The sequence below is a fragment of the Mesorhizobium sp. W067 genome, from assembly GCF_054719525.1.
Map to the genome: position 1 here is coordinate 2,703,586 of NZ_JBTTII010000001.1, position 57,671 is coordinate 2,761,256.

Sequence of the window (57,671 nt, forward strand, 5' to 3'; positions counted from 1 at the left end):
AAGCCTTCGCCAAGCGCAAGCCAACGTCCACGCCAGCCTGGGCGGATGAGACAGCGAAAGCACACGCTGCCTACCTCGACTGGTCGACGCCTCCTGAGACCGGCCCCGGCACGGTCCAGATGGGGCCGATCATGAACTATCTGGAAAAGATTTTGCCCGATGACGCCATTTTCACCAACGGCGCCGGCAATTACGCCACCTGGGTGCACCGCTTCCACCGCTTCCGCCGCTTCGCCACCCAAGGCGCGCCGACCTCCGGTTCGATGGGTTACGGCACCCCGGCCGCGGTCGCCGCCAAGGCGCTCCATCCCGACCGCACCGTGATTGCCTTTGCCGGCGACGGCTGCTTCCTGATGAACGGACAGGAATTCGCTACCGCCGTGCAATACGACCTGCCGATCGTCGTAATCGTCGTCAACAACGGCATCTACGGCACCATCCGCATGCACCAGGAGCGCGACTATCCGGGCCGCGTCGTCGCCACCGATCTTAAGAACCCTGACTTTGCCGCTCTTGCCCGCGCCTATGGCGGCCACGGCGAGACGGTCGAGAACACGGCAGATTTTGCCCCTGCCTTCGAGCGTGCCCGCGCCAGCGGCAAGCCGGCGATCGTCGAAATCAGGCTCGACCCCGAGGCGATCACGCCGACGCGGACGATGACGCAGATCCGCGACAAGAGCTGAGTACCGACAAGGGATAGGCCGAGTTCCGTCACACCCCCCTCTGTCCTGCCGGACATCTCCCCCTCAAGGGGGGAGATTGGATGTCACGTCGCCCTTCGCCAATCTCCAGCGTTGCAGACAGGGCGCTATGGTCAGAGCTGCTGATCTCCCCCCTTGAGGGGGAGATGTCCGGCAGGACAGAGGGGGGTGCTGTCCCGCCGACCTTCGTCAGCAGTCAGACCGCTGCCAGCGCCTGCGTCAGGTCGGCGATAAGATCGTCCGGATGCTCGACGCCGATCGACAGCCTGACCGTGGTCTCCAGCACGCCGATGCGCTGGCGCACGTCGAAGGGAATGCCGGAGTGCGTCATCGCCGCCGGGTGGCTGGCGAGTGACTCCGTGCCGCCAAGGCTCACCGCCAGCTTGAATATTTGCAGCCCGTTGAGAAAGGCGAAGGCCGCCTTCTCTCCGCCCTTGATATCGAAAGAAAATGTCGAGCCGGCGCCGCTGCATTGCGCTTTGTAGGCCCGTCCCGCTGCCGTGTCCTCGCCCAGGAACGGCAGGTAATGCACCTTTTCCACCTTGGCGTGATCGCGCAGGAATTCAGCCACGAGCCGCGCATTGTCGTTGGCGCGCTCCATGCGGATCGACAGCGTTTCCAGCGAGCGGCCGAGCATCCAGCAGGAATGCGGATCGAGCTGCGTGCCGATTGCGCCGCGCAACGCCTTGATTGGCTTGGTCACCGCCTTGCTGCCCATCGCCGCACCGGCGATCAGGTCGGAATGGCCGCCGACATATTTGGTCAGCGAATAGACGGAGACATCGGCGCCATGTTCGATCGGCCGCTGGAACACCGGGCCGAGCAGCGTGTTGTCGCAGACGATGATCGGCGTTGATCCTTGGCTTGCGCCGATCTCGTCGGCAAACTTCCGGATCAGTGCGATGTCGACCAGGCTGTTGGTCGGATTTGACGGCGTTTCGATGAGAATGACCGAGACACGCCCCTTCGCCACCGCTGCATCAGCAGCGGCCCGCACCGCCTTCTCGTCGACGCCGTCGGCGAAGCCGACAGCGCCGATGCCGAAGCCGGACAGCGTGCGCGTCAAAAGCGTCTCAGTGCCGCCGTAAAGCGGCTGCGAATGCAAGATGACATCGCCCGGACGGGCATAGGCGAGCAGCGTGGTGGCGATCGCCGACATGCCGGACGAGAACAGGATGCAGGCGTCCGTTCCCTCATAGACCGCCAGCCGGTCCTCGACGATCTCGGAGTTGGGATGATTGAAGCGCGAATAGACCAGGCCGGACGCCGTGCCGCTCGGCGGCTCCTTGCGGCCGGATGTGTAGTCGAAGAAGTCGCGCCCCTCCTCCGCCGATTTGAACACGAAGGTCGAGGTCAGGAACACCGGCGGCTTGACGGCGCCTTCCGACAGTTGCGGATCGAAGCCATAGCTCAACATCAACGTTTCCGGATGGAGCTTGTGGTTGCCGATGTGGGTTTTCGACGGGCGCGGCGCGGTCATGGCTTTTCCTGCGTTCTGGAGGAGTCTCGTCCAGCAATTTATGCGATCCCGGTCCACCAGTCCTTGCTATTTTCGGCCTCGCATGGCTGCATTCCGGCAACAAATTGCCGAGCGAGAGCAAAAGTGCAACAGAAGATAGCCGACGATTTCGACCGCAAGATCCTGCGCGAGCTGCAGGCCGACGCCCGCATCACCAACAATGAGCTGGCGGAGCGCATCGGCCTGTCGCCGTCGCCATGTTTGAGGAGGGTACGCCGGCTGGAGGAGGCCGGCATCATCAGGGGCTATACCACGCTGGTCGACCCGGCCGCCTTCGGCTGGAACATGGTCGCCATCGCCACCGTCCGGCTCAGCCGCCAGAACGAGGACGAGATCGTCATGTTCGAAGACGCCATCCGCGGTTGGGAAGAGGTACTGGAATGCCACCTCGTCACCGGGTCACGCGATTATGTGTTGAAAGTGGTGACCGGCAGCCTCGAACAGTACGAGCGCTTCATCAAGGAAAAGATCGCGCGGCTGAAATGCGTCGCGTCGATCGAGACCAGCTTCGTCATGAACACCATAAAGGAACGGCGCCTCTGACATTTGGTCAAAGGCGCCGCTCTCGAGGTCGAAATTGCCTGGCCAGGCTTATTTGATCGCCTTGTCGGTGATGGCTGTGGTGTAGGCGCCGGTCGGCGCCTTGGTGATGATCTTCTGGTCGAGCAGCGCCTTGGCGGTGCGCTCGTAGGTCGCCGGGTCGAGCTTGCCGTCGGCATTGTCGATCAGCTTGGCGACTTCGCTCATCATCCGCTTCTGGTGGTTTTCGTCCTGGCCACCGCCGTCCATGACAATGCCCGCGGCCTCGTCATTGTTGTCGATGGCATATTTCCAGCCCTTCATCGAGGCGCGCACGAAACGCACCATCTTGTCTTCGAAAGCCGGATCCTTGAGCTTGTCTTCCGAGGCATAGAGCCCGTCCTCAAGCAGGTCGTTGCCCATCGCCGAGTAGTTGAACACGGTCAGTTGATCCGGCTTGTAGCCGGCATCGATCAGCTGCCAGTACTCGTTGTAGGTCATGACCGAAATGCAATCCGCCTGCTTCTGGATCAGCGGCTGCACGTCGAAGCTCTGCTTCAAAACCGTGACGCCGTCCGGGCCGCCTTCGGTCTTCAGGCCGAGCTTGTTCATCCAGGCGTAGAATGGATATTCGTTACCGAAGAACCAGACGCCCAGCGTGTGACCCTTGAAATCGGCTTCGGTCTTGATCGGGCCGTCCTTCGGGCAGACCAGCTCCATACCGGCCTTCTTGAACGGCTGGGCGATGTTGACCAGCGGCACGCCCTTTTCGCGCGCGGCGAGCGCCCCGCCCATCCAGTCGACGATGACGTCGGCGCCACCGCCGGCGATCACCTGCTCGGGTGCGATATCGGGACCGCCCGGCTTGATGTCGACGTCGAGGCCTTCTGCTTCATAAAAACCCTTGGCCTTGGCGACATAGTAGCCGGCAAACTGCGCCTGCGTGACCCATTTCAGCTGCAAGGTCACCTTGTCGGCGGCCATTGCCTGGAACGCGGCCAGCGACATCGCGCCGGCCAGCATCGGAATGATCAGTCTTTTCATGTTTTTACCCTCTGAAGTTAACACCCGAACCCACCGCCCTATCCACCACGGACAGAGGGATGCCAAAACGTGACGGCTCTCTCGACGAGAGCGACCACGCCATAAAAGACCGAACCCGCCAGTGCTGCAACTGCGATTTCGGCCCAGACCATATCGATGTTCATCCGCCCGACCTCGGTCGAGATGCGAAAGCCCATGCCGACCACAGGCGTGCCGAAGAACTCGGCGACGATGGCGCCGATCAGCGCCAGCGTCGAGTTGATCTTCAGCGCGTTGAAGATGAAGGGCGCTGCCGCCGGCAGCCGGAGCTTCAAGAGTGTTGGCCAGTAGCCCGACGCATAGGTGCGCATCAGGTCGCGCTCCATATGGCCGGAGGCGGCAAGACCGGCAACCGTGTTCACCAGCATTGGGAAGAAGGTCATGATGATGACGACCGCGGCCTTGGACGGCCAGTCGAAGCCGAACCACATCACCATGATTGGCGCCACACCGATGATCGGCAGCGCCGAGACCATATTGCCGATCGGCAGCAGACCGCGGCGCAGGAACGGCACGCGGTCGGCCGCAATCGCCACCAGGAAGCCGGCGCCGCTGCCGATGACATAACCGAAGATCACCGCCTTGAAGATGGTCTGCCTGATATCGGCGCCGAGCACCGGCAGGGAACTGGCGATGCGCACACCGATGGCGCTCGGCGGCGGCAAAAGGATGAAGGGAATGCCGGCGCCACGCGTCACCGCTTCCCATATGATCAGGATCCAGGCGCCGAAGATCGCCGGGATGATGAGGCGCAGCGCCATCCGCGCCCCTTTTGCCATCGGGCGAAGCCCCGACAGCACCGCCACACAGCGCCAGGCCAGCAGCCAGGCAGCGGCGAGCAGCAGGAAATACGGCGCCAATGCCGTGCCTTCGAAACCTGTAATGCCCGAGATCAGCATCCAGGCGACGAGATGAGCGCCGATGAACAGCACCGCAGCCTCGGCCAGCGGCGAAATTCTGATCATCGAGATCAGCCCTGCCAGCACGGCCAGGCCGATCATCGGGGTCTTTATCCCGAAATAGGGGTAGTCGAAGCTTGCCGTCGGGTCTGCAAGGGCGGCCGCTTCCGGCTTCGACATCGCACTGAGCGCGACGGCGACGAGGCACAGCGCAACGGCCAGCACGGTTTGCCAGGAGGGCTTCAGCCAGTTCATGCCGGCCTCCCGCCCATGGCGCGGTCAACGAGGCGCCCGGCCATGCCGACCACCATGACCAGAAGGGCCGCCACCACCGAGCCCGCCACAAGGGCGGACCAGATGTCGATGGACTGGCTGTAATAGGCACCTGCCAAAAGCTTGGCGCCGATGCCGGCGACAGCACCGGTCGGCAGTTCGCCGACAATGGCGCCGACCAGGCTCGCCGCCACCGCCACCTTCATCGAGGTGAACAGGAACGGCACCGAGGCCGGCACCCGCAGCTTCCAGAAGGTCTGCGAGACACTGGCATTGTAGGTGTGCATCAGGTCGAGATGCATGAGTTCGGGCGAGCGCAGGCCCTTCACCATGCCCACCGTCACCGGGAAGAACGACAGGTAGGTCGAGATCATCGCCTTTGGGATCAGACCGCTGATGCCGATCGCCCCCAGCACGACGATGATCATCGGCGCCACGGCCAGAATGGGAATCGTCTGGGAGGCGATGATCCACGGCATCAGGCTGCGGTCGAGCGTCGCCACATGCACGATGCCGACCGCGATGACGATGCCGAGCGCCGTGCCGAAGGCAAAGCCGAGCAACGTCGACGACAGGGTCACCCAGGCATTGTAGACAAGGCTGCGGCTCGACGTGATGGGCCGCAGGAAGGTGTTCTCGAAGAAGTTCACCGCCACCTGATGCGGCGCCGGCAGCGTCGGCTTGGGCTGCGACAGCGTCTTGCCGATGAATTCGACTGTGCCGTGGGTTTCCCCGGCGCGCCGGTCGAGGTCGCGCTGGAAGGGCGCGTTTAGGATGACGGCGAAGACATACCAGAGCACCACCACGCCCAGGAGGATGGAGGTCACGGGGATGAGTTTTTCGCGGAAGGTGTCCATCTATCGCGCCTCGCCAGCGGGGCGCCCTCCTCTCCCCAACGGGGAGAGGGTGGCCGGAGCGAAGCGGAGGCCGACCACCTCCGCGTTCGTCATCCTAGGGCGGAGCGACGCGAAGCGTCGTGCAGACCCTAGGATCCATTCCGTGACGTTGGCCGAGGGGTATAAGCGGTTGAGAATGTTCGCCTTCGCGGGCGCAGCGGCGTGTGCACCGTTTTGCACCGTTGCGGACCGTATAGGTAACGGTATGGATCCTAGGGTCTGCGCCGCGTCGCTTCGCTCCTTGCTTCGCCCTAGGATGACGAAGGCGTGGCGGCGACGTCCGCACTCATTCGCTACCCCCTCAATCATCATAGCTGTGCCCTGCCCTCAAGCCATCGCGTACCCTGGCCGCGATCGCCAAAAATTCCGGCGTCTCGCGGATGTCCAGTGGCCGCTCCTTTGGCAGCGTCGATTCGATGATGTCGGTAACCCGACCTGGGCGCGGCGACATGACGACGATGCGCGTTGACAGATACACCGCCTCGGGGATGGAATGGGTGACGAAGCAGATCGTCTTGTTGGTGCGCGCCCACAATTCCAGAAGCTGTTCATTGAGATGATCGCGCACGATCTCGTCCAGCGCGCCGAAGGGCTCGTCCATCAGCAACAGGTCGGCGTCGAAGGCGAGCGCGCGGGCGATCGAAGCGCGCTGCTGCATGCCGCCGGAAAGCTGCCAGGGGTATTTCTTCTCGAAGCCGGAGAGGTTGACGAGCTCCATCGTGCGCTTGATGCGCTCGGCCTGCTCCGCTCTCGAAAGGCCGATGACCTCCAGCGGCAGCGCCACGTTACGCTCGATCGTGCGCCACGGGAAAAGGGCTGCCGCCTGGAAGACGTAGCCATAAGCGCGTTTCTCGCGCGCCTGTTCCGGCGTCATGCCGTTGACCGAGATCGTGCCCGATGTCGGTTTCTCCAGATCGGCGATGACGCGCAGCAAGGTGGTCTTGCCGCAGCCCGATGGGCCGATGAAGGAGACGAACTCGCCCTTGCCGATGGTCAGGTCGACATTGGAGAGCGCCTCTACCGGACCGTCATTGGTCTGAAAGGTAAGGCCAAGTTTGCTTGCCGAGACGACGGCTGGCGATCGTCCCGTCATCGCTTGCTGCCTGCTTCTCGCAGCCGCCCAGGATGAAATGCCGTTGCATTCGCGTTGATGTTGCTTTCCACTCGTCCAATCCCACCCAATCGACGCCCGGAGCCTTGCCGATGTCGCCCAAACCCACTTGTCACCTTATCCGTCCTGAAAGCACTTATGAAGGCAAGCAGGGATTGACCTATTTTGCCGGCATTGCAGCCGAGACGGTCGGCTCGTCCGGCATCTGCATGCATCTGCTCACCCTGCCGCCTGGCGCCCGCGCCAAGGCGCATCTGCATGAAAGCCATGAGACGGCGATCTATGTGCTCTCGGGCGAGGTCCACACATGGTATGGCGACAGGCTCGAGAACCACATCGTCGTCAAGGCCGGCGACCTCTTCTACATCCCGGCCGGCGTACCGCATCTGCCGGCCAATCTGAGCAACGCCCCGTCCTCGGCCGTCATCGCCCGCACCGATCCCAATGAACAGGAAAGCGTCGTCCTGTTGCCGGAGCTGGATGCGCTGGTGGCCTGACGCTGACGGGACTGCCGTCATTTGCACCGCGCCACTTCGCCCATGACATTGCCGTCCTCGTCGGCGACCGTCAGCTTCTTGGCGTTCTTGGCGCTGCGCTTGATGGTGAATTTGGTCGGCTCCTGTCCTTCTTCGCCTTCCGCCTCGCATGTTGCCGTCACCACCAGCGACCCATCAGCCTGCGCCTGCTTGTCCGTGAAGGTGCAGGCGCTGGCGGCGGTGACCAATGCCTCGTCGGTCAAAAGCAGCATCCGATCGGCGGCGACTTCCTGGCCGTTGCGGTTGATGCAGCCATATTTGTCCCCATAGGGTTTCGTCAGGTCGATGCCTGCCGCAAGGGCCTGACCCGCAGCCAGAACGACTACCATCGCAACAGACGGCCCCAAACCGCGCGCGCTCATTCCCCCAGCTCCAACGTCACGAACACGGTTGCAACGGCCCCATTTCTTCAAGACCGGGAATGGTCACGAAGAACCCACCCTCGCCCTTGTTGGTGACCACAACGGTTTCAGCCGTCGTCCCCGCCTCGCCTTCGGCGGAACAGGTCGCATCAAGTGATTGCGTGCCCGGCGCCCACGTCAATTGCTGCGCGAACCGGCAGCCGCTGCCATAGGTCTCGATGCCCTCGGCGGTCAGCACGATATAATCGTCGCGGCCCTGAAAGCCGGCCTTTGCAAAGACACAACCGGCATCGTTGCCCCAGAAGCCCACCAGCCTCTCGGCCCCTGTTGCCGGACCAGCGACCACCATCGCCACGACCAGTGAAATGAGCGCCCCCGGGCTCCGCAACGTCAAACGCCTGTCGCCGGAATGCCGGTGCGTTCGACCTTGCGCGGCGCGGTGATGTCCTTCCAGGTCGATAGAGCCCGGTTGACCGCCGCGTTCGGCTCGCGGGCGACGAATTCGCCATGGCCGGGCTTGGCCTTGACCTCCGCTTCCTCGACCGACAATTCGCCGCGCGAAAAGACGAAGCGCGGCAGGCCGGTCACCTCAAAACCTTCGAAGACGTTGTAGTCGATCACCGATTGCTGCTTCTTCGAGGTGATGGTCTTCTTGGCGCTGGGGTCCCACACCACGATGTCGGCGTCCGCGCCTTCGACGATGGCGCCCTTCCTAGGATACATGTTGAGGATCTTGGCGATGTTGGTCGAAGTCACCGCGACGAACTCGTTCATCGTCAGCCGCCCGGTGTTGACGCCCGTCGTCCACAGCACGGGCAAGCGGTCTTCAAGCCCGCCAGTGCCGTTCGGGATCTTGGTGAAATCGCCGACGCCGTTGCGCTTCTGCTTGGTGGTGAAGGCGCAGTGGTCGGTCGCCACCACCTGCAGCGATCCCGCCTGCAGGCCGGCCCACAGCGAATCCTGGTGCAGCTTGTTGCGGAAGGGCGGACTCATGACGCGGCGCGCCGCATGGTCCCAATCCTTGTCGAAATACTCGCTTTCATCCAGCGTCAGATGCTGGATCAGCGGCTCGCCGAAAACCCGAATGCCCTTCTGGCGGGCGCGGCGGATGGCTTCGTGGCTCTGCTCGCAGGACACATGCACGACATAGAGCGGCACGCCGGTCATGTCGGCGATCATGATGGCGCGGTTGGTCGCCTCGCCCTCCACTTCCGGCGGCCGCGAATAGGCGTGTCCCTCGGGGCCATTATTGCCGGCGGCGAGCAGCTTTTGCGACAGCGCCGCAACCACGTCGCCATTCTCGGCATGAACAAGCGGCAGCGCGCCGAGATCGGCGCAGCGCTGGAACGACGCGTACATCTCGTCGTCGTCCACCATCAGCGCGCCCTTGTAGGCCATGAAATGCTTGAACGAGGTAATGCCTCTGTCGACGACGGTGGCCATCTCGTCGAACACCTGCTTGCCCCACCAGGTGATCGCCATGTGGAAGGAGTAGTCGCAGGCAGCCTTCGAGGTCTTGTTGTCCCACATCTGCAACGCTTCCAGCAGCGACTGCTGCGGCGCCGGCAGGCAGAAATCGACCACCATCGTGGTGCCACCGGAAAGGGCCGCACGCGTCCCGGACTCGAAATCGTCGGCCGAATAGGTGCCCATGAACGGCATTTCGAGATGGGTGTGCGGATCGATGCCGCCCGGCATGACGTAACAGCCGCTGGCGTCGAACTCATGGTCGCCATGCAGGTTCGAGCCGATGGCGACGATCTTGCCGTGCTGCATCAGCACATCGGCCTTCCAGGTGCGGTCGGCGGTGACGATGGTGCCGTTTCGGATGACTTTGGTCATTGTCGTGTTCCCTTGTTCTCTTCGCGCTTCTTGTGAGCGTCGTTTTGAATACAGATCTTAGTTCACGCCACGATCCCCGCTGTCTCTACCACCGCATGGAACAGCACGTCGGCGCCGGCGCCGGCCCATTCCTTGGTGATTTCCTCAGCCTCGTTGTGTGACAACCCGTCAACGCAGGGGCACATCACCATGGCGGTCGGCGCAACGCGGTTGATCCAGCAGGCGTCGTGGCCGGCGCCGGAGACGATGTTGCGGTGGGAATAGCCGAGCCGATCGGCGGCGTCGCGGATCGCCTTGACGCAGCCGGCATCGAAGGTGACCGGATCGAAAGCGCCGACCTGCTCGACCTTGTACTTGATGTCGAGCGCCTCACAGATTGTGTCGATGCCTTCGCGTATGCGCCCATCCATCGCGTCCAGCACTTCCTTCTCGGGCGAGCGGATGTCGATGGTGAAGACGGTGCGCCCGGCGATGATGTTGCGCGAGTTCGGAAACACCTCCATGTGGCCGACCGCGCCGACGGCGTCGGGCTGGTAGTCCATGGCGATCTCGTGCACCAGTTCGATGACCCGAGCCATGCCGAGCCCGGCATTACGGCGCTTGGGCATCGGGGTCGAGCCGGTATGCGCCTCCTTGCCGGTCAGCGTTACCTGCAGCCATTTCAGGCCCTGGCCGTGGGTGACGACGCCAATGTCGATGCCTTCGTCCTCGAGGATCGGCCCCTGCTCAATATGCAGTTCGAAGAAGGCGTGGATCTTGCGATCACCGACTTTCTCGGTGCCTTTCCAGCCGATGCGCTCCAGCTCCTCGCCAAATTTCCTGCCCTGTTTATCAGTGTGCTGATACACGTCCGCCTGATCGAGCACACCGGCGAACACGCCGGACGCCATCATCGCCGGGGCAAAGCGCGAGCCTTCCTCATTGGTCCAGTTGGTAACGACGATCGGATGCCTGGTCTGGATGCCGAGATCGTTAAGCGAGCGAATAATCTCCAGCCCGCCGAGCACGCCGAGCACGCCGTCATATTTGCCGCCGGTCGGCTGCGTGTCGAGATGGCTGCCGACATAAACCGGCGGCAGGCTGGGATCAGCGCCTTCCCGGCGGGCAAACATGGTGCCCATTTCGTCGAGCCCCATTTCGAGCCCGGCCGCCTCGCACCAGCGCTTGAACAGATGCCGTCCCTCGCCGTCCTCGTCGGTCACGGTCTGGCGATTGTTGCCGCCGGCAATACCGGGGCCGATCTTCGCCATCTCCATGATGGAATCCCACAAACGGTCTGAATTGATTCGCAGATTCTCGCCCGGGGCGGCCATTCAAAGTCCTCTCATTTCATATAACCAACCGGGCGGCGGTTCCCGCCGCCGCCCGACTGGCTGGATAGATTAGTCGATCGCCTTCAGCACTTCTCTGACATGGTCGATCAATTCGTTGATCTGGCCCTTGGTGATGATCAGTGGCGGCGACAGCGCGATGATGTCGCCGGTGGTGCGGATCAGCGCGCCGCGCTCGAACGCCTTGACGAAGGCCGAGAAGGCCCGCTTGGTCGGGCTGCCGGCGATCGGCGCCAGTTCGATCGCGCCGATCAGGCCGATATTCCTGATGTCTATGACATGCGGCTCGTCCTTCAGCGAATGCAGCGCATCTTCCCAGTAGGGCGCCAGTTCCTCGCCACGGGTGAGCAGGCCCTCTTCCTTGTAGGTGTCGAGCGTGCCGAGTGCCGCGGCGCACGCAATCGGATTGCCCGAATAGGTGTAGCCGTGGAAGAACTCGATCATGTGCTCGGGGCCGGTCATGAAGGCGTCGTGGATTTCCTTCTTCACGAACACCGCGCCCATCGGGATGACGCCGTTGGAGACGCCCTTGGCGGTGGTCATGATGTCGGGCGTGACGCCGAAATAATCCGCTGCGAACGGCGCGCCGAGACGGCCGAAACCGGTGATGACCTCGTCGAAGATCAGCAAAATGCCGTGCTTGGTGCAGATCTCGCGCAGTTTCTGCAGATAGCCCTTCGGCGGCAGGATGACGCCGGTGGAGCCGGCGACCGGTTCGACGATGACGGCGGCGATGGTCGAGGCGTCATGCAGGGCAACGATGCGCTCCAGCTCGTTGGCGAGTTCGGCGCCATATTCCGGCACGCCCTTGGAGAAGGCGTTCCTTTCCGGCAGATGCGTGTGCGGCATGTGGTCGACGCCGCCGAGCAGCGTGCCGAACATCTTGCGGTTGGTGACGATGCCGCCGACCGAAATGCCGCCGAAATTGACGCCGTGATAGCCGCGTTCGCGGCCGATCAGGCGGGTGCGCGCGCCCTCGCCCTTCACACGGTGATAGGCGATCGCCATCTTCAGCGCGGTTTCCACCGATTCCGAACCGGAATTGGTGAAGAAGACATGGTCCATGCCCTTGGGCGCGAGGTCGACCAGGCGGTTGGCCAGTTCGAACACGATCGGGTGACCCATCTGGAAGGCCGGCGCATAGTCGAGTTCGGCGGCCTGATGCTGGATCGCCTCGGTGATCTTGGGACGGCAATGGCCGGCATTGACGCACCAGAGGCCGGCGGTGCCGTCGAGCACCTTGCGACCGTCGCTGGTGGTGTAGTGCATGTCCTTGGCGGACACGAACATGCGCGGCGCCTGTTTGAACTGCCGGTTTGCCGTGAACGGCATCCAGAATGCGCTGAGATCGTTCGGCGTGACTTTCAGCCGGTTGGACATGACCAAGACTTCCCCTTGTAACCTGTTTCGGTGCGGCTAACGCTTGGTCTTTCCAAAGCTTGGTCTTTGCTGCGTTTTCATGCTACGCAAATTTTTGACCGATTGGACAAACGTTAGCACCGCCCTGTCGGCGGTCAAGGGATTACTAGCGGAAATGCGGCCTGCGAAGTGCGCTCCACGGGTAAGAGATAAACTGGTCCAGAGAATTGGTCCAGATGACCCGCTCGGCCAAGGCTTGCAGGGGTGAGCGGCGCCATGGAAGGCTCAGCCCCTCGCCGCACCCGCATCCAGCAGGAAAAGCGCGAACTGATCCTGGAAGCAGCGCTCGAAGTCTTCTCCACCAACGGCTTTCGCGGCTCGACCATCGACCAGATCGCCGAGGCCGCGGGGATGTCGAAGCCGAACCTGCTCTATTATTTCCGCCGCAAGGAAGACATCCACGAAACGCTGATGGAGCGGCTGCTGGCGACGTGGCTGGCGCCGCTACGTGAACTCGACGACATCGGCGACCCCCTGACCGAGCTCAGGAGCTACATCCGGCGCAAGCTCGAAATGGCGCGTGATTTTCCCAGGGAGAGCCGGCTGTTCGCCAACGAGATCCTGCAAGGCGCGCCGCGCATCATGCCGCTGCTGGCGGGTGAGCTGAAAACGCTGGTCGACGAGAAGGCCAACGTCATCAAGGGCTGGATGCGCGCGGGAAAAATCGCCCGCACCGATCCCTGGCACCTGATCTTTTCGATCTGGGCGACGACGCAGCACTATGCCGATTTCGATGTCCAGGTCCGCGCGGTGCTTGGGCCCGATCGCGGCGGCGACGGCCGCTTCGAGGATGCGGCGCGGTTTCTGGAGCAGTTGTTCATTGATGGGCTGAAGCCGAAGGGCTGACCTTGGGCGTCAGGCGCTGCGGCGCTCCGCCGGCATCGCCTCAAGCAAATTCTGCAGCTTCTCGATCGAATTCTGTTCGGCCAGCGGCGTGTAGACGATCAGCTTCATGTCCGAGCCGTCGTCGATCGACAGGCTCATATGCTCGAACGTCATGGCGCCGGCGCTCGGATGTCGGACATGTTTCACCCCCGACAATCGGCGTGCCACGTCGCGTTGCGGCCACCAGTCGCGAAACTCCGGACTTGAGCGCGTCATAAGCACGATCAGCCGCTCGAAATCCGCATCGCCCACATAGCGGGCGCTTTCCGCCCGGAACGAGGCCAGCACGGTGCGCGCCAATTGCTCCCAGTCAACCAGCAGGCGCCGGTGATGCGGATTGGTGAACACCATGTGGACGATGTTGCGGGCGTCGCCCTCTAGCAGGCCATAATCACCGAACACCGCTACCGCCGCCGGATTCCAGGCCAGCACGTCCCAGCGCCGCCCGACGACATAGGCCGGCTGCAGCACCAGGCTCTCCAGCATATGCATCAGCGGGCCATCGACCTTTTCCGGCGCAGCCACGCGGTTCTCCGGTTGCTGGCGGCCTGCCAGGATGAACAGATGCCGCCTTTCAACGGCGTCGAGGCGCAGCGCTTCGCTGAGCGCCGCTAGCACCTCCACCGAGGGTCTGACCTCGCGCCCCTGCTCTAGCCATGTGTACCAGGTGGTGCCGACGCCGGCGATCATCGCCACTTCCTCGCGACGCAAGCCGGGCGTGCGTCTCCGCAGACCGGTCGCGATGCCGGTGGCGGACGGCGTCAATCTTTCGCGGCGCGAGCGCAGGAAGGCGCCAAGCTCGCGCCGGCGGCTGTCTTCAGCGGAGTGCGTGGGGGCATCCATGAGAGCTATTATAGCAGTATTGATACCAGGATAAAGTTTGAACTGTTTGGGCTGGGTCAGGCGCCCCATCTTCCATCCAGAGAGATGGAGGCTCTGAATATGGATCTGAAAGACAAGACAATCCTCATCACCGGTTCGACCGACGGCGTCGGCCGTGTCGTCGCGCAAAGGCTGGGCGCCGGCGGCGCGCGCGTGCTGGTGCATGGCCGTGACGCGGCTCGCGGCAAGGCAACCGTCGCAGAAATCGAATCCGCCGGCGGCAAAGCCGAGTACCTCGCCGCCGACCTCGCCTCGCTAGCCGAGGTCCGCCGCCTTGCCGAGGCCGTACGCGCAAAAACCGACCGGCTCGACATCCTCATCAACAATGCCGGCATCGGCACGGCCGGCGCCAAGCGACAGCTCAGCGCCGACGGCTTCGAACTGCGCCTTGCCGTCAACTATCTCGCCGGTTTCCTGCTGACCTCGGAACTGCTGCCGCTGCTCAAGGCGAGTTCGCCGGCGCGCATCGTCAACGTCGCTTCGGCCGGCCAGCAGGCGATCGATTTCGGCGATGTCATGCTGACCCGTTCCTATGACGGCGTGCGCGCCTATTGCCAGAGCAAGCTGGCGCAGATCCTGTTCACCATCGACCTCGCCGGAGAGTTGAAAGGCAGCGGCGTCACCGTCAACGCGCTGCATCCGGCGAGCTACATGAACACCACCATGGTCAAGCAGACTGGCGTGACGCCATGGAGTTCGGTCGAGACCGGCGCCGACGCCATTCTCAACCTCGCGACATCGCCCGCGCTGGAGGGCCGCAGTGGCCTCTATTTCGATGGCCAAAAGGAATCCCGCGCCGACGCACAAGCCTATGACGCCAAGGCCAGACAGCAATTGCGAGCCCTGAGCCTCGACCTCGTCGGCCAAGTCTCCGCAAAATCGAAGGAACAGCATTCATGACCGGCAAGATCGAACACACGGTCGTCATCGGCGGCTCATCCGGCATCGGCCTGGCAACGGCGCGAAAACTGCTGGGCCCAGGCATGAAGGTGACCATCACCGGACGAAACCAGGACAAGCTCACCAGCGCCTGGAAGAGCCTCGGCGGCGCCGCCGAAAAAGCTGCCTTCGATGCTTCGAAGCCGGACGAAGTTCGCCAGTTCTTTGGGGAACTCGGACCGTTCAATCACCTCGTGCTGGCCGCCAGCGGCGGCAAGGGACTTGGGCCGTTCGAAACCCTCGACCTCTCAGACATCGCCGGCGGCGTCGACGAGAAAGTCCGGCCGCAGCTGTCCTGCCTGCAGTCTGCCTTGCCGACGCTCGACAGATCGGGATCGGTCACCTTCATCTCGGCGGTGTCCGCCCAATTGTCGGCGCCCGGCGTGGCTGGCATTGCCGCCGTCAACGGCATGCTGCTGACGGTGGTGCCGATCCTGGCGGTCGAACTGAAGCCTCTGCGCGTCAACGTCGTGGCGCCCGGCGTCATCGACACGCCATGGTGGGATTTTCTGGCCGAAGACCAGCGGCAGGCGGTGTTCAGCGAATATGCCGGCAAAACCCCGGTGGCAGGATCGGCCGCGCCGAGGACGTCGCCGGCGCAATCGCCTTTCTCGTCTCCAACGGCTTCATGACCGGCCAAGTGCTGACCTGCGATGGCGGTTTGCGCTTCGCGGCGTGACCTTACAGCGACTGTGCGATCAGCGTGAGAAAGCCTCCGGCCAGGGCGACGTTGCCGACGAAGCCGTTGATGCGCGAGGCCCGGTCCGGGCCCTGATGGTCCCAGAAATTGTGGAACATCGGCGTCGCGACAATGAGAAACAGCACCAGCACAGCACTGGCGATCGCGGTCCACAGGCCGGCCATCACCAGCGCGCCGGAAACGGTCTGCAGGACGATGCCGGCCCACAACGCCAGTCTCGCCTGCGGCACGCCGCGCGCGGCCATCAGCCCGGTCAGGAACGCCTCGTTTTGAACATTGCGCAGTCCCGCGACAACGAAGGCGCCGCCAAGCAACAGGCGGCCGAGAAACAACAGGGTCGAAGGCAAATCGACAGGCATGAAATCTTCCCCGTACTTAAGCATGAAACAGGTGGAGCGCCGCCCTTTCCACGGCGCTCCATGACTAACCGCACGGTCAGGCTGCTTTGGCCGCCGGCATCGGGTGAATGGCGTGGAACGGGATGCAGAGCCGGTTCCAGGTGTTGATCATGCCGATCGCGACCGACAGCTTGACCAGTTCCTCTTCCGAGAAGTGCTCTAGCGTGCGGGCATAGAGTTCGTCCGAAACGCCATTGTTGGCGATCAGGGTCGTTGCCTCGGTCCAAGCAAGCGCCGCGCGTTCGCGCTCGGAAAACAGCGGCGACTCCTTCCAGGCCGAAACCAGATAGAGCCGTGTCTCGGTTTCGCCATCGCGCCTCGCCTCGCGGCTGTGCATCTCGACGCAGTAGGAGCAGCCATTGATCTGCGAGGCGCGGAGCTTGATCAAATGCAGCAGGCTCACTTCAAGCCCGCATTCGTCGACCGCCTTGTTGAGCGCCGACACGGCTTTCATGATCTCAGGCGCCTTGGCGAAGAATTGCAGTCTCTGTTTCATCGTCTTTCCTTTCACATCTGTTTGGCGGGGATTAAATCTGTTTGGTCGAAGCGGGTTTCTGCGGCCGCTGATGGCGCGCGACAAAGGCACAGCTGGCGGCAAATGATCGCGGATCGCCTTCGGCCTTGTAATCAGCCACGATGTCGGACAACCGGGTTTCCGCGAGGGCCGCGCGATAGGCGCGCTCGGCCTTCAGCATCGCGGCATTGATACCGCACGGCTTCACATAGGCCGAAGCATCGATCTTGACCGGGCCGCGCTGGCGGATCTCGCCGCAGCGGAAGGCCGGCTCGCGACCCTCGACCGCAAGCACGATATCGAGCAGCGTGATGCGCTCGGCCGGACGCGCCAGCCGGTAGCCGCCCGCCGGTCCCGGCACCGATTCCAGGATGCGCGCAGCAGTCAGCTGGTTCAGATGTTTCAGCAGATAGCTCGGCGACAGGCCGAAGGACTCTGCCAAAGCAGCACCCGGCATCGTGCTGTTGCCCTCCACGCTGGCCAGTGTGGCCGCGCAATGGATGGCCGCTTCTACACCCTCGCCCAGCTTCACGATGTTGCGCTCCTATTCATGGATATCTTATATCGTGGATAAATTTTATCTGCAATAGGGGAATGCGGAAATTCACATATAGCAATGGCTTCACAGAACTTGGGCATCCCGGTCTGCGGCCTGCACACATTTCCGGGCGGCTGGTCTGTGGCGATAGCGTGTATGGCGGCTTGGCGCATGCATTGTCTTATATTGCGCTGATCGACCCCCACTCCGTCTCGGCTTCGCCGAGCCACCTCTCCCCCGATCGACGGGGGAGAGGAACGGCGCCAAGTTTTTTGCCGTCCAACGTTCGTCCAGTAAAGCTCCCTTCCTTTCCCTCCGGAGGGAGGAAAGGCGGCGCTGCGAAGCAGCGACGGATTGGGGGAACCACGTGGCAACCAAGCCCTCACGCCGACCAATCACAGAAGATGAGTGCACAACGTAGACGTCGATCGGGGCGAGGAACCCAAGTCTACTCCGCGGCCACCTTGGCCATCGGGTTGTTCGGGTGCGTCGTCCAGTTGGCATAGATCGGCGACACCGGCTTGCCGGTGCGCTGGTCCATGACGCCGGCGGCCAGCGGCTCCATGGTGATGCAGTTCTCGACCGGGCAGACATTGACGCACAGATTGCAGCCGACGCATTCGGCCTCGATCACCTCGAAATGCCTGACGCCGTCGACCATGTTGGTGATTGCCTGGTGCGAAGTGTCCTCGCAGGCGATGTGGCAGCGGCCGCATTTGATGCAGGCGTCCTGGTCGATACGCGCCTTGGCGATGTAATTGAGGTTGAGATACTGCCAGTCGGTGACGTTGGGCGTGGCGCGGCCGACAATGTCGTTGAGCGAGGCGTGGCCTTTCTCGTCCATCCAGTTTTCGAGACCGGCGATCATCTCCTGCACGATCTTGAAGCCGTATGTCATCGCCGCCGTGCACACCTGCACATTGCCGGCGCCGAGCGCCATGAATTCAGCCGCATCGCGCCAGGTGGTGATGCCGCCAATGCCGGAGATCGGCAGGCCGCGCGTTTCCGGATCGCGGGCGATCTCGGCCACCATGTTCATGGCAATCGGCTTCACCGCCGGGCCGCAATAGCCGCCATGCGAGCCTTTGCCGTCGATGGTCGGCTGCGGCGCAAAACTGTCTAGGTCGACGCCGGTGATCGAGTTGATGGTGTTGATCAGCGACACCGCGTCGGTTCCGCCGGAGAGTGCGGCGCGCGCCGGCTTGCGCACATCGGTGATATTCGGCGTCAGCTTGGTGATGACAGGCATACGGGTGTTGGCCTTGCACCAGCGCACCACCATTTCGATGTATTCCGGCACCTGGCCGACGGCCGCGCCCATGCCGCGTTCCGACATGCCGTGCGGGCAGCCGAAATTGAGCTCGATGCCGTCGGCTTCGGTCTCCTCGACCACCGGCAGGATCGCCTTCCAGCTTTCCTCGACGCATGGCACCATCAGCGAGACGACGATGGCGCGGTCGGGCCAGTCCTTCTTGACCTGCTTGATCTCGCGCAGATTGACCTGCAAATCGCGGTCGGTGATCAGCTCGATATTGTTGAGGCCGAGCAGGCGCCGGTCCGCCCCCCAGATCGCGCCATAACGCGGGCCGTTGACGTTGACCACCGGCGGACCTTCTTCGCCCAGCGTCTTCCACACGACGCCGCCCCAGCCCGCCTTGAAGGCGCGGATGACGTTGTAGGCCTTGTCGGTCGGCGGCGCCGAAGCCAGCCAGAACGGATTGGGCGATTTGATGCCGACGAAATTGTTGCGGATGTCTGCCATGACAGGTCCCTTTCAACCGAGACGAAGGAGCATTTCCACGGGTGCGAGAATGCCGCCTTTAAGCGCGGGGGTGAGATTGGCGATCTTGGTGCCGGCGTTCTCGCCCATGATAAGATTAACGCCAGGCGGCGGCTTTTTTCCTTCCGCCTGCGCCGCAGCCATGCGCGCCCGTATCGTGTCGAAAAATTCGATGGCGAAGGCGCCACGAGGGCGCTCGGCGGTTACAGAGAACCCCGCGGCGGCGGCAGCCGAACGATAGTCGTCGGGCGTGGCAACGAAGGACATGCTCTCGTCGGATGCCCATGGCAGCGGATAGGTCAGCGCACCTGCCTTGAGCCGCATCACATCGTAGACGGCAAAGACGCCGCCCGGCTTGAGCACACGCGCCGCCTCGCTCATCAGCTTTTTCTTGTCGGGAAGATTCATGCCGACATGCAGGATCATGGCCGTATCAAAGCTTTTGTTGCTGAACGGCATGTCCAGCGCGCTGCCCTGCACGAACCGGACTTTGTCGGCCATTCCCACCCGCTTCGACAGGCTGGTCGCGATGTCGACATAGCTTTGCGTCAGATCAATGCCGGTGACATCGGCGCCGGCATTGTTGGCGGCGAAGCGGGCTGGACCACCCACGCCGGAACCAATGTCGAGCAGCCTGGCCCCCGGCTTCAAACCCATCTGGCCGATGAGTTCCCTGGTGGCGGCGATACCGCCAATGTGGAACTCGTCGACCGCTTCGAGATCGCCAGCGCGTAGATGGGCAATTTCCACGCCGGTATCGGCGAGCACGGCAAGAATGTGCTGCTCAAGATCCGAGACGTCGTAGTGACGCGCGATGCCTGATTCCACTGAGGCCATGATCTCTATCCCTGTGCCAGACTCCGGTTGATGCTCTCCGCCGCGTCGCGGCCTTGCGCGACGGCCGATACCGTCAAATCATCGCCGCCACAAATACAGTCGCCGCCGGCCCAGACATTGGCGAGCGAGGTGCGCCCTTCCGCGTCGACCTTGATGCGGCCGGCTTCGAGTTCGATCGCAGCACCGCTGCCGTTAAGTGCCGCCGGCACAAAGCTCTGGCCGATCGCCTTGAACACCTGGTCGGCGGCCAGCGTCAGCCGCTCGCCGGTGCCGACAAGCGTGTCGCCGTTCATCGCGGTGTATTCGAGCTCGATGCCCGACACTTTGCCACCTTCGGCGATGACCCGCTTCGGCTGCAGCCAGTGGCGGATGGTGACGCCGTTGGCGGCAGCCAGATCCTGCTCGAACTCGGAAGCGTTCATGTGTTCCTGGCCGCGCCGGTAGCAGATCGTCACCTCCTCGGCGCCGAGCAGCTTCGATTGCACGGCGGCATCTATCGCCGTCATGCCGCCGCCGATGACGACGACGCGCCGGCCGACCGGCAGGCTCGCGAGATCGCCGGCCTGCCGCAGTTCGGCGATGAACTCCACTGCATTGACGACGCCACCGGCGTCCTCGCCATCCGTGCGCAACGCATTCACGCCGCCAAGCCCCATGCCGAGGAAGACGGCATCGTAATTCAGGATCAGGTCCGACAGCTGGTAGTCGCGGCCGAGCGCCTTGCCGTTATGGATATCGATGCCGCCGATCCCCGTGACATAGTCGACCTCGGCCTGGGCGAAATTGTCGATGCTCTTGTAGGCGGCGATGCCATATTCATTGAGGCCGCCGGCCTTCGGGCGGGCTTCCAGAATGGTAACGTCATGGCCGTGGCGAGCGAGCCGGTGCGCGGCGGCGAGGCCGGCCGGCCCGGCGCCGACCACGGCGACCGACTTGCCGGTTGTTTCAGCGCGCGGATAAAACTGCTTGTGCTCGGCCATGGCGACATCGGTGGCGTAGCGCTGCAGGCGGCCGATCTGCACCGGCTTGCCTTCCGCCACCTCGCGCACGCAGACCTCTTCGCACAGCGTCTCGGTCGGGCAGACGCGGGCGCACATGCCACCCAATATGTTCTGGTCGAAAATCGTCTTGGCCGAACCGATCGGGTTGCCGGTCGAGATCTGGCGGATGAACAGCGGAATGTCGATCGAGGTCGGGCACGCATTCATGCACGGCGCATCGTAGCAGAAATAGCAGCGGTCGGATTCGACCAGCGCCTCGTGGTGATCGAGCGGCGGATGCAGGTCGGAAAAATTCTCGGCGTACTGGTCGGCGGCAAGCCGGCCGCCGGCAATGCCGTCCTTGAACTGGCCTTCTGGCATCGTCAGTTCCCCATGTTTTCGTTTTGGGGAAGGCTAGCACGTTTTATTTTTTTATCAATTGGTCAATTTTCGCCTCAAGTTACTGAAAAGCCTAGCTGATAATATGATTTAGTTGCTCATGTTATGAGTGACGGTTGCGTCCTCAAAGAGGGGAGTGCGACAAGCTCCAAGTCGCGGCAAGCTGTTCCAGGCCAGCGCGAAATGATAGGGCGCTTGAGCACGATGCGCGGCTTTCATTCAACGGAGAAGGCGATGACCGATGATAGGGAGACGGCTCACCGGTGGGAGCCCGTGGGAGATTTACCTCTGGCTGCCTGCCAGGTGTGGCGTCTGCGAACCGACAATTACTTTAAAGGCCTTGGAGAGCGGCCCCGGAGAAGCGAGAATACTCAACCGGAGGAAGCGATGTCCAAGTTCCAAATGCAGATCGAGACCACGCACCCGATCCTGTTTCTCTCCGACGCATCGCCGAACGTGAGATTTCCCGACAACACAGGCCAGTCCTTTGCGACAGCGACGGCTAATTGCTTGTGTTTCTATGTGCTCTCCTATGTCGACGGAGCCTCGCTCGTCACCGTCAGTGACGAGAAATGTGATGCCGGGGGAAAAGAAATGTTCACCGGTGTTATCGAGGCTGCGACTGGCGTGCTAACCGTGAGCGACAGCGCTTCGTTCCACTATCTAAATATACCCGTTCCACCCGGTCCTGTGTCGGTCGAAATCTGGGCCGACGACGACAGGAACCCCGAATGGGTTTGGATCAAGCTCGGAGCGATCCAAAATCACTGAGCATCCGCCCACCGTCGTTTATGGGTTCACGACCTAGTAATGGACCTCAGGGAGTACCCCTGTGGATCGACCTGATCTCATCGGCGACCAGTTGCTGCAGCCGCCACAGATTGCGGTCGCGGATGCCGAATTCCTCGAGGTGGCTGACGGTGTTGTAGAGATATTCCGCGCCTGAGCCGACATGGCCGCAGGCTCTGGCAAGCACCCCCGCCACGGTGTCCAGCGGCTGCCCGAGCGAGGTTCCCCTGCCCGTCACCCCGACCCAGAAGCCGAGCGCCCGTATCCGGCCCTGCTCCGTGCGCACCGGAACCCACCGGACCGAGCTGACACTCTCATGGTCGTCGATCTCGCGCCGCAACAGTCTTTCGATCTGCTCCGGCTTGTCGCCGTCGGGCAGGCGGTAGATGACGCCGTCGCATCGGCCGCCGCGTTCGAGTGCCATCATCAGCCCCGGCTGCGCGACGCTGCCGCGCCAGCGCACCATGTCGAGGCAGAAGGAGCGGTGCCAGCCGAAAGCGGTGGCGCGCTGGCGTTCGACGGATTCGAAAGCCGGCTTCCAGATCAGCGAGCCATAGGCGAACACCCACAAAGGCCCCTCGTCTGCTTCTTCAGACAGCCGCAAGGCTAATGTCCGGTAATCCTCATCGTTCAGCTGCGTCCAACTGCAGTCGGGTCCGGGATCGACCTCTTCGCGATGACACAGTGACACAAGCTCAGGCGTGAGCGACATAAGGCGCATGAAACGACTACCCCTCGTTTGCCCCAAGGAAAGTCGAAAACCGCCCCAAGTGCAAGCCGCCGGTGGGGCGAAGTGCGGAACGATGTGTCAACGCAGCCGTTGAATTTGCTCCGGTTCGCTGTCGGATTCGCGTCGCTGAAAACGTCCTTTGATAGATCGGACGACGATCGATGCATAGGTGAGGAGACCGAGAATGCCGAGATCCCCAATGCCCTTCTTCTGGTACGAGTTGATGACCAGCGACCTCGATGCGGCGCAAGCGTTCTACACCACCGTGGTCGGCTGGCGGGCCGAGCCCTTCGACAAGGCGCCCGGCATGCCGCGGTATATCGTGGTGAACTCCGCCGAGCGTGGCGTCGGCGGGCTGATGACCCTGCCCGAGGAAGCAGCCAGGACGGGTCTGAAGCCGGCCTGGTTCGGCTATGTCCACACCAGCGATACCGATGCCTCGACCGAGGCACTGAAAGCCGCCGGCGGGACTGTTCACCGCAAACCCGACGACATTCCCGGCGTCGGCCGCTTCTCCGTCGTCGCCGACCCGCAAGGCGCCGCCTTCATGTTCCTGCAGCCCAATGGTGCCGACCAGCCCGTCCTTCCGGCAACGACGCCGGGCCATGTCGGCTGGCACGAGCTTTATGCGTCCGACCGCCAGAAGGCCTTCGATTTCTACTCCAGCCAGTTCGGCTGGACCGATGCCGGTAGCATGGACATCGGCGAGATGGGCATCTATCAGACCTTCTCGGCCGGCCCCGAAAATGGCGGCGGCATCATGAACAAGCCACAACAGCTGCCGGTGCCGGTGTGGCTGTTCTACTTCAATGTCGACGCCATCGACGCAGCCGCCAAACGCGTCACCGACAATGGCGGCAAGATTGTCATGGGTCCGATGCCGGTGCCGACCGGCCAATGGATTGCCCAGTTCACCGATCCGCAAGGCGCCTATTTCGCGCTGATCGCGCCGGGCCGCTGATCCCCTCCGGTACTCGCCTGCACGGAAACTGCTCTCATCGCACTGCCGGTGCGATGAGAGGCGCGTCCGGGCGCGGTCACTCCGGCGCCAGCACCGCGACCTTGAGGTTCTCTTTCCTGGCGCCGCTGAGCTGGATCGTGGCTGCGCCAGGCGTCAGCTTGAAGCGCACGCTCTTGCGGATGCCGGGGCAGGTCTTCACGCCGCTGAAACCCGCTGATTTCACGGCTTGGCCCTCCTGAATGACGTCGACCCAGGCCTCATCGGACAGGCTGATCTGGAGCTCTCCTTCCGTTGGCACGGCCACGTTTGCCGTCGCGCCGAACGTGCCGGCTGCCGGCGCGCGTTGCGGTGAGACCGTGAAGCTGACCGCATCGACCGGCTCCAGCGCCATATCCGCGGCTTCGCCGAAAGCAAGAGAGGCACCGGACTGCGCGGCGGGCGCTGCCGGAAACAGTTCCTGCTCGCGTGTCACCGGCCATTTGAAGGCATCGCAGCCAGCATCAGCGGCCATGGCGAAACTGGTGCTTGCGAGGATTGCGAACAGGCTGATGGCGACTTTTTTCATGGCGAAGGAACCCGTCTGGTTTGAAGTGTCTACACGCAGATATACAACCTTAACGAGATGTATGCAACCATAAAGAGAGCAAATTTCGAAGTCAGACTGGAAATAATTGCAATCACCGATTGTTGATGACAGGCCATGGGAAGTGAATGGTCCAGCGCCGGGTGATGATTTATGGCCGGGCCACATGGTTGGAAAAATGGAGTTTAGATGAAGCTTTTTGACGGTCTCGCCAGATTTCAGCCGCAGGCGCTCGGCGTCCTGCGCATCATCACAGCCCTGCAGTTCCTCGAGCATGGCTCGCAGAAACTGTTCAATTTTCCGGTCAGCGCCGAGCCTCACGCTCTTACCGGCCTGACGATGACTGCAGGCATCCTGGAGTTCGCCGGTGGCATCCTGCTGGCGCTCGGTCTGTTCACCCGCCCGGTCGCGTTCCTTCTGGCCGGCGAGATGGCCATCGCCTATTTCATGGCGCACTACCCGCGCGACTTCTTCCCGGTCAACAACAGCGGCGACGCGGCAATCTCCTTCTGCTTCATCTTCCTCTATCTGGTGTTTGCCGGCGCCGGCGCTTTCGCGCTCGACAACCGCCGCAACGCCTGACGCGCAATGCATGTCGCCCAAAGGTGCGCAGCGGTTTTGGGATAACGACATGCACAAAGGAATCTGAAGCGCCTCGGCGAAAGCCGAAGCGCTTCAGGCGCGCATTCGCTCGAAGTTCGCGTCAAAGAGCGGCGCTGCCTGAACGCGCGCCGCGTGGCGCTTGCCCAAAAGTTCGATTTCGAAGCCGTCGCTCTCATCGGCGATCTCCTTCGGCACATAGCCGATGGCGACGGATTTCTTCGAGTGATGCGCATAGCCGCCTGACGTCACCCAGCCGCGCACCGCGCCATCGTACCAGATCGGCTCGTCGCCGATGACATCGGCATCGTCAGCATCGAGGATAAATGTGCGCAGCCTGAGCTTGCCGCCCTGCTTGCGCTCGGCAAGAGCGCCGGTTTTACCGATGAAATCGGCATCCTTGCCATAGGCGACGAAACGGTCGAGCCCGGCCTCCAGCGGCCCGTAGATCGGCCGGTATTCGCGCGCCCATGAGCCGTAGTTTTTCTCCAGCCGCAGCGCATTGAGCGCGCGCGAGCCGAACAGGCCGAGGCCGAATTCCGCGCCTGCCGCCATCAACGCCTGGAAGGCAGCGCGCTGATATTCCGGCGCCACCCAGATCTCGTAGCCGAGATCGCCGGTGTAGCTGACGCGGCCGACCAGGCACGGCGCCGGGCCGATGTCCATTTTCGCGACCGCCATGAAGGGGAATGCGGTGTTGGCGACATCCGCGCGGCTGACCTTCGCCAGCACCTCCCTCGCCTTGGGTCCGGCGATCGCCAGACCGGTCAGTTTCTGCCCCAGCGCCTCTATGCGCACTGAGCTATCCGCAGGTAAATGTGCCTCGAACCAGCGCATATGATACTGCTCGGCGATACCGGAGCCGGCGATGAACCACTCGGTCCCGTTGGAATTGGGGGCACCGATATTGGCCAGCGTGAAATCGCCGATGAGCTTGCCGTCGTCCTTCAACATCGGCGCCAGCGTCATGCGGCCGGGCTTCGGCAACTTGCAGGCAAAGATCCGGTCGAGCCAAGCGGCCGCCCCTTCTCCCGTCACCTTGTATTTGGCGAAGTTCGAAATCTCCGCCAGGCCGACGCTCTCACGAACCGTCGCGACCTCATTGGCGACATGGGAAAAATCGCTAGACCGCCGCCACGAGAACTCGTCCTTGACACCCTCGGGCGCAAACCAGAGCGGCACTTCCAGCCCATAGGACACGCCCCATTGCGCGCCCTTGGCCGACAGCAGATCGTAGATCGGCGTCGTCTTCAGCTGCCGCCCGGCGGGCAGCTCCTCATTGGGGAAGCGGATCGAGAAGCGGCGCGAATAATTCTCGCGCACCTTTGCATTGGTGTAGGCCATCGTCGCCCAGTCGCCGTAGCGCGCCACATCCATGGCCCAGATGTCGGCGCCGGGATCGCCCTCGATCATCCAGTTGGACAGCGCCAACCCAACGCCCCCACCCTGACTGAAGCCCGCCATGACGCCGCAGGCGACCCAGAAACCCGGTAGCCCGCGCACCGGCCCAACCAGCGGATTGCCGTCCGGTGCAAAGGTGAAGGGCCCGTTGATGATCTGCTTGATGCCGGTCCTCTCGAAGGCCGGGAAATGCCGGAAGCCGACCTCGAGCGACGGCGCGATGCGGTCGATGTCCGGCTCCAGCAGTTCATGGCCGAAATCCCAAGACGTCTGGAACTCGGACCACACCTTGTTGGCCTTCTCATAGGTGCCCATCAGCATGCCGCCGCGCTCCTGGCGCAGATAGAGCTCACCGTCGAAATCGACGGCGTGGATGATCTCGGTGCCGGTCTTGGCGTTCCACGCCGCGACTTCCGGCATATCCTCGGTGATCAGGTACATGTGCTCCATGGCCAGCACCGGCAGTTCCAGCCCGACCATGCGGCCGACCTCGCGCGCCCATAACCCGCCGGCATTGACGACATGCTCGGCCACGACCTCGCCCTTGTTGGTGATGACCCGCCACATCCCGTCGGGCCGGCGCACAATGTCTTCCACCTTGGTGAAGCGCTCGACCTCGGCGCCAAGCTTGCGCGCGGCCTTGGCATAGGCATGCGTCACACCGGAGGGATCGAGATGGCCGTCTTCCTTGTTGCGAACGGCGCCGACGAACTGCTTGGGATCAATCAGCGGCATCAGTTCAGCCGCTTCGTTGGCCGATATTTCCTCGAGATCGATGCCGAGGTAACGCCCTTTGGCAACGACGCCGCGCAGCCAGTCGAGCCGCGCCTCGGTTGCCGCCAGAAGCACGCCGCCGGTCAGATGTACGCCGGTCGCCTGTCCCGACAGCTCCTCGATCTCCTTGTAGAGCGAGATCGTGTATTTCTGCAGCTTGGCGACGTTGGGGTCGCCATTGATCGTGTGCATGCCGCCGGCCGCATGCCAGGTCGAGCCGGAGGTCAGCTCGTCGCGCTCCAAAAGCACGACATCGGTCCAGCCATGACGCGCCAGATGGAACAGCACGGAGCACCCGACGACGCCACCGCCAATGACCACGACCTTTGCATGCGATTTCATGAGTTTTGCTCTGTTATCAATGAGTTGAGGAGATAAGGTGAATCAGAAAGGCAGCGCCGCGCGCCGATGTTGAAAAAGTCACGGCTCGCCCTGCCCGATCGCTTCCTTGCGCCTGGCCACATACGCCTCCAGCGCCTCGCGCACGGCGATATCCATCACCGGCTCGACATAGTCTTCCAGCGCCTTCTTCCACAGCCGGGTCGCGCGCGCCGTGGTGTCGAGGCCGCCGGCTTCCTGCCAGGCCTCGTAATTCTGCCAATTGGACAGCATCGGCTGGTAGAAGGCGGTGGCATAGCGTTCCAGCGTGTGCGGTTCGCCGAAGAAATGGCCGCCGGTCGGCACCGCGCCCAGCGCCTCGACAGCAAGCTCCGCCTCGTCGACGACGATCGGGCGCAGGAATTCCATCATGTGCTGGATCATCTCGACATCGATGATGAGCTTTTCGAACGATGCCGTCAGCCCGCCTTCCTGCCAGCCGGCGGCATGATAGACGAGGTTGCCGTGGCCAAGCACAGCGCCCCACAGCGCCATCAGCGTCTCGTAGGCGCCTTGCGCGTCCGCCGCATTCGATGCCGACCCCGGTGTCGTGCGGTAGGGCAGATTGTAGCGCCGCGCCAATTGCCCCGAGGCGATGTTGGCCTTGGTGTTCTCCGGCGTTCCGAAGGCCGGCGCGCCCGACTTCATGTCGACGTTGGAGGTGAAGGCGCCGTACATCACCGGCGCGCCGGGGCGCACCAGTTGCGTCAGCACCACGCCGAACAGTGCTTCGGCATTCTGTTGCGCCAGGGCGCCGGCGAGCGTCACCGGGCTCATCGCGCCCATCAGCGTGAACGGCGTCACCGCCACCGACTGGCCGAACTCAGCCATGGTCATCAGCCCTTCGGCCATCATCTCGTCGAAACGCCGCGGCGAGTTGACCGAGATGATGGTGGCAATGCAGGGATCATCGCGCATCTCGTCCAGCGTCAGCCCGCGCGCGATTGCCATCATCTCGATGCCGTCCAGCGCCCGGCCTCGTCCGATCGCCGAGACATGGAACGATTTGTCGGTCAGCGTCAGATTGGTGAAATAGGTATCCATGTGCCTGGTGTTGGCCGGCAGTTCCACCGGCGCGCAGACCTGGTTACCGAGCATGTGGATGCAGTTGAAATGCTGCGCCAGCCGGGTCAGATCGGCATAGTCGTGCAAGTTTCCAGCGCGCCGGCCGCGCTCCATGTCGTGCACATTGGGCGGCCCGGCGACGAGGGTGAAATTGATCGTGTTGCCGCCGAGATGAATGGTGTTGGCGCGATTGCGCGGCGTCAGCCGATAGCTGGACTGCGTGGTCTTCAGCGCCTCGGCGACAAGGCCCCGGTCGATGCGGACATTCGCGGTCGCATGGTCGACTTTTGCGCCCGCCTTCTCGAACAGCGCCAGCGCCCGCTGAGACATCACCTCGATGCCGAAATTTTCCAGAATGTGCATCGACGCCTGGTGGATCGCTTCGACCTGGTCGACTGAGAGCATCGCCATCGGCGGATAGGGATTGGTCACCCGCCGCAGTGGAAGTTGCGGGATGGCGGCGGGCCCCCGGTTGCTGGTTCGCTCCGCGCCGCGCTTTCGTCTTGGTTCATTCATGCCTGGCATCAGAGCGCCGGCATCCGGATATCGCTGTCAGAAATCCGCCCTTCGCGGACGTGATTTTAGCCAAGGCGGCATTTTTGAATTCTGACGGAGATAAAGGCGACGCGAAAGGTCGGAATAATGATACAGGCCCACTGAGCGCAGCCAGGCCGGCAAGCCGTTAAGAAACGCCGAAAGATTCCCTTTATGATTTCGGCCTATTCGTTTTCCAATGCGTAGTTCGAGTTTGAGTAAAATTGTAGCGGTTGGCGTGCTGCTGGCTTTGCCGGCCTGCGCGACGCCGCCCAACCATATCAACAATGTCTGCGCCGTCTTCGACCAGAACGACGGCTGGTTCGACAACTGGCAGTCGGCCGCCGAGCGCGCCTCGCAGAAATACGGCGTCCCCGTCCCCGTGCTGATGGCGACGGTGCGCAAGGAATCCGGTTTCAAGAGCAATGCCAGGCCGCCGCGTACCAAACTGCTCGGCTTCATTCCGTGGAAGCATGTCTCGTCGGCCGCCGGTTTCTCGCAGGCGCTCGACGGCACCTGGTCGCAATATCAGAGCGAGACCGGCAGCTGGGCGGCGCGGCGGACCAAGTTTGCCGATGCCGTCGATTTCGTCGGCTGGTATCATTCAAAGACATCAGACACGTTCGGCGTCGCCCGCAACGACACCTACAATCTCTACCTCGCCTACTATCTCGGCTGGACCGCCTACGGCCGTGGCAACCGTGGTGACGCCGGCGTGCAAGGCTACGCCAGGGCGACCGAAAAGATGGCTCGCGACTATGCCGAACAGCTGCAGCAATGCGGCAGCTGACGTTGCCAAGCGGTCTTGCAGCCACGCAGTTTGCGATCGAAGCGGAACTCAGCAATTTCATTCGCTTGGGATCAGGTGGAGGATCGACCTTCCTCCCTTTACCGCTGCCGTCGACAGCTTTCGGTCAAACGTCGCCAATTGGCCGTCACGCGCCTTGGCGAGTCCCAACAGATAGCTATCCGTTACCTGTGCCGGGGTGAGGATCTTGGCTGCATCGATGTCGTTGGAACCGACAAGGCTGATCTCGTCAGGCCAGAACTGATGTCCTGAAAGGGCATGCAGCTTGCCGACAATCTGCGCCACCACGGCGGGCGAACCCGGAGAATTGGGGTATTTCGGGTTGCTTACAATCCTGATGACGCCATTCTCGGTAATAGGACATGTTGCCCATGATAAATGCCCGGTGGATTGGAACCACCGATGGGCATCTTCATGCGCGACGTGAGCCGGATCGATCAACGCAATCAAGACATCGACGTCGAGCAGGAAGGTCACGGCAATTCGTCGCGAAGCGCATTGACCATTTCGAGATCGACCATCGGGCCGTCGGGCCGCGATGCAAGCAAGGGGATGCCGTTGCGTTCACCGCCGGTCGGTGGCCTGCGCAGTGAGCGGCGAACCAGATCGGAAATGACATCGCCAACGCTGCGATCCTGCTGTCGCGCCATGGCCTTGGCCACAAGTAGGACATCGTCATCGATTGCAAGTGTGGTTCTCACAATATGCTCCCTACGGCGCATCAAACATCACGCATCACATAAAGCAATGGACAGCAATATTCAAGCGAACGTAGCTGTCGTTCCTTGAGCTATGGCGACGCTGCGGCAATGCGCCAACGAGCGGCATTGCCTCTATGGCTGGTCAGCTCGGCTTCTTGCCATGCGGGCGCTTCGGCGGTTCGCCGGCGAAACCGGGGCCGATCCCATCCGGTGCGTCTTCCGGCACGCCCTCATGCGCTGCGTGTTCCCTGTCGAACTTGATCACCGGCTCCATCGTCGCCAGCACATCGTCCGACAGCCAGCACAGGCTCATATGGCCATCGCCGAGATGCTTCACCGGCGGCACCTTGGTCTCGCACAGATTGTCCGGCACCAGCCTCTTGTAGCCGCAGCGCGTCTGGAACGGGCAGCCGCTCGGCGGGTTCATCGCCGACGGGATATCGCCTTCGAGCACGATGTGCCGTTTGACCACGCTGGTGTCGGCGATCGGGATAGCCGACAGCAGCGCCTCTGTGTAGGGGTGATAGGGTGGCGCGAAGATCTGGTCGGTCGTGCCCTGCTCGACGATGTAGCCGAGATACATGACAACGACCCGGTCGGCGATGTAGCGCACGACGGACAGATCGTGGCTGATGAACAGCATCGTCGTCTTGTTCTTGCGCTGGATGTCCATCAGCAGCTCGGTCACCGCCGCCTGCACCGAGACGTCGAGTGCCGACACCGGCTCGTCGGCCACCACCACCTTGGCATCGCCGGCAAAGGCACGCGCCACGCCGATGCGCTGCTTCTGGCCGCCTGAGAGCTGACGCGGCTTGCGCGTCTCGAAGGCCCGCGGCAGCTTCACCAGGTCGAGCAGCTCCAGCATGCGCTTGCGCCGCTCGGCGACATTGTTGCCGACTTTGAATTTTTCCAGCGTGCGGATGATCTGCGAACCGACGGAGTGGCTGGGATTGAGTGTATCGAACGGGTTCTGGAACACCATCTGGATCGACGACACCGTTTCGACGCTGCGCTTCTCGATGCCGGTCGACTGGATCTCCTTGTTGCCCAGCGTCACTGTGCCGGCACTTGCTGTCTCCAGCCCCAGCAGGACCTTGGCCAGTGTCGACTTTCCGCAGCCGGACTCGCCGACGATGGCGACGGTCTCGGATTCGCGCGCCATGAACGAGATCGTCTCATTGGCCTTGACCACGCGGGCTTCGCTGGAGCCGAACACTTCGCTGCCGCCGACCTTGTAGTATTTTCTCAAATCCTCGATCTTGAGCACCGGGGCGCCGGGCACGACCTTCTCATTGACCTTCTTGGCGCCGGGCGGCAGCGCTTCCCAGTCGATCTCGTTGAAGCGCACGCAGCGCGAGAAATGCCCTTCGTGACCGGCGACCTCGATCATCGGGATTTCGGCGGCATTGCAGACGCCCTCGACGAAATGGTGGCAGCGCGGCCCGAAATTGCAGCCCTTGGGCCGCTCATGCGGCAGCGGCAACTGGCCGGGGATAGAGATCAGCGGCCGCGAATTCTTGTCGGCCCCCGGCAGCGGGATCGAACGGAACAGCCCTTGCGTATAGGGATGGCGCATCCGGTCGAAGACGTCCTTGATCTTGCCGGTCTCGACCGCTTCGCCCGAATACATCACCGTGATGCGGTCGCAGGTCTCGAGGATGAGGCCGAGATTGTGCGACACGAAGATCATCGACGTGCCGAACTTCTCGCCCAGCCCCTTGACCAGTTCGACGATGCCGGCCTCCACCGTCACGTCGAGCGCCGTCGTCGGCTCATCGAGCAGAAGCAGCGCCGGTTTCGACAGCAGCGCCATGGCAATGACGATGCGCTGCTGCTGGCCACCGGACAGCTGGTGCGGATAGGAACGCATCATCCGTTCGGGATCGGGCAATCTCACCGAGCGCACCATTTCGAGCGCCCTTTTGTAAGCCTCTTCCTTCGACACCTTGTCGTGGATCAGCGGCACTTCCATCAATTGCTGGCCGACCTTCATCGCCGGATTGAGGCTCGCCATCGGCTCCTGGTAGATCATGGCGATCTTGTTGCCGCGGATGGAGCGCAACTCCTCGTTGGACAGCTCGCCCATGTCCTTGCCCTGGAACTTGATCTTGCCGCCGACAATCTTTCCGATGTTGGAGAGGTCGCGCATGATGCCGAGCGACACGGTCGACTTGCCGCAGCCGGACTCGCCGACGATGCCCATGGCTTCGCCCGGCATCACCGTGCAGGAAAAGTCCATGACGGCGGGGATCTCGCCCTTGCGGGTGAAGAAGGAGATCGACAGGTTCTCGATTTCGATGATCGGCGCAGCGCTTGGCCCAAGGGTCGGGTTGCCGGGATTTCGAACTGCCTCATTCATGGGTCGCTCCAATCCTATTTTCATGCTCGCGGGGCCGAAACCCGCAGATCAGTCTTTCATCGATTGTTCGCGCAGCGAGTCGGCAAGCAGGTTCAAGCCCAACACGAACGACATCAGCGCGATTGTCGGCGGCAGCGCCGGGTGGATGAACGAGCGCAGCAGGCGGCTGGCGTCCTTGATCGCGGTGCCCCAGTCCGGGCTCTCCGGCGCCAGGCCCAGCCCGAAATAGCCGAGCGTGCCGAGCAGGATCGTGGTGTAGCCGATGCGCAGGCAGGCATCGACGATCAGCGGCCCGCGCGCATTGGGCAGGATCTCCCACAGCATGATGTACCAGGGCGATTCACCGCGCGTCTGCGCCGCCGCCACATAGTCGCGCGTCTTGATGTCCATCACCAGGCCGCGCACGATGCGGAATACGCCGGGGCTGGAGGCGAACACCACCGCCACGAAGATGTTGAGCTGGTTGGGATCGATGTGGATGATCTTGAACGGATCGGCGTCGAACACCAGGCCGGCATAGACCCAGCCGCCGATGATCAGCGTCAGCCCGAGCAATATATAGAGGCGGTCCGGCCGGTTCTTGTAGCGCGTCCAGAACAGCACCGAAAAGAAGATGATCGGGAACAGGAAGAACAGCCCGGCCATGGCGTAGGGGATCGGCGTATCCATGATGCCCGGCGTCACCAGCAGGTAAAACAGCAGGATCACCGGGAAGGCCAGCACCAGATTGGCCAGGAAGGACAGCACAGTGTCGATCCGGCCGCCATAGTAGCCGGCGGGCAGACCGAGCGTAATGCCGACCATCAGCGCGAAACCGGTCGCAGCCGGTGCGATGATCAGCACGATCTGGCTGCCATAGACCATGCGCGAAAAGACATCGCGGGCGAGCTTGTCGCCGCCGAAATAGTAGATGAGTTTCGATACCGGCTCGAGCGCGCCCGGCAGCGCATCCTTCATGATCGGCACCTGGGCGAGCGGATCGAAGGGCGCGACGGTCGACGCGAAGATTGCCGTGAACAGCCAGAACAGGCAGATGCCGACACCGACTATGCCGACGCCGCTATCGAACAGCTGGCCGTAGAGGCCGAGCCTTTTCTTGTAGGCGAAGCTCGCTCCCATCACCAGGGCAAGCCCTAACCAGACCGGCCAGAAACGCCCAATCACGCCGAGCACGACATTGAAGGCACCGATAAATTCGACCTGCATCTGCCCCAGCCCCCTATTGAACTCTGATACGCGGATTCAGGAACGCGTAGCCGACATCCGAGATGAGCTGCGTGATCAGCACGATGAACACCGAGACCAGTGAACAGCCAAGCAGCAGATCGATGTCGTTGTTGCCGGCGGCCTCGACCAGCGTGTAGCCAAAGCCCTGGTAGCGGAACATCACCTCGACGATGACGACGCCGGTAAGCAGCCAGGGAAATTGCAGCATGATGACGGTGAACGGCGCAATCAGCGCATTGCGCAGCGCGTGCTTGACTACGACGCTGCCGAAGGAAAGCCCTTTCAGCCGGGCGGTGCGGATATATTGCTGCGTCATCACCTCGACCATCGAGGCGCGTGTCATGCGGGCGATGTAGCCGATGCCGTAGATCGCCAGCGTCATCACCGGCAGGGTGAAATTGTAGAAGGTGATGCCCTGGCTTGCCGAGGCGGCCGAACCGTTCAGCCAGCCGAGCCAGGAGGCGAAGATGACGGTGAAGATGACGCCGGACACATATTCGGGCGTCGCCGTCGACGCGATCGATGCGACGGACAGCGTTCGGTCCGTTCGCGAGCCCTCGCGCATGCCGGCCAGGATGCCAATCAGCAGCGAAATTGGCACCATCACCAACAGCACACAGAGCATCAGGATACCGGTGGCGGCGAGTGCGGGGAAGAGCTTTGACGCAACGGAGGTTTTGAACTTGGTCGAGCAGCCGAAATCACCTTCCAGGATGCCGGAGAATTTCGGCTCCAGCGGATCGTTGCAGAAGGAGAAACGCTGCGTCGGCTTGCCGGTCGCCGGATCGGTCACCGGTTGCTTCGGGACGACGCCCAGCCATTGCCCGTAGCGCGCGAAGAAGTTCTGCCGGTAGCCATGGTTGACCAGCCAGCTTTCGAGCTGTTCGGCCGATGTGTGCATTTCGGTCTGGCTGATCGCCAGCTTCTTCAAATTCGGCTCGAGGTTGATCAGGAAGAAGACGATCATCGTCAGGCACAGCATCGTCAATGCCATGGTGCCGAGACGCCGGATTACGAAAGAAAGCATGGCGGTCCCCTGCCGGTCTGGTTGGGGTTGGAGCCAGTTCGAAAAACCAGCTTTGCCGTTGCCGGCAGAGTTGGCCGTCAAATCGGCACTCGGACGCAATCAACCCAGTTTTATTGAACGGTCTTTCAGGAGAGTCCGCAACTTTTTGCTGCGGCGGCTTCCGGTTCTGGGCCATGCGAGGCGTGACGGGAAGGAGCGAAGCGCCCCTTCCCTGACGTTCCAATCACGCCTGGTCGAGCCAGACCTTGCCGTAGTCGCGCTCGAAGGTCGGATGCATCTTGTAATTCTGCACCGCCTTGACCGAGTGGCTGTAGAGCTTGCGCCAGTATGGCTGGATCATGATGCCGGAATCCTGCAGGATCTGCTCGATGTCCTTCATCATCTCCTTGCGCTTGGCCGCATCGGCAACGGCCAATGCTGCATTGAGCTTGGCATCCCATTCGGGGTTGGAATAGGCCGACTCGTTCCACGCCTCGCCGGTGCGATAGCCGATCGCCAGAACCTGGACGCCGAGCGGGCGCATGTTCCAGTTGGTCATGGACAGCGGATACTTGGTCCAGTCGTTCCAGAACGTCGAGCCCGGCAGCACCGTGCGCTTTACCTTGAGGCCGGCGTCGCGCATCTGCGCGGCGATGGCGTCGCCGGTATTCTTGTGCCAGTCTTCGTCGACCGTGATCAGCTCGTGCTCGAAGTCGGCCTGGCCGGCTTCCGCCATCAGCGCCTTGGCCTTGGCCGGATCGCGAGCGACTTTGGGCAGCTCGTAATATTCCGGGTGGATTTGGCAGACATGGTGGTTTTCAGCCACCGTGCCGGCATTTCCGTAGCCAAGCTGCAGGACGACATTGTTGTCGACCGCCAATTGCAGCGCGTTACGCACCTTCTGATCGCCGTAAGGCTTGTTGTTGATGTTGGTGCGGCACACGATGGTCGAGGCGGTGACGATTTCGGACTTGACCAGGTCCAGTCCGTCGAGGATCGACACATAGTCGGCCGAGGTCTCGAAATTGGTATGGACTTCGCCGGCCTCGAAGGCACTGACCATGGCTGCCGGATCGGTGCCGTAGTCGACGAATTCGATGCCGTCGAGGAACACCTCGCCGTCCCACCACTTGTTGTCCTCGCGGCGCTTGTAGACCACCTTCTGGCCGACATCGTAGGAGACGAGCTCGAACGGGCCGGTACCGATCGGGCAGGCTTTGAAGTCGCCGCCCTTCTCGTCGAAGCTCTTGTGCACGATGAGGCCGGGATAGTCGCACATGTTCGGAATGAGCGCGATGTCGGCCTTGCCGAGCTTCAGCTTGACGGTGTGGTCGTCAACCTTGGTCACGGCGCTTTCGTCGAGTTTGTCGTCCTTGACCAGCGTGCCGAGACGGCCAGGCATCGAATTGCCCTCGGCCTTCTTGTCGGCCCAGCGCTTGAGATTGAAGATGACGTCATCGGCGGTGAAGGCATCGCCATTCGACCAGGTCACACCCTTGCGCACATGCAGCGTGTACTCGGTGGCGTCGTCGTTGACCTCCCAGCTCTCCAGAAGGTACGGGCGGAACGTGTATTCGCTGGTGTACTTGACCAGCGGCTCAAGCGCCTGGCGCTCGGCATTGGCGATTTCCGACCAGTCGGCCTTGCGTGGATCCTTGGGATCCTTGACCCATTGCGCGACTTTCAGGATGCCGCCCTTCTTGCCCTGCACCTCTTCGGCCCTGGCTTGCGTCGGCACGGCTACGCCGAGCATGCCGTAGGCCATCGCAGTCGACGCGCCGAACACGCTGGCCATGGCGAGGAACTCGCGGCGATCGACTTTGCCTGCCTTGGCTTCTTCGGCCATGGCCAGGATGTGATCGGGAACGCGATCGCCATTACTCTTGTAATTTGTCATACCTTAACTCCCATTGTTGGCTTTCCGCCTTTTAACATTCCGCATCCCTGCCGTGATGTCAAAGACGGCATGGCTACGGAACCTGTTAGGGAATGTGCAACTTTGAAAAGGGAGCGGTTCGCGTGATAACGACAGACTTGGCGCAAAAGTGCTAGCGCGCCCAGATTCCGCCGGAATCTGCTTAGGCGAGTAACTGATACATTTGGGCGGGTTGAGACAGCGCCAGTTCCGGCGGCGGTAAGGGCCAGGAACTCAATATTCCTTTTCGTAGAATATGCCGCCCTTGGCCTCGCCGCCATCGTTAGCCTCGCCACGCAGCTTGACGCCGCGCCCGACATTGAGGTCGATCGTCGCCTTGCCCGATCCTGGCCTGTCGCCTTTCTGGATCGTCACATAGGTGCGGTCATTGAGATACTTGCCCGCAGACACGGCCGTCCCGCCCTGGTCATCGGTGGTCACATCCAGGTCGTCGACGCCGATTGCACTGCGCAGGTTTTCGAGCAGCGAGGTCGAGCCGCCGACGCCGGCCAGTTGGCCGGCGGCCTCGGCCAGCTGCGCGATCTGCAGCGGCGACAGGTTCGACATAGAGCGGCCGAAAATCAGCTGCGCCAGCACCTCGTCCTCGGGCAGCGCCGGCACCGATGAGAAGTCGAATTTCGGATTGGTCGCTTCGCCCGAGACGACGATGGTGACGGTGGCGCTGGTCGTGGTCGATGTCGCGGTCAAGTTGAGGTAGGGCACCAGCGAGCCCGAAAAGCCGACCGTGCCTTCGGTAAAGGTCAGCCGCTTGCCGAGGATCGACAGCCGCCCACGCTGCAAAGTGAAGGTGCCGACCGCCTGCGGCGAAGCCGCCGGGCCGGTCAGCCTCAGCGAACCGCCGAACTCGGCATCGACACCCCTGCCCTGGATGAAGATCTGGTTCGGCGCATTGACCGTGACGTCGAGGACAAGTCCACTGCCGCCACCCCCGCTGGCCGCCGCCGGTCGCAAGGCCTTGTCCTGCGCCCGCACGGAGGCGGGCGCGTTCTTGTGCTTGACACCGAGCGCTGCCAGCGAGCCCGGCAGCTTATCGGGAACGGTGATGACGGTCTTGGCCAGGTTGACGGTGCCCGAAATCACCGGCGCCGAGGTGAGCGGCCCCTTGATGGTCAGGTCGCCGCCGAGATTGGCTGTCACCACCCTGCCGTCGGTATAGCGGCCGTCAACCAGCTTGATCGACAAATCGGCTGGGAAACCTTGCGCCGGATTGATGCCGAGGGTGCCGGAGGCCGACAGGCTGCCGCGTGTCGACAGCGTGCCGGTCAGCCGGTTGATCCGGGCAACGCCGTTGCCGATCGAAATGTCGGCGGCAATGTCGTTGACGGCAAGGCCGGAACGCGCGTCGACCAGGCGGGCGCCCGACGTGCTGACCGTGCCGCCGATCACCGGCGACGCCGCCGGGCCGCGCATCTGGATATTGACGTTGGCGGTACCGCTGAGCGACAGCCCTTGCGCCGCAAGCTTGGCGGCCAGGAAGGAAAATGGCACCTTGCCGTTGAAGTCGAGCACCAGCGCTGGTGTGCCGGCCGTCGTCACCGTACCGCCGCCCTTGAGGCCAAGCCCGGCGCCGTCGCTGATGTCAGCGTTGAAGGTGAGCTTGCCGGCGAATGTTCCCGACGAAGAGATATTCATGCCGCCAAGGCCGGCGCTGCGCGTCTGCGAGGTCTGCACCCCACCAGCATCGATATCGAAAGCGACAGTCGGATTGCCCGGCGCGCCGGTTACCTTGACTGTTCCTGAAATCGAACCGGCGGCCTGGAGGCCCGGCGAAAAACTGTTGGCCAGCGAAGCCGGCACCTTCGACAGCGCGGCACTGATGTCGAGTGCCTGCCCGACCTTGCCGGTCACCGTCGCCGTGCCGCCACCGAGATTGAGCACCAGCTTGTCCAGCGTCGTGGTGCCGTTGGCGATGCTGACGGTCGAGGCCTGGGCGATGGCCGCCTTGATGCCCTGCACCGTGGCCTGGCCGGAAGCGAGTTCGATGGTGGTGGTGCCGCCAGCCACCTTTATCCTGCCCGCAGCCTTCGCCGGAATGCCCTTGACGGTGGCGCCGCCGGAAAACCCGGTCCATTCGCCGTCGCGCTTCAAATCGACATCGATGCCGCTGATGGCGGTGCCGCCGGAAATAACGCTGTCGGCGCGAATTTTGCCCGAGATGACCGGCGCGGCGAGATAGTTGGCGACCAGCGCATCGATTGACACCGTCTTCGCCTGCAGGTCGCCGCGCGTGATCGAAGCGGTCGCAGCCTTGACCGCGACGTTCGGGCCATCCGCGGTCTTGGAGAATGCAATCGTGCCGCGCACATCGCCTTCGGCCTTTTCCAGCGCCAGCGCCGCCAGCGGCCCGATATCCGGCAGGTCGAGCGCGATGGTGCCGACCGGCACGAAAGCCTCGTCGAGCGCAAGGTCGCCGGAAATCCTGTTCTTGCCGAGTGACAACAGCAGTCCGTTGATGGCGCTCTTGCCGTCCGCCGTCGCCAGCACCGCGCTGCCTTGCAGCGCCTGTCCAGCGACATTGCCGGTCAGTTGCACATTGGCCGCCGGATTGGCGGCATCGGCCTTGCCGGTGGCGGTCAGCTTCAACCCGGTGATTTCGCGTTCCGCCACCAGCAGGCGGTCGCTGTTGACCGTCAGCGACAGGTCCGGCGCCAGGCTGGGCCCCTGCGCGTTGAGTGCAAAGCTGATCGCGCCTTTGGCATCTTTCGACAACAGCGAGATGTCGGCCAGTGCACCCTTGATATCTGCGCTAAGCTTGTTGTCGGCGAGGCTGGCCTGACCGTCCGCGGTCAGTGCGCCCGACGCCAGCGTGACCGGATTGGCGCTGACATTGCCATTGACATCCCGCTTCAGCGTGGCGCTGAGCTGCGTGCGCTCTGCCAGCACGCTGCGCGCCGCCGCCGGCAACGCCGCCGACAGCACGTCGGCGTCGAGGTTGAGGTCGATTGCTCCATCGGCAAAGCCGACACGGCCATTGAAGGCGCTGCCCAGCGCATCGCCCTGCACCGAGCCGCTGTCGATGGTGATCGCATCGGCCGCCAGGCTGCCCGCGACCTTGGCGGTGACTTTGCCGGCGATCAGCGGTGCGATGGTCGGATTGTCCAGACCGATCTTGTCCGCCGTCACCGTGCCCGAGATCGGACCGGTGCGGCTTCTCACATCGAACGCGTCGGAATGCAGCGCCAGCGAGATGCCCTCGACCTTGGTGAAATTCGTCGCCACCGACGGCAACACCGCCGAGATATCGAGCTTGGCTTGCGCAGCCTGCCCCGCCGCCTTCACGGACAGCGCCTGCAGTTCGAGCTTGATCGGGCCTTCCACGCTGCCGAACGCCAGCGGCAGGCTCGGACCGGAAGAGGTCAGGTCGAGCGCGAAATCGCTGGCGCCGTTCGGGTTGAGGGTGCCGGCCGCCTTGCCGGAGATTTTCTCACCCGAAAGCGTCGCCTGGTCGAGCACGACGCCGCCGGCCGCGGAATAGCTGCCGGCCGCATCGACATCGAGCGGCCCGAGCCCGGCCTGACGGGTCTGGCTGGTCTCGGCGCCGGCCAGCTTTGCATCGAAGTGGATGTCGGGATTTGCCGATGGCCCGGTGATTTGCGCCGTGCCGTCGAGCGTGCCCCCGGCATCGAGGCCGGGTGAAAAGCCATTGGCAAGCGCAGCCGGCAGCGCCGAGAAGGTCGCCGCCAGATCGAGCGTCTGGCCCGCCGTGCCCGACAGCGTCACCGAGCCGCCGCCGAGATCGACTACCAGCCTTTGAATGTTGGTTATGCCATCGGCAATGGTCAGGCTCGACGGCTCGGCGATCGCCACCTTGATGCCGCGCACCGTCGCCTCGCCGGACGCGATCTCGACGCTGGTCGCGCCGCCGGCAATCTTCGCCCGCCCGGCAGCTGTCGCCGGAATGCCTGATATGGTTGCGCCGCCGGTGAAATTCGTCCAGTCGCCGTCACGCTTGAGGTCGACGCCGATGCCGCTGACGACGGTCGTTCCCGAGGTCACGCTGTCGGCCTTGATCGTGCCGGAGATCGCAGGGCTGTTGAGATAGTTGGCGATCAGTGCGCTGACGGTGACTGCCTTGGCTGCCACATCACCGCGCGCGATCGACACGCTGGCTGCATTGATGGTGACGGTGGGCGCCTCGCCGTCTTTGGAGAACACCACGGTGCCGCCGATATCGCCGGCCACCGTCTGCCCGGCCAGCGACGCCAGCGGCGCGATGTCGGGGGCGGAGATCGTCAGCGTCCCCAGCGGCAGGAATTTTTCATCGAGCGCGAGGTCGCCCGACACCTTGTTGTCGCCCAGCGCTACGCTGAGCCCCTTGATGGAGCGCTTGCCGTCGCTCGTCACCAGCGCCGCCTTGATGGCGAGCGGCTGTTCGTCGACCGCGCCGGTCAGCGAGACATCTGCGGCCGGGCTCACAATGTCGGCCTTGCCCGATGCGGTCAGCTTGATGTCCTTGACGGTGCGGCCGGAGGCCGTCAGGCTGGCACTGTCGGCCGAAACCGAGAAATCCGGTGCGTTGCGCGCGCCGCTTGCCGTCAGCGCGAAATCGACCCCGCCGGCGATCGGCACGCCGACCAGCGAAGACAGCACCGAGACGTCGCCGAGCTTGCCCTTGATGTCGGCCTGGATATCGCTGCCTTGCGCGCTGGCGGTGCCGCTGGCGCTCAGCGAACCGGAAGTGAGTTCGATCGAGTTGGCGGCGAAAGAGCCCTGCGGATCGCGCGTCGCGGTCGCCGAGAATTTGACCCGTTCGCCAAGCAGCGAACTGATCTGCGGCGGCAGCGCCGTCGACACAGCATCGGCATTCATCTTCAGCGTCATGGCGAGATCGGCCAGCGTCACCTTAGCCGTCAGCCCGGCATTGAGAGCATCGCTGCGCAGCGTGCCTTCGTCGAGCGAAATCTCGTCCCTGCTGATCGAACCGGCAAGAGAGGCCGTCAGCTTGCCGGTGATCAGCGGCGCCAGCGTCGCCACGTCGGTCTTCAGCCCGGCGGCCGCCAGACTTACACTGACCGGGCCGCTGCGGCTCTCGATGTCGAAACCGTCGGAATGGATCTTCGCATCCAGATTGTTCACCTGAGAGCCGCCCGCCACCACCGAGACCAGTGAAGCGCTGGCGTCAATCATCGGCGCCTTGCCGTCACCGAAGGCGCGCGCGGTCACATTGTTGATGGCCACCATGATCGGCTGCGCCTGGGTACCGACATTGACCGTGACCGGCTTGGCTTTGGCCACGAGTTCGACCGAAAGGTCGCTGGCGCCCTTGGGCTCGACCATGCCGGCAGCGGTACCATGAACTGCGTCGCTCTCGATCGCAGCGCGCTCGATGTCGACGCCGCCGGCCGCGGTCGCGGTGCCGGCTAGGTCGAAGCTGGTCTTGCCGGCAAACAGCGACTTGAACCGTTCCGGCAGGAAGCCTTCGAACGAACCGTCGCCCTTGGCCTCGATCCGGTTGCCCTTGTCGGTGAGCTGGTGCCGGCCGGTGAGCTGGGTAACGATCTGACCGTCGACCATGAAGGTGCCGATGCCGCTCCAGTTGGCCAGCGGCCCGGTGCCCGAGACGACGATGTTGACCGGCGGCGCGCCGGGTAGCTTGAGCAGGTTGGCGATGATGCCGCCGGCCGGCTCGGAAGCCTTGAGATCGAGGTCGAGCTTGTTTTCATCCGGCGCGAAGTGGATGTTGGCGTCGACATTGCCTTGCTTGCCGTCATGGCGGGTAACGTTGAGCACCGTCTGGATCGCCAGCGGCGACGCATCGACCTTGGCCGATCCCTTGGCCGCAAGTTCGGCAATGCCGCTGCCGGCAAGTTGCTGGCCGAGCGCGATCTCCGGCAAATCGATCGCTCTGATATCAAGCGAAACCGGCAGGCCGGTCGACCCGCTCTTGCTCGGCTCGGTGCTCGCCACAGGCAGCCGTGCCAGTTCTATCCGTTCGGCCGCTATGCGGTCGGCGCTGAAATTCTTCGACAACAGCGCCAGCGGCGACCAGTCGACGGCCACCTTGCGGGCCACCAGCCAGGCGCCCTCGCGGTCTTCCAGCACGACATGGTCGACCGTCAGCGCGCCGGACCAGATACCGTTAATGCCGCTGACCGTGACTTTGCTGTCCCCTGACGAGGCCATGTCAGAGATGATGCCGGCGAGATTTTCGCGGCCGCGCTCGGTTTTGGTCAGCACGACCAACGCGCCGATGCCCGCCGCCGCCACGATCAGCAGCGTGTAGAAAAACAGGCGAAGGATGCGTTTCAAAATCTTCATCGTCAGAACGCCTGTCCGATCCCGGCATAGATGCCGAAACGCGGGTCGCCACGGTCGCGGTTGAGCGGCACGGCGGCGTCGATGCGCAGCGGCCCGAACGGCGTGATGTAGCGCAGGCCAACGCCCGCGCCGACCTTCACGTCGGAAAAGTCCGGCGTCGCTGTGGTCGAGACAGTGCCGGCGTCGACGAACGGCACGATGCCGATCGTGTCGGTCAGCGCAATGCGCATTTCGACCGATGTTTCGAAGAAGGAAAGCCCGCCGATCGGCTGATTGTCGATGTCCTTCGGTCCGATGCCCTGATAGGCATATCCCCGCACCGAGCCGCCACCGCCGGAATAGAAGCGCCTGTCGGCTGGAACGTTCTGAAGGCCGGTGCCGACGATCGAACCCAGCGCGACGCGTTCGGCAAGCACGAATTTCGAGGCCGTGTCGAGCGACTGATAGGCCGACCCCTCGCCCCTGAGCTTGAGGAAGGCGGCGCCGCTCAGAATGTCGTAGCTCGGTTCGGCATAGGCCAGAACCCTGAAGCCGCTGGTCGGATTGAGCCGGTTGTCCCTGTTGTCATAGACATATTGCAGCGGAATGCTGGCGATCAGGTATTTGTGCTTGCCGAAGGCGTCGGTGATCCTGGAATAGTCCAGCGCGATTTCAGCCGAAACCGTCTGCTTCTTGTCGATCTCATAGGACAGGCCGGTGCTGCCCTTGACCGAGAAATGGTCGTAGGCATCGGGATGTTCGAGGACGGTCTTGACGCTGGCGATGAATTTCGAAGCCGGCCCGATCACGCCCGGCTTCTCGAACATGATGCCGGCATTGTAGTTGAGATCGCTGAGATCGTTGCTGCCGATGCCGCTGATCTTGCCCTCGATGCGCAGTTTTTCGGCTCGGCCGAACAGATTTCGGTGGCCCCAATAGCCTTCCAGGCCTAGCCCTTCGGTGTTGGAGAAAGTGCCGCCGACGCCGAAATAGCGCGGTTTGCGCTCGCTGACCTGAACGCCGATCGGAATGTTGCCGTCGGCGTCGAGACTGTCAGCTTCCTTCAGCGTCACGCTGTTGAACACTTCGAGCCTCAGCAGCCGGTCGCGGGCATCGTCGATCTCGTCAGGCGAATATTGCCGGCCGCGTTTCAGCCCGGTCATATATTCGGTGAACTCGCGATCGACCTTCTCGGTGCCGTCGACGGTGGTGTCGCCATAACCGGCAACCGGCCCGGCGGCCACCGTCAGCGTCACGTCTAGCGTCGAGGTGGTGTGCTCGGCCACGACCTGCCGGTCGGTGATCCGGGCCAGCGGCCGGCCCTCCTGCTTCAGCGCCCGCACGATCAGCGCCTCGGCCTTGAGCACGGCGCCCGAGCCGGCATCGCCGCCGGCTATCAGGCCGAAATCGGCGCTCGCCAGCCCGGCGGCATCGCCCTCCAGCCGAATATTGCCGAGCGTGAATTTGGGCCCGCTCGAGATGCTGATCACCACCGGGATCGGCTGCGGACCCGTAAATTCGGCATCGGGCGGCAAATCGTCGAGCACCTTGCCCTGGATGGTGATGGTGACGACGCCTTCATAACGGGCGTCGGCATAAAGCGCGGCGACCAGCTGTTCGCGGTCGCTACGCGCCTTGGCCAAAAGGCCGAGCGAGCCGGAAACCGGGCGGTCCTCGTCGGATTTCAGCGACGAGGCGTTTTCGAGCTTCTTGATCAGGTCCTTGTCGGCATCGGGCGCTTCGATGGTCACCGCATAGCGCAGCGGGTCGACGATATCGGCGTCTTCGTCATTCGAAGAGCCCCACAATTTGATGCCGAAGAGCTCGAAGGCGACCGCCGACCCCGATTCGGCAACGAGCACGGTCGAGCACGCCAACGCCACAATCAGCGCGCGCGAAAGCGTGCGCCGTGGCGCACTTACCTTCCACATCTGCGCTTCATACGCCGGCATCAGGACAACCTAGGTTACAAAACTAAAATTGGAATGAAGTTTTGAAGCGCTCGTAAAGGGGCCACAATCCAATTGTCTGAAATAGGCAGGGCTTGGAATTCACACCTTCTGCGTTTTCGCAAGAAAGCGTGATCCCTTTCCCGTGGATGAACTATCGGCATACCGGTCATTGGCCGGTTTGGGAACCGTTGGCGGGCGGAAACCTGCCCGTCCTCGTGTTGACAAGCTTGACTGAAGCTTGAACATGCCGCGGACGTAGCAGTGTCTGGAGGGTGTTATGGCGATGCGCGCGGCGGCTCGTGGTCTGTCGATCTTGATTCTTCTCATTTTCGGCTGGGGGTCTGTAGCGCAAGCGGCCGAAGCCCGCCGGGTGGTGACCTCAAACAATTCCGACTATTTCGGCTTCGATCTCAGATCGGACCAGAATGTCAGCCTCGATCAGTGCAAGACGACATGCCTCGGCGATCCCGCCTGCCGCGCCTTTACTTACAACAACAAGGCCAAATGGTGCTTCCTAAAATCCGACTATAACCAGTTGAAACCCTTCAGCGGCGCGGTCGCGGGCAAGGTCGTCAATGTCGATGGCGACCCCGATATCGGCGCCCCGCCGGAACTCGCCTTCTTCCCCAACTGGATGGCCGACCAGGCCCAGCAATACCGCAACAAGCTGACCGATCCGGCCTATGACAAGCCGACCGACGGGCTGGAATCACTCCGCGCCGCCGCCGAACAGGCTGCACTGACCGGCGACCATGGCCAGGCCATGAACAAATACGAGGCCGCGGTCTCGGTCCTGCCTGACGACGGCCAGCTTTGGCTCGGTCTGGCGCGTGAAACGCTTGCCATACAGCCGGCCAGCGGCACCTCCGAATCCTACAATCTGCCGGTCAAAGGCACCTCCGCCGCCATCAACGCCTACAAGTTGCTGCGTACCACCAAGACCCGCGCCGAAGTGCTGGCGCTGCTCGGCAACGGCCTCGACCGCCGCGATCTCTACCGTCCGGCCCTGCAGGCTTATGAAGCCAGCCTCGCGCTGGTCAGTTCGCCGGCGGTCAAGGCCGAATATGAGGATCTCAAGGCCCGCAAGGGCTTCCGCGTCATCGATCACTCGATCGACGCCGACACCAGCGCGCCGCGCATTTGCGCGCAGTTTTCCGAGGAGCTGGTCAAGACCGGCGTCGACTACGCCCAGTTCGTCACCGTCGACAACCAGCCGCCCAAGGGCGTCGAGGCCAAGGACAAGCAGATCTGCGTCGAAGGCCTGGAGCACGGCCAACATTACGAAGTGACCTTCCGCGCCGGTCTGCCGGCCGCCATTGGCGAGGTCACCGCCGCTCCGGTCGTGCTGTCGATCTATGTGCAGGACCGTGCGCCGTCCGCCCGCTTCACCGGCGACAGCTTCGTGCTGCCCGCCGGCGCCCGCCGTGGCATCCCCATCGTCACCGTCAACATGAACACCGCGCAGATGAAGCTCTACCGTATCGGCGATCGTTCGCTGGCGCAGCTTCTGTCCGGCTATCAGTTCCTGAAGCAGCTCGACGGCTATGATATCTCCAGCATTTCCGACCAGATGGGTGAGCCGGTCTGGCAGGGGCAGCTCGATATCGCCAACGACCTCAACAAGGACGTCACGACTTCGTTCCCGGTCGACGAAGCCTTGCCGCAGCGCAAGCCCGGCGTCTACGTGCTGACCGCGCAAGCGGTAAATGAAAATGACGAGGACAATTACAATTCGCTTGCCACGCAGTGGTTCGTCGTCTCCGACATCGGCCTGTCGACCTATACCGGCCAGGATGGCCTCAATGTCTTTGCCCGCTCGCTCGGAACCGCCAAGCCGATCGCCGGCGCCGAACTGACGCTGCTGGCCAGGAACAATGAAATCCTCGGCACAGCCACGTCCGACGCCGAAGGCCACGCTGTCTTCAACCCCGGCCTGACGCGCGGCGACGGCGGCATGGTGCCGGCCGTTCTGATGGCCAAGCAGGGCGACAACGATTTCGTCTTCCTCGACATGGGCCGCGCCGGCTTCGATCTTTCCGATCGTGGTGTCTCCGGACGTGCCGCACCGGGTGCGCTCGATGTCTATGCCTGGACCGAACGCGGCATCTACCGCGCCGGCGAGGATGTGCATGTCGCAGCCCTTGCCCGCGACGGCGCCTCCAAAGCGGTGGAAAACCTGCCGCTGACCTTCATCTTCACCCGTCCCGACGGCGTCGAGAACCGCCGCATCGTTGCCGATGGCGTCTCGGCCGGCGGCTATGCCGTCGACCTGCCGCTCGAAGCCAACGCCATGCGCGGCACCTGGACGGTGTCGATCTATACCGATCCCAAGCAGGCGGCCGTTTCCAGCCAGATGTTCCTGGTCGAAGACTTCGTGCCGGATCGCATCGAGTTCGACATGAAGTCCGACAAGCAGGAGATCGCACAGGGCGAAACCGCCAACATCGACATTGACGGCCGCTTCCTCTATGGCGCGCCGGCCGCCGGCCTCGCACTCGAAGGCGAGCTGACGCTTTCGACGGCGCGCGACTGGGACCGTTTCGCCGGCTATTCGTTCGGCCTTGCCGACGAGCAGTCGGCCGAGCCTTCGGTCACCCCGTTCACCGGTCTGCCGGTGGTCGGCGACGACGGCAAGGCGACCTTCCCGGTCACGGTCGACCAATTGCCCGCGACCACCAAGCTGGTCGACGCCAAGGTCACGGTTCGCATGCGTGAAACCGGCGGCCGCGCCATCGAACGCTCGCTCAACATCGGCATCCGCCCGCAAGGCCACATGATCGGCATTCGTCCGGATTTCGCCGACAATGAGGTGCCGCAGGGCGGCACCGCCAAGTTCAGCCTCATCGCGGTCGACCCCGACGGCAAGCGCGAGACGCTGAAGGGCGCGCAGTGGTCGCTGGTCAAGGTCGAACGCAATTACCAGTGGTATCGCAACAACAACTCGTGGAACTACGAACCGGTCACCTTCACCAAGTCGATCGCCAACGGCCAGGTCGATCTCAGCGCCGATGCCGAGGGGACCGTGACGATGCCGGTCGACTGGGGCCAGTACCGGCTCGAGATCGAGACTGCCGATCCCGAAGGCCCGGCGACCAGCTATGAGTTCGACGCCGGCTGGTATGTCTCCTCGACCTCCACCGAAACGCCTGACGGGCTCGAGATCGCTCTCGACAAGGACAGCTATGCCGCCGGCGACGTGGCCAAGCTGAAAGTGTCGCCGCATTTTGCCGGCGAACTGCTGGTTACCATCGGCGCCGACAAGCTGCTCAAGACCGTCACGGCAACCGTGCCGGCCGGCGGCAGCACGGTCGACATCCCGGTCGGTGACAACTGGGGCGCCGGCGCCTACATCACCGCAACCCTGTTCCGGCCCGGCGATGCGCAGGAAACCCGCATGCCGGCGCGCGCCATCGGCGTAAAATGGCTGACGGTCGACCCAGGTTCGAAAAAGCTCGCCGTCACCCTGACGCCGCCGGACAAGACGATGCCGCGCCAGCAGCTGTCGATCCCGGTTTCGGTCGCCGGCGTAGCACCGGGCAGCAATGCCTATGTCACGGTCGCTGCCGTCGATGTCGGCATTTTGAACCTCACCAACTACAAGGCGCCGGATCCGGAGGGCTGGTATTTCGGCCAGCGCATGCTCGGGCTCGAAGTCCGCGACATCTATGGCCGTCTCATCGACGGCTCGCTCGGCACCAGCGGCAAGCTCAGGACCGGCGGCGACGGCGCCTCGATGCAGCCGCAAGGCAGTCCGCCGACCGAAAAGCTGGTCGCCTTCTTCTCCGGCCCGGTCCAGCTCGACGCCGACGGCAAGGCGAGGATCGACTTCGACATCCCGCAGTTCAACGGCACCGTGCGCGTCATGGCCGTCGCCTGGACCAAGGAGGCCGTCGGCCATGCCACGACCGATGTCATCGTGCGCGATCCGGTGGTGATCACTGCCGGCCTGCCCCGCTTCCTGGCGCCTGGAGATGCAGCTATCATGCGGCTCGACGTCGCCGACACCGACGGTCCGGAGGGCGACTATGCCCTGTCGATCGCCACGACCGGCGACCTCTCGACCGGCGACAAGCCCTTGCCCGAAAAGCTGACGCTGGCCAAGGGCAAGCGCCAGACGCTGACCGTGCCGCTGATTGCACAGACGGCGGGCAATGCCTCGATCACCATCAAGCTCGCCCATGGCGACGGCACCGCCGTCGAGCAGACGCTGTATGTTCCGGTGCGTCCGGCGCAATTGCCGGTCACCACCCGTCTGGTCGTCGACCTCAAGGGCAATGGCGGCTCGCTGCGCGTCGACAAGGAGCTGCTCGCGGCAAGCCTGCTCGACGGCGCCTCGATCAGCGTCGGCGTTTCGCAGGCTGCGGCCTTCGACGTGCCGTCACTGCTGATGACGCTCGACCGCTACCCCTATGGTTGCGCCGAGCAGACCACCAGCCGCGCCATGCCGCTTCTCTACGTCAACGATCTGGCGTCCGGCGTTGGCATGCAAAGCGATCCCGAACTGCACGGCCGCGTGCAGGCCGCCATCTACAAGGTGCTGAGCTACCAGGCTTCGGCCGGCAGCTTCGGCCTGTGGGGTCCGGGCTCCGGCGACCTGTGGCTTGACTCTTACGTCACCGACTTCCTGACCCGGGCGCGCGAGCAGAACTACGACGTGCCGGCCCTGGCGATGAGCCAGGCGCTGAGCAATCTGCAAAACTCGGTCGGTTACGACCAGGACGTCCAGGATCGCGGCAGCGAAATCGCCTACGCGCTCTATGTTCTGGCCCGCAACAAGAAGGCCTCGGTCGGCGATCTGCGCTACTACGCCGACACCAAGCTCGAAGCCTTCTCGAGCCCGATGGCCGTCGCCCAGTTGGCGGCGAGCCTGGCGCTCTACGGCGATGCGCAACGTTCGGAGGCGACCTTCCAGACGGCGCTGCAGCTGGCCAAGTCGACCACCGAGTACGACTACTACCGGTCCGACTATGGCTCACGGCTGCGTGATGGCGCCGCGATCCTGGCGCTCGCCGCCGAATCGAAGCCGGCGCCTACCATCGTGCCGGAACTGATCCGGCTGGTGGCAAGGGAACGTGCCGATGCCCGCTGGACCAGCACGCAGGACGAGTCCTGGATGCTGTTGGCGGCCCGCGCGCTGAAGTCGGGCAACGACTCGATCACGCTGTCGGTCAACGGCGCGCCGCATGCAGGTGGATATTCCAACCACCTCAGCGGCACCGACATTGCCGACAGCCCGCTGACCATCGCCAACACCGGCGCCACGCCGCTGCAGGCGGTCGTCACCACGGTCGCCTCGCCGGTAGAGCCCTTGCCGGCCGGCGGCGACGGCTTCACCATCGACCGCACCTACTACAAGCTCGATGGCACCGAAGCCAACGTCACCGAGGCGACGCAGAACGAACGCTACGTGGTCGTGCTCAAGGTTTACGAGCAGAACCGCTGGCCTTCGCGCCTGCTGATCACCGACCTGTTGCCGGCCGGCTTCGAGATCGACAATCCGGGCCTTGTCTCCAGCGCCCAATTGTCGAACTTCACCTGGCTGGCGCAAACGGATGCAGCCCATCTCGAATTCCGCGACGACCGTTTCGTCGCGGCATTCAATCCCAATGACGGCGATGGCGACCGCAACATCATGCTGGCCTATGTCGTGCGTGCGGTGACGCCGGGCACCTACGCCCATCCGGCGGCCACGGTGGAGGACATGTACCGGCCGCAATATTCGGCCCGCACCGCCACCGGCATGATGGAGATCAAGGCGCCGTAAGGCGCCTTGACGAAGATGAACACGCCGATGTCCGCGACCATCTCCTTCTCCCCGCTATGCGGAGAGAAGGAGCCGGCAGGCGGATGAAGGGCACCACCATGCTCTCCAGAAAATTTCTCCGTCGAACAGGCATCGCCGCCGCCTCCCTCGTCGGCTTTGCGGCGATCGCTGCCGCTTCTCTCTGGGAACTCGACCGCGCTTTTCCGCCGCCGCTGCCCGGAAGGCTCACCGTCTCCACCGAGGTCCAGGACCGCGACGGCCAGCTGTTGCGCGCCTTCGCCACGCCGGACGGTTACTGGCGGCTCGACACTCATCTCGACCAGGTCGACAAGCAGTTCGTCGACATGCTGGTCACCTATGAAGACAAGCGCTTCTGGGACCATGATGGCGTCGATGTGCTGGCGCTGGCGCGCGCCGCCGGCCAGTTCGCCACCACCGGCCATATCGTCTCCGGCGGCTCGACCCTGTCGATGCAGCTTGCCCGGCTGATCGAGCCCCGCGAAAGCCGCAGCCTCGGCTCGAAAATCAAGCAGATGCTGCGCGCCATCCAGATCGAGCGGCGCCTGTCCAAGCAGGAGATACTGGAACGCTACCTGACCTTGGCGCCCTATGGCGGCAATCTCGAAGGCGTGCGTGCCGCCTCGCTCGCCTATTTCGGCAAAGAGCCGAAGCGGCTGACCGTCTCGGAAGCAGCCCTGCTCGTCGCCTTGCCGCAATTGCCGGAAAAGCGCCGTCCCGACCGCAATCTCACCATCGCTCATGCCGCCCGCGACCGCGTGCTGACCCGCATGGTATCAGCTGGCCTGCTCGGCGAGCGCGAAGCCGCGCGCGCCGCACTAGACGATGTCTCGGGCCTGCGCCGCAAATTGCCAGCGCTGGCGCCACACGCCGCCTACGCCATGCTGCCCAAGGCCGTCCCCGGCAAGCCGCTGCAGCTGACGATCCGCAAAAGCGTCCAGCAAGGACTGGAGCAGGTGGCGCGCGATGCCGCGATCAAACTTGGGCCGCGCCTCTCCGTCGCCATGGTGATGGCCGATGCCCGCACCGGGGACATCCTCGGCGAAGTCGGTTCGGCCGATTTCTTCGACGCCAGCCGCTCCGGCTGGATCGACATGACCAAGATCGTGCGTTCGCCCGGTTCGACGCTGAAGCCGTTCATCTATGGCCTCGCCTTCGAGCAGGGGCTGGTGGCCCAGGAAATGCTGATCGAGGACAGCCCGGTCGATTTCGGCGGCTACCGGCCGAAGAATTTCGACATGGGCTATCAGGGGGATGTCTCGATCCGCCAGGCGCTGCAGCTGTCGCTCAACGTGCCGGCAATCCGCGTGCTCGACTCTGTCGGCCCGGCACGGCTGATGGCGCGCTTCCGCCAGGCCGGCGTCAGCCCGGTGCTACCGGTCAACGAGGCGCCGGGCCTCGCCATCGGCCTCGGAGGCGTCGGCGTGACGCTGCGCGATCTCGTCCAGCTCTATACCGGCCTCGCCAATGGCGGGAAGGCAAACACGCTGCATGACGGCACCGAGCCGGCCAATTCCGAGCGCACCACCGCCACCATCCTCGACGCCCAGGCGAACTGGCAGATCACCGACATATTGTCGGGCGTGAAGCCGCCCGAGGGCGCCTTGCAGCGCGGCATCGCCTACAAGACCGGCACGTCCTACGGCTATCGCGACGCCTGGTCGGTCGGCTTCGACGGCCGCTACGTGCTGGGTGTGTGGGTCGGCCGCGCCGATGCCGGTGCGGTGCCCGGCCTGTCCGGCTATGTCTCGGCCGCCCCCATCCTGTTCGAGGGCTTCGTCCGCTCCGGCCTCACCGCCGTCCCGTTGCCCAGCCAGCCGGCCGGTGTCCTCAAGGCCAGGCGCGAAGACCTGCCGGTGACATTGGGGCGCTTCGGCGCCGGCGCCGACGGACTGGTGCAGGCAGGCCCGACGGAACCGGCGCCAACGATCATTTTCCCGCCCAACGGCGCCCGCGTCGATCTCGCCACCAATTCCGCCGAGGCCTCGCCGCTGGTGCTGAAACTGCAAGGCGGCCGCGCGCCGTTCCGCTGGCTGGCCAATGGCAAGCCGCTCGTCGGCATCGACCGCCGCCGCACCGCGACCTGGCTGCCCGACGGCGCCGGCTATTCAACGCTCACCGTCATCGACGCCGTGGGACGCGCGGCAAGCGTGAAGGTGTTCGTTGAATAGATGGCGCCAAGCGATTCAGGGGATTGGGCTTCTTCGCCTGAAACCCGGCGCGAGGCACCCCCCTCTGGCCTGCCGGCCAATGGCCGGCAGGCCAGAGGGGGGTGTGCCGAAGCGCTTGCATCGAGGATTGGCCTTAGCCCTATCCATGTTCGTTTCGACTTGCTCCCCCGCCGACGCCGATCCCCTGCCCGCCGGCTTCGTCCGCCTGGCCGATGTCGATCCCTCGATCCGCCAGGACATCCGCTATGCCGGCCTGGAAAATTTCCTGCATCGCAAGGCCGATGGCTACGAAGCCCCAATCTGCATCCTCACGAAGCAAGCTGCGCAAGCGCTGTCCGGTGTGCAGAAAGCGCTCGCCGCCGATGGCCTGACGCTGGTCGTCTTCGACTGCTACCGCCCGGCCCGCGCCGTTGCCGACATGGGCAAATGGACCAGAGAGGGCGGCCCGCCCGATCCGCAATGGTACCCTCAGGTGCAGCGCGGCGACCTCATCGCCAAGGGCTATATCGGCGAATTGTCCACCCATTCGCGCGGCTCGACCGTCGATATCGCCATCGCCCGCAGCGACGGCAAGAACAAGTCATCCGCCGCTTGCGGCGCGGCCGGCCCCGGCACGCTCGATTTCGGCACCAGCTTCGACTGTTTCGACCCGGCAAGCGAAACCGCACATCGCCCATTGGCGGCAGAAGCGGCGGCAAACCGCAAAAAGCTGCTCGACGCCATGCGCGCCGGCGGCTTCAAGAACTATGCGCCAGAGTGGTGGCACTACACGCTTCGGGATGAGCCGTTTCCAAAGCTGCGCTTCGATTTTCCTATCACTGCGGGCTGAACCGCCCGGTGCAACACCGAGCCTCCCTCGCTCGGCCTTGCTTCTGCGCTGTCAGCTCCTAGATAGCGTCAAACCGGCCGGATTCGGGTTAGACCAATATGAGGAAAATATTTCCTTCCGAAACCCAATATCGGCGAAAATTTCCTTCGGGGGGACAAAAAAGGCAACGTTGAATGCATCTAATTTCTATCAATTCGATAGAGTTCAGCCGTCACCAACGGAGGCGGGAATGACCAAAGCTCATTTCAAGAAACTGCTCGGCGCACTGGTCGCCACATCGATCCAGTTCGGCACGCTCGGTTTCGCGTTTGCCGATACCACCATTCTGAACGTGTCCTACGACCCGACACGCGAACTCTACAAAGCCTATGACGAAGCCTTCGTCGCACACTGGAAGGCCGAGACCGGCGAGACGGTCACCATCCAGCAATCGCATGGCGGATCGGGCGCCCAGGCCCGCGCCGTGATCGACGGCCTCGATGCCGATGTGGTCACGCTGGCGCTCGAAGGCGACATCAACGCCATCGTCACCAAATCGAAGAAGATCAATCCGGACTGGCGCAAGAAATTCGAGAACAATTCGGCGCCGTACACCTCGACCATCATCTTCCTGGTCCGCAAAGGCAACCCGAAGGGCATCCACGACTGGAGCGATCTGGTCAAGGACGGCGTCCAGGTGATCACGCCGAACCCCAAGACCTCCGGCGGTGCGCGCTGGAACTACCTTGCCGCCTGGGCCTATGCCAACGCCAATGATGGCGGCGACGAAGCCAAGAACAAGGAATTCGTCGGCAAGCTCTACGCCAATGCTCCGGTGCTCGACACCGGTGCGCGCGGCTCGACGGTCACCTTCGCGCAAAAGGGCATCGGGGACGTGCTGATCGGCTGGGAAAACGACGCCTATCTGGCGCTCAATGAATTCGGAGCCGACAATTTCGAGATCGTCTATCCCCCGACCTCGATCCTGGCCGAGCCGCCGGTTGCGATCGTCGACGCCAATGTCGATGCCAAGGGCACCCGCAAGGTCGCCGAAGCCTATCTCGGCTGGCTCTATTCCAAGGAAGCCCAGACGATCATCGCCAAGAACCACTATCGTCCGGCCAAGCCCGAGCTGGTGGATGCGGCTGACATTCCGAAGACGCCCGAAATCAAGCTGATCTCCATCGACGATCCGCTTTTTGGCGGCTGGAAGAAGGCACAGCCTTATCATTTCGGCGATGGTGGTATATTCGACCAGATCTACAAGCCGGCCCAGTAGGATTTAGATCAGGACGACATGACCATAGCACCCGCCAAGGCGGGGTGGCGATTCAGACAGCCGAGTGTCATTCCGGGTTTCGGATTGACGCTCGGCTTCTCGCTTGCCTACCTCACGCTCATCATCCTCATCCCCCTGTCGGGCCTGATCTGGCGCTCGGCAGCCCTCGGCTGGACCGATTTCTGGGCGATCGCCACCGACCGCCGGACCATCAACGCACTCGAAATCAGCTTCGGCACAGCCTTCATCGCAGCCGCCGTCAACGTCGTCTTCGGCACGCTCGTCGCCTGGGTGCTGGTGCGCTACCGCTTCCCCGGCCGCCGCGTCGTCGACGCCATGGTCGACCTGCCTTTCGCGCTGCCGACCGCGGTCGCGGGCATTGCGCTGACCACTCTTTATGCGCCCAATGGCTGGATCGGCCATCTCCTGGCGCCGCTCGGCATCAAGGTCGCCTACACGCCGCTCGGCATTGTCGTGGCGCTTGTCTTCATCGGCCTGCCGTTTGTCGTGCGCACGGTGCAGCCGATCATGGAAGAGATCGACAAGGAAGTGGAGGAAGCCGCCGCGACGCTCGGCGCCAACCGCTTCCAGATCATCACCCGCATCCTGTTTCCCGGCCTGGCGCCGGCCATCATCACCGGCTTCTCACTCGCCTTCGCGCGCGGCGTCGGCGAATACGGCTCGGTCATCTTCATCGCCGGCAACCTTCCCTACAAGTCGGAGATCGCACCGCTTCTGATCGTCATCCGGCTCGAGGAGTACAATTATCCGGCGGCCACCGCGATCGCGGCGATCATGCTTTTGCTGTCGTTCGTGATGCTGCTGGTCATCAACCTGGCGCAGTCATGGAGTCGCAAGCGCTATGGCTGACCCCGAGATCAAATCCTACGAACCGCATCACGAGAGCCGGTCGGCGGCGGTAACCGAAAGCCGGCCGGTGCGGCTGCTGCTGATGGCGGTGGCCTTCGCCTTCCTCGCCATCTTCCTGCTGCTGCCGCTGATCATCGTCTTCCACGAGGCGCTGGCGAAAGGCATTGGCGCCTACACGGAATCGCTCTCCAATCCCGATACGCGCTCGGCGATCCGGCTGACGCTGCTGGTGGCGGTGATCGCCGTTCCGCTTAACGTCGTCTTCGGCATTTCGGCTGCCTGGGCGATCGCCAAGTTCGAGTTCAAGGGCAAGGCTTTTCTGACCACGCTGATCGACCTGCCCTTCTCGGTCTCGCCGGTCATTTCCGGCCTGGTCTATGTGCTTTTGTTTGGCGCTCAGGGACTGTTCGGTGAATGGCTGAAGGCGCACGGCATCCAGATCTTGTTCGCCGTGCCCGGCATCGTGCTCGCGACCATCTTCGTCACCTTCCCCTTCGTTGCCCGCGAACTGATCCCGCTGATGCAGGAACAGGGCAACGGCGACGAGGAAGCCGCGCTCTCTCTGGGCGCCAATGGCTGGCAGACCTTCTGGTACGTGACGCTGCCCAACGTCAAATGGGGATTGCTCTACGGCGTGCTTCTGTGCAACGCCCGCTCGATGGGCGAATTCGGCGCGGTGTCGGTCGTGTCGGGCCACATACGCGGGCTGACCAACACCATGCCGTTGCATGTCGAAATCCTCTACAACGAGTACAACGCCGTCGGCGCTTTTGCCGTCGCTTCGCTGCTTGCCGGCCTGGCGCTGGTCACGCTGGTCTTGAAAACACTTCTTGAGATGCGCTACGGCGCCGAGATCGCCGCGACGCGCGGACATTAGATGCATGTCGCCCAAAAGTGTGAAGCGGTTTTGGGATAACGACATGCATCCACTAAAAAGGGACATTTGATGGAAGTTCGCGTTGCCAACGTACGCAAGGAGTTTGACCGGTTTCCGGCCCTCCATGACGTATCGCTTGACATCAAATCGGGTGAGCTGATCGCGTTGCTTGGGCCATCCGGCTCCGGCAAGACGACGCTGCTGAGGCTTATCGCCGGCCTGGAGCGGCCGACGCGCGGAAAGATCTTCTTCGGCGACGAGGACGCCTCGCACCGCTCGATCCAGGAGCGCAATGTCGGCTTCGTCTTCCAGCACTATGCGCTCTTCCGGCACATGACGGTCGCCGACAATATCGGCTTCGGCCTCAAGGTGCGGCATGGACCGTCGCGACCACCGGCGGCCGAAATCCGCCGACGCGCCTCCGAACTGCTCGATCTCGTTCAGCTTTCCGGCCTGGAAAAGCGCTATCCGGCGCAACTTTCGGGTGGCCAGCGCCAGCG

General features: G+C 63.2%; 45 protein-coding genes and 1 pseudogene (2 of these 46 only partly in view). 17 read left to right on the forward strand and 29 right to left on the reverse strand.

What is annotated here, in order from left to right; genetic code table 11:
- Positions 1 to 683, forward strand: partial view of a thiamine pyrophosphate-binding protein gene (locus tag ACYG97_RS13335; RefSeq protein ID WP_023733092.1) — the final stretch only. 967 nt of this gene lie to the left of the window's left edge; only the last 683 of its 1,650 coding nucleotides appear in the window; its start codon lies off the left edge, out of view; it ends in the stop codon at positions 681 to 683.
- 214 nt (positions 684 to 897) lie between these two features.
- Here the strand turns inward: ACYG97_RS13335 and ACYG97_RS13340 are convergent, their stop codons facing one another.
- Positions 898 to 2,181 carry a cystathionine gamma-synthase family protein gene (locus ACYG97_RS13340; RefSeq protein ID WP_023688001.1) on the reverse strand — a complete coding sequence of 428 codons (1,284 nt, stop codon included), beginning with the start codon at positions 2,179 to 2,181 and terminating at the stop codon, positions 898 to 900.
- Between the two features lie 123 nt (positions 2,182 to 2,304).
- On the opposite strand from ACYG97_RS13340, the gene ACYG97_RS13345 reads away from it, so the two are divergent.
- Entirely contained in the window at positions 2,305 to 2,763 is a 459-nt protein-coding gene (locus ACYG97_RS13345) for an Lrp/AsnC family transcriptional regulator (protein WP_023682177.1), read from the forward strand.
- A 48-nt stretch (positions 2,764 to 2,811) separates the two neighbouring features.
- Here ACYG97_RS13345 and ACYG97_RS13350 read toward each other — a convergent pair whose 3' ends face one another.
- The 4 genes from ACYG97_RS13350 to ACYG97_RS13365 all read right to left on the reverse strand — a co-directional run bounded on the left by ACYG97_RS13350 (position 2,812) and on the right by ACYG97_RS13365 (position 6,983).
- Positions 2,812 to 3,783 (reverse strand): ABC transporter substrate-binding protein, encoded by a 972-nt coding sequence (locus ACYG97_RS13350; RefSeq protein WP_023682178.1) that lies wholly within the window; start codon positions 3,781 to 3,783, stop codon positions 2,812 to 2,814.
- Between the two features lie 38 nt (positions 3,784 to 3,821).
- Positions 3,822 to 4,976 (reverse strand): ABC transporter permease, encoded by a 1,155-nt coding sequence (locus ACYG97_RS13355; RefSeq protein WP_023733093.1) that lies wholly within the window; start codon positions 4,974 to 4,976, stop codon positions 3,822 to 3,824.
- The gene (locus ACYG97_RS13360) at positions 4,973 to 5,851 is read right to left on the reverse strand and encodes an ABC transporter permease (protein WP_023733094.1); all 879 of its coding nucleotides are present in this window, start codon (positions 5,849 to 5,851) and stop codon (positions 4,973 to 4,975) included. Before ACYG97_RS13360 ends, ACYG97_RS13355 begins: the two co-directional genes overlap by 4 nt.
- A gap of 340 nt (positions 5,852 to 6,191) precedes the next feature.
- Positions 6,192 to 6,983 carry an ABC transporter ATP-binding protein gene (locus ACYG97_RS13365; RefSeq protein WP_023733095.1) on the reverse strand — a complete coding sequence of 264 codons (792 nt, stop codon included), beginning with the start codon at positions 6,981 to 6,983 and terminating at the stop codon, positions 6,192 to 6,194.
- Between the two features lie 110 nt (positions 6,984 to 7,093).
- Here ACYG97_RS13365 and ACYG97_RS13370 point away from each other — a divergent pair, with 110 nt between their 5' ends.
- Complete coding sequence (locus ACYG97_RS13370; protein ID WP_031193071.1) at positions 7,094 to 7,498, forward strand: cupin domain-containing protein; 405 nt, start codon at positions 7,094 to 7,096, stop codon at positions 7,496 to 7,498.
- A 17-nt stretch (positions 7,499 to 7,515) separates the two neighbouring features.
- Here ACYG97_RS13370 and ACYG97_RS13375 read toward each other — a convergent pair whose 3' ends face one another.
- From ACYG97_RS13375 to aptA, 5 genes are all read right to left on the reverse strand, one after another.
- On the reverse strand, positions 7,516 to 7,899 hold the full coding sequence (locus ACYG97_RS13375) for a hypothetical protein (RefSeq protein WP_031262037.1): 384 nt from the start codon (positions 7,897 to 7,899) through the stop codon (positions 7,516 to 7,518).
- Positions 7,900 to 7,915: 16 nt separating this feature from the next.
- Positions 7,916 to 8,209, reverse strand: a complete 294-nt coding sequence (locus ACYG97_RS13380; protein ID WP_245260000.1) for a hypothetical protein — start codon at positions 8,207 to 8,209, stop codon at positions 7,916 to 7,918.
- An 80-nt stretch (positions 8,210 to 8,289) separates the two neighbouring features.
- On the reverse strand, positions 8,290 to 9,741 hold the full coding sequence (gene hydA / locus ACYG97_RS13385) for a dihydropyrimidinase (protein WP_023733097.1): 1,452 nt from the start codon (positions 9,739 to 9,741) through the stop codon (positions 8,290 to 8,292).
- 62 nt (positions 9,742 to 9,803) lie between these two features.
- The gene (locus ACYG97_RS13390) at positions 9,804 to 11,054 is read right to left on the reverse strand and encodes a Zn-dependent hydrolase (RefSeq protein WP_023733098.1); all 1,251 of its coding nucleotides are present in this window, start codon (positions 11,052 to 11,054) and stop codon (positions 9,804 to 9,806) included.
- A gap of 69 nt (positions 11,055 to 11,123) precedes the next feature.
- Positions 11,124 to 12,452, reverse strand: coding sequence for an omega-aminotransferase AptA (gene aptA / locus ACYG97_RS13395; RefSeq protein ID WP_023733099.1), 1,329 nt, complete (start codon positions 12,450 to 12,452; stop codon positions 11,124 to 11,126).
- Between the two features lie 255 nt (positions 12,453 to 12,707).
- Between aptA and ACYG97_RS13400 the strand changes: the two genes are divergently transcribed.
- Positions 12,708 to 13,337 carry a TetR family transcriptional regulator C-terminal domain-containing protein gene (locus ACYG97_RS13400; protein ID WP_023687993.1) on the forward strand — a complete coding sequence of 210 codons (630 nt, stop codon included), beginning with the start codon at positions 12,708 to 12,710 and terminating at the stop codon, positions 13,335 to 13,337.
- 9 nt (positions 13,338 to 13,346) lie between these two features.
- On the opposite strand, the gene ACYG97_RS13405 is transcribed toward ACYG97_RS13400, so the two are convergent.
- Complete coding sequence (locus ACYG97_RS13405; protein ID WP_023697054.1) at positions 13,347 to 14,219, reverse strand: helix-turn-helix transcriptional regulator; 873 nt, start codon at positions 14,217 to 14,219, stop codon at positions 13,347 to 13,349.
- Positions 14,220 to 14,318: 99 nt separating this feature from the next.
- Here ACYG97_RS13405 and ACYG97_RS13410 point away from each other — a divergent pair, with 99 nt between their 5' ends.
- The gene (locus ACYG97_RS13410; RefSeq protein ID WP_023733100.1) at positions 14,319 to 15,158 is read left to right on the forward strand and encodes an SDR family oxidoreductase; all 840 of its coding nucleotides are present in this window, start codon (positions 14,319 to 14,321) and stop codon (positions 15,156 to 15,158) included.
- Positions 15,155 to 15,876 (forward strand): annotated as a pseudogene (locus ACYG97_RS13415) (SDR family oxidoreductase). The gene ACYG97_RS13410 and the pseudogene ACYG97_RS13415 overlap by 4 nt, the downstream one beginning before the upstream one ends.
- Before the next feature lie 2 nt (positions 15,877 to 15,878).
- On the opposite strand, the gene ACYG97_RS13420 reads toward ACYG97_RS13415, so the two are convergent.
- From ACYG97_RS13420 to ACYG97_RS13445, 6 genes are all read right to left on the reverse strand, one after another.
- Positions 15,879 to 16,256 carry a DoxX family protein gene (locus ACYG97_RS13420; RefSeq protein ID WP_023733101.1) on the reverse strand — a complete coding sequence of 126 codons (378 nt, stop codon included), beginning with the start codon at positions 16,254 to 16,256 and terminating at the stop codon, positions 15,879 to 15,881.
- A gap of 76 nt (positions 16,257 to 16,332) precedes the next feature.
- Complete coding sequence (locus ACYG97_RS13425; protein ID WP_023668206.1) at positions 16,333 to 16,791, reverse strand: carboxymuconolactone decarboxylase family protein; 459 nt, start codon at positions 16,789 to 16,791, stop codon at positions 16,333 to 16,335.
- 31 nt (positions 16,792 to 16,822) lie between these two features.
- A complete protein-coding gene (locus tag ACYG97_RS13430) occupies positions 16,823 to 17,341 on the reverse strand; it encodes an RrF2 family transcriptional regulator (RefSeq protein ID WP_023697058.1) in 519 nt (172 codons plus the stop codon).
- Between the two features lie 454 nt (positions 17,342 to 17,795).
- Positions 17,796 to 19,109, reverse strand: a complete 1,314-nt coding sequence (gene preA, locus ACYG97_RS13435) for an NAD-dependent dihydropyrimidine dehydrogenase subunit PreA (RefSeq protein WP_023733102.1) — start codon at positions 19,107 to 19,109, stop codon at positions 17,796 to 17,798.
- Between the two features lie 12 nt (positions 19,110 to 19,121).
- A complete protein-coding gene (locus tag ACYG97_RS13440) occupies positions 19,122 to 19,964 on the reverse strand; it encodes a class I SAM-dependent methyltransferase (protein ID WP_023690824.1) in 843 nt (280 codons plus the stop codon).
- Positions 19,965 to 19,969: 5 nt separating this feature from the next.
- The gene (locus tag ACYG97_RS13445) at positions 19,970 to 21,325 is read right to left on the reverse strand and encodes an NAD(P)-dependent oxidoreductase (protein ID WP_023733103.1); all 1,356 of its coding nucleotides are present in this window, start codon (positions 21,323 to 21,325) and stop codon (positions 19,970 to 19,972) included.
- A 213-nt stretch (positions 21,326 to 21,538) separates the two neighbouring features.
- On the opposite strand from ACYG97_RS13445, the gene ACYG97_RS13450 reads away from it, so the two are divergent.
- Entirely contained in the window at positions 21,539 to 22,114 is a 576-nt protein-coding gene (locus tag ACYG97_RS13450) for a hypothetical protein (protein ID WP_156937168.1), read from the forward strand.
- A gap of 46 nt (positions 22,115 to 22,160) precedes the next feature.
- Here ACYG97_RS13450 and ACYG97_RS13455 read toward each other — a convergent pair whose 3' ends face one another.
- Entirely contained in the window at positions 22,161 to 22,853 is a 693-nt protein-coding gene (locus ACYG97_RS13455) for a gamma-glutamylcyclotransferase (protein WP_023690821.1), read from the reverse strand.
- A 193-nt stretch (positions 22,854 to 23,046) separates the two neighbouring features.
- Between ACYG97_RS13455 and ACYG97_RS13460 the strand changes: the two genes are divergently transcribed.
- The gene (locus tag ACYG97_RS13460) at positions 23,047 to 23,823 is read left to right on the forward strand and encodes a VOC family protein (RefSeq protein ID WP_023733105.1); all 777 of its coding nucleotides are present in this window, start codon (positions 23,047 to 23,049) and stop codon (positions 23,821 to 23,823) included.
- 76 nt (positions 23,824 to 23,899) lie between these two features.
- Here the strand turns inward: ACYG97_RS13460 and ACYG97_RS13465 are convergent, their stop codons facing one another.
- Complete coding sequence (locus ACYG97_RS13465; protein ID WP_023699015.1) at positions 23,900 to 24,388, reverse strand: hypothetical protein; 489 nt, start codon at positions 24,386 to 24,388, stop codon at positions 23,900 to 23,902.
- Positions 24,389 to 24,595: 207 nt separating this feature from the next.
- Here ACYG97_RS13465 and ACYG97_RS13470 point away from each other — a divergent pair, with 207 nt between their 5' ends.
- Positions 24,596 to 24,988, forward strand: a complete 393-nt coding sequence (locus tag ACYG97_RS13470) for a DoxX family protein (protein WP_023690818.1) — start codon at positions 24,596 to 24,598, stop codon at positions 24,986 to 24,988.
- A gap of 93 nt (positions 24,989 to 25,081) precedes the next feature.
- Here the strand turns inward: ACYG97_RS13470 and ACYG97_RS13475 are convergent, their stop codons facing one another.
- Together ACYG97_RS13475 and ACYG97_RS13480 are read right to left on the reverse strand one after the other, a co-directional pair.
- On the reverse strand, positions 25,082 to 27,523 hold the full coding sequence (locus ACYG97_RS13475; RefSeq protein WP_023733106.1) for a GcvT family protein: 2,442 nt from the start codon (positions 27,521 to 27,523) through the stop codon (positions 25,082 to 25,084).
- A 78-nt stretch (positions 27,524 to 27,601) separates the two neighbouring features.
- Positions 27,602 to 29,140, reverse strand: a complete 1,539-nt coding sequence (locus ACYG97_RS13480) for a trimethylamine methyltransferase family protein (protein ID WP_023733107.1) — start codon at positions 29,138 to 29,140, stop codon at positions 27,602 to 27,604.
- A 217-nt stretch (positions 29,141 to 29,357) separates the two neighbouring features.
- Here ACYG97_RS13480 and ACYG97_RS13485 point away from each other — a divergent pair, with 217 nt between their 5' ends.
- Positions 29,358 to 29,948 (forward strand): transglycosylase SLT domain-containing protein, encoded by a 591-nt coding sequence (locus ACYG97_RS13485; RefSeq protein WP_023733108.1) that lies wholly within the window; start codon positions 29,358 to 29,360, stop codon positions 29,946 to 29,948.
- 57 nt (positions 29,949 to 30,005) lie between these two features.
- On the opposite strand, the gene ACYG97_RS13490 is transcribed toward ACYG97_RS13485, so the two are convergent.
- From ACYG97_RS13490 to ACYG97_RS13525, 8 genes are all read right to left on the reverse strand, one after another.
- On the reverse strand, positions 30,006 to 30,443 hold the full coding sequence (locus ACYG97_RS13490; protein WP_023733109.1) for a TA system VapC family ribonuclease toxin: 438 nt from the start codon (positions 30,441 to 30,443) through the stop codon (positions 30,006 to 30,008).
- Entirely contained in the window at positions 30,440 to 30,667 is a 228-nt protein-coding gene (locus ACYG97_RS13495) for a hypothetical protein (RefSeq protein ID WP_023733110.1), read from the reverse strand. Before ACYG97_RS13495 ends, ACYG97_RS13490 begins: the two co-directional genes overlap by 4 nt.
- Before the next feature lie 142 nt (positions 30,668 to 30,809).
- Positions 30,810 to 33,026, reverse strand: coding sequence for a dipeptide ABC transporter ATP-binding protein (locus ACYG97_RS13500; RefSeq protein WP_023733111.1), 2,217 nt, complete (start codon positions 33,024 to 33,026; stop codon positions 30,810 to 30,812).
- A gap of 48 nt (positions 33,027 to 33,074) precedes the next feature.
- A complete protein-coding gene (locus ACYG97_RS13505; RefSeq protein WP_023733112.1) occupies positions 33,075 to 34,232 on the reverse strand; it encodes an ABC transporter permease in 1,158 nt (385 codons plus the stop codon).
- A gap of 13 nt (positions 34,233 to 34,245) precedes the next feature.
- Positions 34,246 to 35,280 carry an ABC transporter permease gene (locus tag ACYG97_RS13510; RefSeq protein ID WP_023733113.1) on the reverse strand — a complete coding sequence of 345 codons (1,035 nt, stop codon included), beginning with the start codon at positions 35,278 to 35,280 and terminating at the stop codon, positions 34,246 to 34,248.
- 223 nt (positions 35,281 to 35,503) lie between these two features.
- Positions 35,504 to 37,156, reverse strand: coding sequence for an ABC transporter substrate-binding protein (locus ACYG97_RS13515; RefSeq protein WP_023668187.1), 1,653 nt, complete (start codon positions 37,154 to 37,156; stop codon positions 35,504 to 35,506).
- 252 nt (positions 37,157 to 37,408) lie between these two features.
- A complete protein-coding gene (locus ACYG97_RS13520) occupies positions 37,409 to 43,453 on the reverse strand; it encodes a translocation/assembly module TamB domain-containing protein (RefSeq protein WP_023733114.1) in 6,045 nt (2,014 codons plus the stop codon).
- Between the two features lie 2 nt (positions 43,454 to 43,455).
- Positions 43,456 to 45,384 carry an autotransporter assembly complex protein TamA gene (locus tag ACYG97_RS13525; protein ID WP_460221584.1) on the reverse strand — a complete coding sequence of 643 codons (1,929 nt, stop codon included), beginning with the start codon at positions 45,382 to 45,384 and terminating at the stop codon, positions 43,456 to 43,458.
- 277 nt (positions 45,385 to 45,661) lie between these two features.
- Here ACYG97_RS13525 and ACYG97_RS13530 point away from each other — a divergent pair, with 277 nt between their 5' ends.
- The 7 genes from ACYG97_RS13530 to ACYG97_RS13560 form a co-directional block, all read left to right on the forward strand.
- Positions 45,662 to 51,148: an alpha-2-macroglobulin family protein gene (locus ACYG97_RS13530; RefSeq protein WP_460221585.1), complete on the forward strand. Its 5,487-nt coding sequence runs from the start codon at positions 45,662 to 45,664 to the stop codon at positions 51,146 to 51,148.
- Positions 51,149 to 51,231: 83 nt separating this feature from the next.
- Positions 51,232 to 53,337: a penicillin-binding protein 1C gene (pbpC, locus tag ACYG97_RS13535; protein WP_352916607.1), complete on the forward strand. Its 2,106-nt coding sequence runs from the start codon at positions 51,232 to 51,234 to the stop codon at positions 53,335 to 53,337.
- A gap of 145 nt (positions 53,338 to 53,482) precedes the next feature.
- A complete protein-coding gene (locus ACYG97_RS13540) occupies positions 53,483 to 54,166 on the forward strand; it encodes a M15 family metallopeptidase (RefSeq protein ID WP_023733116.1) in 684 nt (227 codons plus the stop codon).
- 229 nt (positions 54,167 to 54,395) lie between these two features.
- Positions 54,396 to 55,424 carry a sulfate ABC transporter substrate-binding protein gene (locus ACYG97_RS13545; RefSeq protein ID WP_023733117.1) on the forward strand — a complete coding sequence of 343 codons (1,029 nt, stop codon included), beginning with the start codon at positions 54,396 to 54,398 and terminating at the stop codon, positions 55,422 to 55,424.
- 18 nt (positions 55,425 to 55,442) lie between these two features.
- Positions 55,443 to 56,294 carry a sulfate ABC transporter permease subunit CysT gene (cysT, locus tag ACYG97_RS13550; RefSeq protein WP_023687973.1) on the forward strand — a complete coding sequence of 284 codons (852 nt, stop codon included), beginning with the start codon at positions 55,443 to 55,445 and terminating at the stop codon, positions 56,292 to 56,294.
- Positions 56,287 to 57,171, forward strand: coding sequence for a sulfate ABC transporter permease subunit CysW (gene cysW, locus ACYG97_RS13555; RefSeq protein ID WP_023690809.1), 885 nt, complete (start codon positions 56,287 to 56,289; stop codon positions 57,169 to 57,171). The genes cysT and cysW overlap by 8 nt, the downstream gene beginning before the upstream one ends.
- Positions 57,172 to 57,240: 69 nt before the next feature.
- Positions 57,241 to 57,671: the start of a sulfate/molybdate ABC transporter ATP-binding protein gene (locus ACYG97_RS13560; protein ID WP_023673079.1), read on the forward strand. 610 nt of this gene lie beyond the right edge of the window; 431 of the gene's 1,041 nt are visible here — the first part of the coding sequence; it begins with the start codon at positions 57,241 to 57,243; its stop codon lies off the right edge, out of view.

Coding starts and splice junctions, on each gene's coding strand:
- ACYG97_RS13340 (WP_023688001.1), bottom strand. CDS start 2,181: ATGACCGCGCCGCGCCCGTCGAAAACCCACATCGGCAACCACAAGCTC.
- ACYG97_RS13350 (WP_023682178.1), bottom strand. CDS start 3,783: ATGAAAAGACTGATCATTCCGATGCTGGCCGGCGCGATGTCGCTGGCC.
- ACYG97_RS13355 (WP_023733093.1), bottom strand. CDS start 4,976: ATGAACTGGCTGAAGCCCTCCTGGCAAACCGTGCTGGCCGTTGCGCTG.
- ACYG97_RS13360 (WP_023733094.1), bottom strand. CDS start 5,851: ATGGACACCTTCCGCGAAAAACTCATCCCCGTGACCTCCATCCTCCTG.
- ACYG97_RS13365 (WP_023733095.1), bottom strand. CDS start 6,983: ATGACGGGACGATCGCCAGCCGTCGTCTCGGCAAGCAAACTTGGCCTT.
- ACYG97_RS13370 (WP_031193071.1), top strand. CDS start 7,094: ATGTCGCCCAAACCCACTTGTCACCTTATCCGTCCTGAAAGCACTTAT.
- ACYG97_RS13375 (WP_031262037.1), bottom strand. CDS start 7,899: ATGAGCGCGCGCGGTTTGGGGCCGTCTGTTGCGATGGTAGTCGTTCTG.
- hydA (WP_023733097.1), bottom strand. CDS start 9,741: ATGACCAAAGTCATCCGAAACGGCACCATCGTCACCGCCGACCGCACC.
- ACYG97_RS13390 (WP_023733098.1), bottom strand. CDS start 11,054: ATGGCCGCCCCGGGCGAGAATCTGCGAATCAATTCAGACCGTTTGTGG.
- aptA (WP_023733099.1), bottom strand. CDS start 12,452: ATGTCCAACCGGCTGAAAGTCACGCCGAACGATCTCAGCGCATTCTGG.
- ACYG97_RS13400 (WP_023687993.1), top strand. CDS start 12,708: ATGGAAGGCTCAGCCCCTCGCCGCACCCGCATCCAGCAGGAAAAGCGC.
- ACYG97_RS13405 (WP_023697054.1), bottom strand. CDS start 14,219: ATGGATGCCCCCACGCACTCCGCTGAAGACAGCCGCCGGCGCGAGCTT.
- ACYG97_RS13410 (WP_023733100.1), top strand. CDS start 14,319: ATGGATCTGAAAGACAAGACAATCCTCATCACCGGTTCGACCGACGGC.
- ACYG97_RS13420 (WP_023733101.1), bottom strand. CDS start 16,256: ATGCCTGTCGATTTGCCTTCGACCCTGTTGTTTCTCGGCCGCCTGTTG.
- ACYG97_RS13425 (WP_023668206.1), bottom strand. CDS start 16,791: ATGAAACAGAGACTGCAATTCTTCGCCAAGGCGCCTGAGATCATGAAA.
- preA (WP_023733102.1), bottom strand. CDS start 19,109: ATGGCAGACATCCGCAACAATTTCGTCGGCATCAAATCGCCCAATCCG.
- ACYG97_RS13440 (WP_023690824.1), bottom strand. CDS start 19,964: ATGGCCTCAGTGGAATCAGGCATCGCGCGTCACTACGACGTCTCGGAT.
- ACYG97_RS13445 (WP_023733103.1), bottom strand. CDS start 21,325: ATGCCAGAAGGCCAGTTCAAGGACGGCATTGCCGGCGGCCGGCTTGCC.
- ACYG97_RS13455 (WP_023690821.1), bottom strand. CDS start 22,853: ATGCGCCTTATGTCGCTCACGCCTGAGCTTGTGTCACTGTGTCATCGC.
- ACYG97_RS13460 (WP_023733105.1), top strand. CDS start 23,047: ATGCCGAGATCCCCAATGCCCTTCTTCTGGTACGAGTTGATGACCAGC.
- ACYG97_RS13465 (WP_023699015.1), bottom strand. CDS start 24,388: ATGAAAAAAGTCGCCATCAGCCTGTTCGCAATCCTCGCAAGCACCAGT.
- ACYG97_RS13470 (WP_023690818.1), top strand. CDS start 24,596: ATGAAGCTTTTTGACGGTCTCGCCAGATTTCAGCCGCAGGCGCTCGGC.
- ACYG97_RS13475 (WP_023733106.1), bottom strand. CDS start 27,523: ATGAAATCGCATGCAAAGGTCGTGGTCATTGGCGGTGGCGTCGTCGGG.
- ACYG97_RS13480 (WP_023733107.1), bottom strand. CDS start 29,140: ATGAATGAACCAAGACGAAAGCGCGGCGCGGAGCGAACCAGCAACCGG.
- ACYG97_RS13485 (WP_023733108.1), top strand. CDS start 29,358: ATGCGTAGTTCGAGTTTGAGTAAAATTGTAGCGGTTGGCGTGCTGCTG.
- ACYG97_RS13500 (WP_023733111.1), bottom strand. CDS start 33,026: ATGAATGAGGCAGTTCGAAATCCCGGCAACCCGACCCTTGGGCCAAGC.
- ACYG97_RS13505 (WP_023733112.1), bottom strand. CDS start 34,232: ATGCAGGTCGAATTTATCGGTGCCTTCAATGTCGTGCTCGGCGTGATT.
- ACYG97_RS13510 (WP_023733113.1), bottom strand. CDS start 35,280: ATGCTTTCTTTCGTAATCCGGCGTCTCGGCACCATGGCATTGACGATG.
- ACYG97_RS13515 (WP_023668187.1), bottom strand. CDS start 37,156: ATGACAAATTACAAGAGTAATGGCGATCGCGTTCCCGATCACATCCTG.
- ACYG97_RS13520 (WP_023733114.1), bottom strand. CDS start 43,453: ATGAAGATTTTGAAACGCATCCTTCGCCTGTTTTTCTACACGCTGCTG.
- ACYG97_RS13525 (WP_460221584.1), bottom strand. CDS start 45,384: ATGCCGGCGTATGAAGCGCAGATGTGGAAGGTAAGTGCGCCACGGCGC.
- ACYG97_RS13530 (WP_460221585.1), top strand. CDS start 45,662: ATGGCGATGCGCGCGGCGGCTCGTGGTCTGTCGATCTTGATTCTTCTC.
- pbpC (WP_352916607.1), top strand. CDS start 51,232: ATGAAGGGCACCACCATGCTCTCCAGAAAATTTCTCCGTCGAACAGGC.
- ACYG97_RS13540 (WP_023733116.1), top strand. CDS start 53,483: ATGTTCGTTTCGACTTGCTCCCCCGCCGACGCCGATCCCCTGCCCGCC.
- ACYG97_RS13545 (WP_023733117.1), top strand. CDS start 54,396: ATGACCAAAGCTCATTTCAAGAAACTGCTCGGCGCACTGGTCGCCACA.
- cysT (WP_023687973.1), top strand. CDS start 55,443: ATGACCATAGCACCCGCCAAGGCGGGGTGGCGATTCAGACAGCCGAGT.
- cysW (WP_023690809.1), top strand. CDS start 56,287: ATGGCTGACCCCGAGATCAAATCCTACGAACCGCATCACGAGAGCCGG.